Source organism: Rhodanobacter sp. Root179 (assembly GCF_001428465.1).
Taxonomy (GTDB): Bacteria; Pseudomonadota; Gammaproteobacteria; order Xanthomonadales; family Rhodanobacteraceae; genus Rhodanobacter.
This window is the reverse complement of record NZ_LMHR01000084.1, coordinates 55438-111268: the sequence shown is the minus strand read 5'-3', so window position 1 is coordinate 111268 and position 55831 is coordinate 55438. Positions and strand designations below refer to the sequence as shown.

Here is a 55831-nt window from a genome sequence, read left to right as displayed (position 1 = left end):
CACGCGCGCAATCTGGCCACTGGCGGCTGGCGTCATCAAGAGATGTACGTGATTGGTCATGAGCACATACGCGTGGACGTTGCAGCCCTCGCGCATCGAGATCTCGCGCAAGTCTTGCAGGTAGCGCACACGGTCTACGTCGGTAAAGAAACAAGGTTGGCGATCATTGCCGCGTTGGACGACGTGTTGGGGAATGTAGGCACGATCGAGTCGTGGCTGGCGGGGCATCGCGGCGTCCGTGCTGGAATGGCTCCAGTTTCCCAGTGCTGCGGGTTCCGTCTGTCGGGCCATTCCGCGAACTTCCGTCAGAAGTGCACTCTGACCCCGGTTTTCTCACCGGCGCTTTAGGTAACCACTCTGCATTTTGCATCGAATAACGAACGAGCTTTCCAATTCGACGACATGTCCACCCAGGGGACAAATCACCGAGGAGACAATGACAATGAAGGCGATCGTGGTAGCCGACGAGGCCGCGGGAACGGCGGGGATGAAGCTGGCGGAGCGCCCCGAGCCGCAAGCCGCGATAAACGATGTCGTTGTGCAGATTCATGCGTCGGGATTCGTCGGAACCGAGCTGACGTGGCCCTCGACCTGGACCGATCGCCTCGACCGCAACCGGACGCCGACGATTCCCGGGCACGAGTTGGCTGGAGTGATCACTGCGCTGGGCTACGGCACGGCCGGGCTATCGGTGGGGCAGCGGGTATTCGGCCTCGCGGACTGGTATCGCGACGGCACTCTGGCGGAGTATGTGGCGATCGAGGCACGCAACCTCGCGCCGCTGCCGGGCGACGTCGACTTCACGGTGGGCGCGAGCCTGCCGATCTCGGGCCTGACGGCATGGCAGGGACTGTTCGAGCACGGCCGTCTTCGGGCGGGGCAGAGCGTCATCGCGCACGGCGCGGCCGGTGCGGTCGGGTCGATGGTGACGCAACTCGCGCGTGAAGCGGGCGCCTATGTCATCGGCACCGGCCGCGCCGCCGACCGTCAGAAGGTGCTCGACTTCGGCGCGCAGGAGTTCGTCGACCTCGACAACGACACGCTGGAAGACGTCGGCAAGGTCGATCTGGTGTTCGATGTCATCGGCGGCGACATCCAGAAGCGATCCGCAGGCCTGATTCGAGCCGGTGGAACGCTGATGACCATCGTCGCGCCGGCCGAAACGCGGCCCGTCGATGGCCTGGCGGTCGACTTCGTGGTCGAGTCCAACCGCGCCCAACTGGGCGAGATCGTCCAGCGCGTACGGGACGGCAGATTGCGGACGAACATCGGCAACATCGCCACCCTCGACGATGCCGTCGCTGCTTTCAACCCGACCCGGCGGATCAGCGGGAAGACGATCATTCGCGTTCATCCGTGAAGAACGAGGCCGGGTTGGGAGTAAAGGGGGCGTGGCTAATTAAATGTCTTCCTGGATGCTTGCCCGCGGTGACCGTCCACGCGGGCGGTACACGGCAGGACATCCCAGGGCGGTTTCCACCATGCGCTGGAAGCGCTCGTCACCAAGGGCGCGTTCCTGGCTGGCATACGCACGCAAGCGCTACAGATCCCCAAGTGCAATGCCTGTATCCGACCATTGTTGGTAGGGCAGCGTTACTTCGCTGCGCGCTGCGTCATCCCCAGCGCTTGCCTGACCGCCTTGACTACCGCGTCCGGCTGATCGATCTGAATGTCATGCGAGCTATCCGGAACGTGTACCAGCGTGCCGCGAGAGGATGTGGCGACGATCTGCGCCTGCGTGTGGGCCCGGGCTTCTTCCAGCCCCTTGCGGTCACGCGGCAGCGCATCGGCATAGGTGTTGGCGGCGGACAGCACGATCAGGGGTGTCGAGCCGTGCGTCTCCTGCTTCGACACGGGCTGCTTGAACACCTCGACATTGGTCTGGAGTACCGACAGCACGGTGTGCCAGTACGCCGGCTTCGACATCAGGGCCAGGTTCACCGCGTTGAGCTTGGCGCTGGCGCGCGGATCGGGCCCGCCGAGACACTGGCTCAGTTCCTTATGGGTGGATGTCAGTTCGTGCTTTTCGGCGGCGGCCTCACAGTGGCGAAGAAACGCGAACCGCTGTACCGAGAGGGTGTCCTCGTCCTTCTGCCATGCGGGGGCAAACCGGCCGATGTCCTGCGCGGGCGGATCGAGCAGGACCATCGCGCCCACGTCCGCCGGATAGCGGCTTGCGTACTGCCGAACGATGTTGCTACCCAGCGAATGCCCCACCATCACCAGTGGGGTCGAGAGGCCGGCCTGCTGGATCAGCGCGTGCAGATCCGACACGTCGGCGTCGAGACCTCGCGGCATCGGCCCCTCGCTGCTGAAGCCGAAGCCGGCCCGGTCGTACGCGCAGACGCGCGCGTGGGCGGCCAGGAGCGGCTGCACCTCGAACCACGTGGAGGAATCGGCGACTGCGCCAGCCTCCAGCAAGACGGTCTGCGGTCCGCTGCCCGAACAGCGCAGGTTGAGATGGCGGCCATCGCCGAGGTCGATCAGCTTTGCCGCCTGCGCATAGCTGTCCGGCATGCGCTGCGACGCGGTGGCGTGGCTGGCTTCAGTGGCCATGGCCTGGCCGAGCATCATGGCCAGTAAAAGGGCGCCGCCAGCTTTCAGATGCATCTTGTTCAAGGAATGTCTCCCGTCGATGGCCCGGACCGAGGCGCGGGCAGGGCGTCTTCATCGACTTGAGGCGGCGCAAAAAGTTCAGCAAGAAGGTGTCAGGGACAATTTTTGACGGCGGACGTTGACGTTCAAATTGTCCCTGACGCCTTTTGCCCCGGCGACCCGATCAAGCAGCAACCGGAAGTGGACTGGCGAACGTCTCCGGCGAGGGCTCGGCCACGTCGCCGGCCACGTCGTCAGCCGGGGGCGGCGGAGGCAGACCGCCGCTCCGCGTTGGCTGGGCCTTCCCTGAGGGAAAGCAGCGAGACGGGGTCAGGTTGAGCTGGCCTCGTTGGCATGACCCCATTGGCACGGGAAAGCGAAACTGACCCCATGCGGTTTGACCCGATCTTCCGCCCCCCATGATCAGACGCGGTTTTTCTTTGATCTGGTCGCGCTTCCTGTTCCTGCTCGTGTAAAAATCGGGCAGGACACTCCAAGGGGCGGCAGACAGTGAGAATGCTTCAATCAGGCGCTTGCGCCAATTGCGATCGCGCCATTGCCGGTCCTGATCAGAAATTCTGTCCCACTTGCGGCCAAACCACGCCCGCACACCGCATCGATTGGCATTTCCTCGGGCATGAGCTGGAGCACAGTGTGCTGCACATGGACCGGGGCATCTTCTATTCGCTCAAGGAGCTGATGCTGCGGCCGGGCCATTTGATGCGCGACTACATCGAAGGGCGGCGCGCCAACCAGGTCAAGCCGATGTTGCTGTTGATGATCTCGGCGGCGCTGGTGGTATTGCTTGGCAAGTTTCTGCTGGGCGGCGATCTGATCGGCCCCTCCCTGCAGGCTGGCGCCGGTTATGTCGAGGGCTCCAGCGTCGGGGTTGAGGGAGGCGCAGCAGCTGCAGCGTCGGCCAAGACCGCAGTTGCGGTGAAAGACTGGATCAATGCACACCTGGCCGCATTTACGCTTCTTCTCCTGCCGTTTCAGGCCGGGGCCTTCTGGTTGGCCTTCAAGGGCAGGGGGCTGAACTACCCCGAATGGCTGGTGATCTCAGCCTTCCTGACTGTGCAGACGTTCATTTTCATGGCGGCTGCCGTACTCGTCCAGAGGTGGCTGCCAAGCGCGCAAATGTGGGTTGTTCCCTTTGCCTTCTTCTATCTGGTCTTTTCACTGGTGCAGTACTTCCAGAGCTCCTCGCGCTGGAAGACCGCGCTGCGCGCCTTGCTGGGCTTCATCCTGTTCACGGTGGTCAGCTCTCTGATCTCTGCTGCCGCAGGGTTTGTATTGATCTCCATGTCGATGCTTGGCTAAAAGGGAAAACGCGCCAGGGACGACTGGCACTGACTCAAGCTCGTCATCCCCTTTGTTCTGGCCCCCTTTGTTCTGTCATCCAGAAAGATGGCGCGTCGATTGACTCCGCGCTGGGTGATGTGGAGCGGTACGCCTGGGATTTCCAGGCGAGCTTGGCGTGGCATGAGCAGAGTCGATAGCCGGCGTATCCCAGTGTCCTGCTACATGGCAACGGGCAGCATCGGCGACGCGAGACGGCGCAGGTAGGTGCATGTCGGGTTTCTCGGTCACTCTCCGTCCCGTTTTAGCGAAGTCGAGTCGGGTCGAGTACGTCTGCTCGATCAAGTCACAATTGCTGTCGGGCGTGTTGACGCTTTGAGTCGGGGAAGGGAGATGACGATCTGGGAACTGCGATGCGCTTCCGTTCGAGACTACGCCATGGTTGTCTCTCTGAACCGGGATGACATGCTTGAACGGCTTTCCAACACGAATGGAAGTCCGAAAAATTGGCTTGATCGTCCGCTCGTCGGCTTGGCGGACAGCGCGCGAGGCAAGAACCCGCGTCCGGCGGCCGACGTTAGCGCCATGGTCGCTGGTGCATTGGTTCTCAACGAGCGAGCAGGGATGCTGCTGGCTCCGTTTCTGTTGCAGTTCGGGCAACTGCTTGAGCTCGATTGCCAAGGTAGTGGTGAGCTTCGCTACTTTTACAACGTCACCAACATCATCCATTGCGTCAATGTGGAGGGCTCCGAAATGTCCGACCTGGGCGACGTAAAAATGGAGGCGTTCAATGAATTGAAGATTCCCGTTGAGCCCGCCATCTTCAAGGATCCCGCGACGGCAGACGTCAGGATCTATATCAATGATTCCGGCAAGAAGCAGATGGACAGCTTGATAGCTTCCGCGAATTTGACTGGCATCGAATGTGGCGCTCTGGCCCCGCTGCTCTGGTAAGTAAATCCGGCTCAGAAGCGGACGGGGATACTCTGTTGGAAACAATGAGCAAAGGCCGTGGCTTCGCCATGGCTATCGGGAGCCGGACACAGATTTCAGGCTGCCGATCATCGCAGCGGCGCTTTCGCTCGAATACCCCGCTGGGTCTGGCCGGAAAGCCGTTGCCGCACTTCGACCTGCCGGAGCATTTTCGTGCCCACTTCCAGCTCCGTCATCGCGTGATCACTTCGGCCAATGTGCTGGGCGTGCTGCCGGGAACGGACCCGGCCGTGCGCGATCAGACGGTGGTGATCTCGGCCCATCTGGACGGCTACGGGCGCGGCGAACCGGTGGATGGTGACGACATCTACAACGGCACGCTCGATGATGCGGCGTACGTTGCGCTGCTGCAGCGGCTGGCCGAGCGTCGACACGGCAACGGGTTCCGCCGGTCGGTGCTGTTTGCGGCCTTCACCGGCGAGGAGAAGGGCATGCTCGGCAGCCGCTGGTTCGTGGCGCATCCCACGATTCCGATGCGCGCGATCGTGGCCAACATCAACCTCGACCAGATCCGTCCGATCTTTCCACTGGACTTGCTGACCGTGCACGCATTGAACGACAGCACGCTCGGCGATGCGGTACGCACCGTGGCTTCGGGCATGGGCATCAAGGTGCAGCTCGACCCCGAGCCGGAACGCAACCTGCTGCGTCGTTCCGATCACTGGCCCTTCATCCAGGCAGGCATTCCCGCCACCGGCTTCGTGTTCGGCTATCGCCCGGGCACCGAGTCCGAGGCGCGCTATCGCCACTGGTACCAGGTGCAATACCACCACCCGCAGGATGATCCGAGCCAGCCGATGGACTGGACGGCCGCCGGCAAGTTCAACCGTTTCTTCTACGCGCTGGTGGCGGCGGTTGCCGACGCCGACCAGGCGCCGCAGTGGAAGACGGGAAGTTCGCTGGCGCCGCGTGCAGCGACCCCATAGCGGTCGGCGCTTGCTTCGATGGGTGGCGTCAGCGATTGGATGCGGTGAAGCTGTTCGATGCATGAAGCATTCCGTCGTCATTTGGCGACGAGGGCGGTTCTCACCTGGCGGTGCGCGGGCTACGCTCAGCGAGAACGGATGGAACCTGGTCGGACGGCCTTGAGTGAGTGCGGTCAGGCCGGGTGGGAGGGCGATCCGGGCCTGCGGTGTGAAGCACGAAAGAGGCGAACATCCGCTGTCGCGGTGCAGCTTGCATTGCCAGCGCCGTGGTCGAAGAGGAAACTCCTGCGGCGACAAGCGACAGGTGCCGAAGACTCATTCGAGTCGATCAAATTTTCAGGGGAAGCATGTGCCAGGGACGAGCTTCGGCGAAACGCAGCGGGCGGATTGCACGGATTGGCGTGGGCTGCTCACACTCATCCCCTTCAACGGATGTTCCCTCGACCGCGTCCCGGACGGCCGCTGGTGAGGCCCGGATCAGATCGGCCGCGGCGAGTGATCGCGCGCCTGCTGTGCCTTGTCGCGCTGGCGCTGGTTACGGCCACTGCGTTCTCGCAGGACGCCAGCCAGTCGGGTACCCAACCCGCCATGCTGTCGCGCGACACCAACATCACGGTGGGTGACGGCCATGCGATCGAGGTCGACGAGACCACGCGGGTCAACGCGCTTGCCCCATCGGTGTTCCATCGCGATCTGGCATTTCCGGGCCGGCAGCTCCAGCCCATCGACGTGTTCTTCATGGGCGCCAGCGAGAGCGACCAGATTTTGAACGCCGAGGTGGTGCCGTGGATGGACGGCGTGCGCATCGGTGTGCCTGCGGCGCGCCACGGCAGGCCGCGTGAATTTGAGATCGAGTTCCGCATCCTGCACGGCGTTGCCGTCGGTGATGACGGCAAGCTGGTGTGGCCGATCACTCTGGCCAGCAATCGACTGCCGCTGCAACACGCCCGCGTGCAAGTGACGCTGCCGGAGGAGACGCCGTCCAGCCAGATTCATGCGCATTTCCAGCTCGATGGCGTGCCCGTGGATCAAGGCCAGATCCACGTCAGCGGAACCCGGGTGACGCTCGACTGGGCTGCGGCCATCGCGCCGGGGCAGACGCTGGATGCGGTGGTCACCTTTCCGCGAGTGAGCGGGCCATGGTCGTTTGATCCGCCGAAGGCGCCGGCGTGGATGTTCAACGGACCGCTGTGGCTGGTGGTGCTGGCCTTGTATTGCCTGATCGCGAAACGGCTCATCAGCGGCGGCGCCGGCAAGCCCGTGATCGTGGAGTACGAAGCGCCACCAGGCTGGTCCGCCGGCGCCATCCGCTTGCTGTGGCATGGCTTCTGGGATCGCGGGTGCTTTGCCGCCGGGGTGCTCGGCATCGCGGCCAAGGGCGGGCTCATGCTCGCCCAACAGGCCGACGGCAGCTGGATGGCGACGCGCGCGGGCGACGACTACATGCCCACCCTGACGGCCGACGAACGGTCATTGCGCCGGGGCTTGTTCACCTTCGGTCAGACGGTGTCCTTTTCGAAAGAAAACGCCGACAGCACCGGCCTGGCCGAGCTGGCCTACCGGCGTGCGGTGGAAGCGCGCTGCGCGAGCGAGCGCCCGCTGGACCCCGCCTTGCTGCTGATGCCGGGCTGGTTCATCGCGCTGGCGGCGGCCACGCTGTTGTTCTTCGGCATCGACAGCCGATGGGCGATGATCGCCGAGATCATCGTGGTCAGCCTGGTCGGCGCGTTCGCGCTGGCGATCGTCGTTGGCACGGTTCGGCTTGCGCTGCTGCGCGCCATTCGGATGCAGGCATGTTTCGTGGCCGTGATCAGCGCGGTCGGCCTGTTGGGCGGTGGTCATCGGGAGGATTGGCTGGTGGGCGTCGTACTGCTGGCCGGCCAGGTCGTCGCGGGCTGGTGGCTGCTGCGCCAAGCCCAGGCCGACACGCCGGTGCTGCACAAGCTGCGCGGTTTCCGCTGGTATCTCGACACGGCCGAACAGCAGGAAATGGATGCGCGCTACAAGCCGTCATTGCATCCCGAACTGCAGGCCAGCCTGCTGCCGTACGCGATGGCGCTGGACGTGGCCGTGACCTGGAACGCCCACTTCGCGCAGGCGCTGGCGCAGACGCAAGGGCAGCCGGATTTCATGGCCGGGCTGAACCCCGACCACGACCAGGCCGCGCTGGATCTGCTGGCCTTTGCGCAGTCCATGGTGCAACAGCACGCACCGGACAGCCGCGGGAATGGAGGCCATTGACGTGGTCTGACGGGCCGTTGCCCGCGCGCTCCCCTGCGAGCGACCGTACGGCTCGCGCCGCTGGCTACGGCGCGGCCGTCCCGCCGTGCAGGACCTGCCGGTCGAGCTCCGAGCGCAGCAGCGCTACAGCGACATTGATTTCCTCGCTGCTGGCCTGCTGCAGCGTCTGGATGAAGCGTTCCAGGCTGCTCGGCGCGACACCCTCACGCAACGCCGGAAGCATGTCGAGCCAGCCTCCCTTGATGCGCCCCTGCTGCAGATAGATGTCCATCAACTTCTCGGCCTCGAACCAGAACCGGGAGGTCCCGACCCGGACGGCGGTGTCGATGGTATCCACGCTCCAGCTACCCTGCGCCGTGACGTGCAGGTCGATTTTGCGCTTTCCGACCCTGGCCAGCCCTCCGCACAGCAGCGCCAGGGCCGCCTCCCGTGCCTGGGCGCTGACGCCCGTCTGCAGCAGCGCCGTTACCGCAGCGTCGCGTTGAAGGGCCACCGCCATCCACAAGCCGTGCTCGCGTTCCTCGTCCGTGGAACACCGCGTCACGACGCTGGTTGCGGCTTGCGGCGAGTTGTCGTTCCACAACAGTTCGATGATGTTCTGCTTGAACTCGAATTGGGTGTTCTCTGCTTCCGTTGCCATGAGCGTTCCAGGTGTGGTCGTGGCTTCATGATAAGACCGTTCAAGTCGGCGCGGCGCAGGCGGGTTGTTTCTGGGTTGGTCGATGCGCGGGCGCGTTGATCAGGCGATTTCAGGCTCTTTCGGTTGTCTCGCGAAACGTGTGGGGACGAGCACGACGTACCGCAGTTGTGCGTGAGGATGGCTTCCTGGTGATGCCGCAATGGCTTGCGCAAGTCATGAGGCTTGGGGCATTCATGGGCCCGCTATGCGGAAGGGCCGGCGCCGGCGGTCTGTACATGGGAGACGCCCGCTGGCTTTTCTCGCAACGGCCGTGCGGCCAGCCGTCGGTGGAATCCGGTCGTTTCATCGGCTGTGTAAAGCGCCGTGCCACAAGGCAGGGTGCCAACGGTCACGCCTGACTGTTGGCCCATGTGGGGACCGGACGACCTTTGTAGCCTGACCTCACCATGAGTATTCCAGCTGAAAAGATGGCCATCCAGACGCATGGCCTTACGCGCGTCTTCCGCGGTGGCCAGGGTGTCCACCAGCTTGATCTGGCGGTTCCCGCGGGCGCCATCTACGGATTCCTCGGACCCAATGGTGCTGGCAAGACGACCACCATTCGCCTGCTGCTGGGATTGCTGCGGCCCGAAGCCGGGGAGGTCTGGCTGTTCGGTCGGCGCCTGACCCGTGCCGATCGCGAGGCGTTGAGCGGGATGGGGGCGATGGTGGAAAACCCGTCGCTGTACCCGCACCTGAGCGCGCGCGACAACCTCGAGGTGACGCGGCGCCTGGTCGACGCGCCAGTGGCGCGTATCGACGAGGCTCTGCATGTCGTCGACCTGCAGCAGCACGCACATCGTCGCGTGCGCGAGTTTTCGCTTGGCATGCGCCAACGCCTGGGTATCGCGTTGGCGCTGCTGAACCGGCCGCGGTTGCTGATCCTGGATGAGCCGACCAACGGCCTGGACCCGGCCGGCATTGCCGAGATGCGGCGCGTCATCAAGCGCATGACGCAGGAGCTTGGCCTGAGTGTGTTCCTGTCCAGCCACCTGCTGAGCGAAGTCGAGCAGCTGGCCACGCATGTGGGTGTGATCCATGAGGGTCGGTTGCTGTTCCAGGGCACGCTCGACGACCTGCGAGAACGCTCCGGCGAGTATCTGGAAATCGTTTGCGACGACAGCGCGACAGCCTGCGCCCAGCTGCTTGAAGCGGGTGAGTCGCCAACGGCCGTCGATACGCGCACGGTGCGGCTGGCCCGGCCGGTGCAGGCCGACCATGTGCTCAATCGCCTGCTGGTTGCACATGGACATGCGGTGCATCGCCTGGTGCGCCAGCGGCCTTCGCTCGAATCCCTGTTCTTTGCGATGACCGATGCCAGGGAGAAGGCCGCATGAGTGTTTACTGGCGAGCCCTGCGGGCAGAAATGCTCAAGCTGAAACACACCCTGGCCTTGTGGATGGTGCTGATCCTGCCGCTGGCCGTGGCCGCCTTGATCGTGTTGGTGGGGAGCCTGCATCCATCGGCGCCACAGCGCTCCACCACTCCCGCCGCAGCCTGGCACGGGTTGGAAACCGGCATGTTCAGCCTGTGGTGCCTGTTGATGGTGCCGCTGTTTGTCACGCTGGAGACGGCCTTGCTGGCGGGGCTGGAACACGGCAACCAGCAATGGAAACATCTGCTGGCACTGCCACTGCCGCCGAGCGCGCATTACCTGGCCAAGCTGTTGATGATGGTCCTGATGGTGCTGGGGGCCTACCTGCTGCTGTGCGTCCTGGTCCTGCCGGCAGGCTGGATACTCATGGTCACCGCGCCCGACCACGGCCTCGCGGGGTTGCCGCCGCTGGCGGACCTGTGGCCGCTGCCGGCCGCCAGCTTCGCTGCCAGCATGTTGATCGTCGCCCTGCAGACATGGATCGCCTTGCGCTGGCAAAGCTTCACGCTGGCGGTGTCGGTGGGCATCGTGGCCACCGTCGTCGGCTTCATCGTCGCGCAATCGCGGTTCGGCAACTTTTTCCCGTGGACCTTGCCGGGGCGCATATTCCACCATGGCGGCGACATGCAGTTGACGCTGGCTGTGGGGCTGGGTGGCGGCGTGCTCGTTGCGGTGCTGGGGCTGGTCGACTTCCTGCGCCGCGAAAGCCCGTAAGCGCAGTGAAGCCATCCGGTGATGGATCCCTGCCGGGATCGATCACCTCGCGCCTCGCTCGCCGGAATGTCTTGCCGACGTTGGTTTGTTCGCGAACCGCGAACAGAACAAGGGGAGGAAGGGAGTTGGACTGGAATATCTTCCCGTAGCGTTTGCCCTGCGGATGCCGGTGGCGACGGTGGTCGTTGTCATCCGCAAAGCGGGGCGGCGGGCTTCCCAGCTCGTGGCAAGGGCTTCCCGCCAATGACTTGTGGCGTTTGATTGCCACCACGTGTCGCCATAACCTCGTTCCGTCTTCATGAAGGATGAGAGCCATGCGCTCGCTTCATCTTCTCGCCATTGTTCTTGCGGCCGGCTTCGCGTGCAGCGCCGCGAGTGCGGCTGACGTTCGCGGAACGGCGCAGCCCGGGATGCACGATGTCTTCAACCAGGTGCAGCAGAACGCCTGGTATCTGCCGACGACGGATCATGTGGCGAAGTTGTTCGTTACCGAGATCGGGCAGGGTGCGCCGGTGGTGTTCCTGCATGGCGGTCCGGGGCGCGATTTCCACTACATCATCGATGCCTTGCGCCCGCAGTTGGAACAGCATGCCTTCGTCCTGTACGACCAGCGTGGCAGCGTCCTGTCGCCGGTGCCGGCGGGAACCGAGGGCAAGCTGACCATGCGCCAGATGGTGGATGACCTGGAGGCGTTGCGGGTCGCGCTGGGCCGCGATCGGCTGGTGCTGTTCGGCCACTCGTTCGGCAGCCTGCTGGCCATGGCTTATTACCGGGCCCATCCCGCGCACGTGGAGCGCCTGGTCCTGGCCGGCTCCCTGCCACCGGTGATGGACAAGGCCATGGCGGATGCCTACGACAAAGCGCTGGACCAGCGGGAAACCGCCATGATGTCGCGCGAAGACGCCATTGCGCGGGCGCTGGCCGAGGCCGGCCTACCATCGGACAAGGGCCGCGACACACCGCGGCAGGCGAGGATGCGCTTGCGCATTCGCTACAACGCGCCGTTGGACCTGGTGCACGTGGAGCGCTGGCGCCAGCTCACCAGCGGGGGCATCTACTACAACCACGCGGCGGGCGCGGCGATTGCCGCGAGCATGCCTGCCTGGGACGTGCGTCCGGCGATCGCTGCGCACCCGGTGCCGATCACCGTCATCCAGGGCGACAGCGACTATCTCGATCCGTCGGGCCACTTGTGGTCCGCCCTGGCCAAGGCGGGAAAGATCCGCCTTCGCGTCATCCGTGATGCCGGGCACCGCGCCTGGATCGACCAGCCGCAGGCATTCGCCGAGGCGCTGCGCGATGGTTTGGACGGCCATTGACCAAACGGCGCGAACTGCCCGGGCAAGGTGGCGAGCGCCTCGGGCGCACGGCTGCCTGAGTTGAATGGCAATGCCGTCGCCGGATGTCGAATCCCCAAAGTGCCCGCCTGTGGCGGAGCACGACGGGCGTCAGAGTAAACCGTCCCGACGAGATGACGTCAGGGGGCAATGATCGACGGTGGGATGGCTCAGTCGCCGATGCGCCGCCAGACCGAGATGGGCACGTTGCCGTCTGGACGCGGTGGCACCCGGTAGCTGAGCGTGTCGCCGCGCAACTCGAAGCTGCGGCTCTGCTGCTGTCCCTCCCAGTTGGGAAAGGAGGCGCCTTCGATGCGGAACACCAGATGGTGGTCCGGTTCGACCGCGACCGTGCCGTAGTGGGTGCTCGAGCCCATCACGGCTGCCTGGTATTCCGGCGCGGTCGCCCTGGCCTTGCTCGGGTCGACAAAGCGGGGGCGGTCGCTGCGGTAGAGCTGCAGCGAGTAATGCCCAGCGTGGTCGATCAGCAGCAGGCCTTTCGGCGCATCGCCGTAGTCGCGCGAGCGCGAGCCATCCGGATGCAGCACGTTGGCCGCCACGAGGGTCCAGGTTCCGGCCAGCGAGATTTCGCCATGGGTGTCGTTTGCCGGAGTGCCGGCGGAGCAGGCCAGGCCGGGCAGCAGGCAGGCGATGGCGGCAAGACGGGAGAAGCGGCGGTGCGGATTCATGGGGTTTTCCTCTGTCGAATCGGGGGAGGTCGCAGCGATCGTAGGGTTTGAAAGCCTGCGGAAAAAGCGAATAATTCGAGGCCGACACTTTCGAATTGCTTACCGATGCCGCTCCCCAACCTCGACATGGATGCACTGCGCAGCCTGGTGGCGATCCTGCGCCTGGGCGGCCTGGCCCGTGCCGCGGAGCGAATCGGTCGCTCGCCGTCGGCGATCAGCCAGCAGATGCGCAAGCTGGAAGCTCAACTGGGCGAACCGCTGTTTCGCAAGCAGGGTCGCCGCGTGGTGCTGACCGAAGCGGGCGATCGGGTGCACGCGTATGCGCACCGCATCCTGGAGCTCAACGACGAGGCCGTGCATGCGGTGCGTGGTGCGGCGATCGAGGGCACGGTGCGTTTCGGCTTGCCGGGCGATTTCGCCGAGTCGTGGTTGCCGGCGGCGCTGGGCCAGTTCCGCCAGGCCTATCCGGCGGTGCGCGTGGACGTGCTGGTCGAACCCAACCGGCGGTTGCTCGAACGGCTCGACCGCGGCGAGCTCGACCTGGTGCTGGCCATGAACCAGGGCGCTCGCGCGGACGCCGAACACCTGGCCACGCTGCCGATGAGCTGGATCGGACCGAAAGGCACGGGCAAGCTCGTGCGGCCCGACAGCGTGCTGGACCTGGCGCTCTATCAGCCGCCGTGCTTCTTCCGCCAGGCCGGCACGGCTGCGCTGGATCGGGCCGGCATCGCGTGGCGACCGGCCTTCGTCACCGCCAGCCTGCACAGCCTGTGGGCGGGCGTGGGCGCGGGGCTGGGCATCACCGTGCGCACGGCCGCCGATCTTCCGCCCACGCTGATGCGCCTGGGCCCGCAGCACGGCCTGCCGCCGCTGCCGGGCGTGGAGCTGTGCCTGCACACCGCTCCCGGCGCGCCGTCGGCAGCGCTGGCCCGGCTGCGGCAAGCCGTGATGGAGCAGGCGCAGCTGCACCTGGGCCGGACGGCGAGGAAGGGAAGCGGCCCAGGCGACCGCTGACAAGGTGTCGTCGCGTTGTCGAAATGGCCAGCTCCTGTTCGTCGTGAACAGGAAGCAGCCACGACTGCGCAACCGGAAGGCATGGCATGAGCGAATACCTGATCTACTTCGACCAGCCGTGGGTCGGCGAGCATTCCGAAGCGTGGTTCGCGACGCGCGGTCCCCTGGCCAGGGCGGTGGTGGAGGAAATGAAGGCGGCCGGAGTCTACCTGTTGGCCGGCGGCCTGGAGGAGGATCCGGACGCGGCCTTCACCGCGGATGCGACCGGCGGCACGTTGAGATTCAGCGACGGGCCCTACGTGCGGAACCCGCAGTTTCTGGGCGGATTCGCCGCGATCGACGTAGCCGACGAGGCAGCGGCGAGGCGATGGGCCGGCAAGCTGGCCGAAGCCTGCGGCTGGCCCCAGGAAGTTCGCCGGTTCAAGTCGTAGCCCGGAAGAAATACGACGGACGGGCCACCGCACTCTGACCCTTTTCTCGTTTATGGGAGACGTGAAATGACACGCGCAGTTGACGCCGGGAAGACAGGCGACAAGGTGGCAGCAAAAGCCGGGGCCAGTCAGGTCGCCAAGGCAAAGTCGAAGGCCGGCGAGCACGCGGCGGAACCAGTGGGCGCTACGAAGCTGCTGGCGGCCATGACGGGCCGGGCCAGCTCGGCGAAGGCCAGGGACGGAGACGAGCCGGTTTTTGCCTATATCCGCAGCCTGCCGCAACCGCAACGCGGCATCGCCGAATCCGTCGATGCGCTGGCGGCCAGGACCTTGCCGGACTTGAAGCGCTCGGTGAAGTGGGGCATGGCGTGGTATGGCGTCGGTGACGGTTGGTGCTTCTCGTGCGGCGGCTTCATCGGTCACGTCAAGCTGACCTTCGGCCGCGGCACTTCGCTCCAGCCCGTGCCGCCGGTTACTCCGATCGGGATGGGCAAGGACTCGCGCGGCGTGGACCTCGCGTCGGTGGAGGAACTCGACGAACACCAGGTCGCCGCGTGGATGCAACAGGCCACGGCCATTCCCGGTTTCGGCGGGAAGAAGCGCTGAGTCGTCGGACCGGAGACGTTTCGGTGTGCTGGTCGAGGCCGCTGGCGCTGGCGTGCATGGGGCGGACGCACCTCCTGGCGACAGAACCGACAAGTGCAGCTGCCCCGTGTCCCGCTGGTGATCACCCGGGGAGGTGGATGGGCGGCTGGCCTGAAAGCGGATCGAGGTCGGACCGGGGTGCGGCGGCCGGCGCCGGACGGCGGCAGACCTGTCGTGTCGCGGGATCGACCTCGAACCGTTCTCCGCGTTCGTTCTCGATCAGCAGCTTGCCACCTTCGACGCGCAGCGAGCGGAACCACACGTCCTGCACGTCGCCTTCCAGCTCGGGACGACGCGGATTTTCGTAGACCTTGAGCCGCCACACTTCTCGATGGGAGGCGTCGCACGCGGCGAGCATGCCGCCGATCTGGCCATCCGTTTCAAGCGCGCCGGAAACCTGGGCATAACGCATGCCCTCGATGAAAACCGGCGGCACGTGCGGAGGAGGCACGCGGCTGGCGCAGGGTTTGGCGTGGTGGGTCATGGCGTCTGCCTCGTGCATCGCTGATCCGGGTAAAGGTAGCGCAAAGGTGTCGAAGCATGGCCTCCGCTCGGCATGGCCTGTGACCCTCGGCTACCATCCCTGGCCATGAATCATTCCGCCGACACGATCCGATGCAGGGCGAAGCTGCTGCGCCCTGCGATTCCGAAAGACGCGAGCTGGGCGTTCCTGGTGTTGCCGACGGCAGCGAGCGCGAAGCTGCCGACACGCAGCATGGTGACGGTGGACGGCCTGCTCGGCGGCCATCCGTTCCAGGCCACGCTGGAACCGGACGGCCAGGGCAGCCACTGGCTCCAGGTGGAACAGGCTCTGCGGGAAGCCGCCGGGATCGCCGTGGGTGACACGATCCAGCTGACGTTCGCACCGGTCGGGGTGGAGCCGGAGCCGAAGCTGCCCGCCGATCTGCGCAAGGCACTCGCCGCCCAGCCCACGGCTCTTGCGTCCTGGAACGACATCACGCCCGTGGCACGTCGGGACTGGATTCACTGGATCAGCTCGGGCAAGAAGGCGGAGACGCGCGAACGACGGATCCGCACGGCCTGCGACATGCTTGCCAGCGGCAAGCGTCGCGCCTGTTGCTTCGATCGCTCGGGCATCTACAGCAAGACTTTCAGTGCGCCGAAGGCGGCCGAATGAGGTGTTGGCGCGGCACGGGTTGCGGATGGCCTCGATGCAGTGACGCAGGAAGATCCGCCTGCATGCGCGGGAAAGCCGCGGGCTCGGCGGTTGCCTCGCGCTGAATTCAGCGCGGCAGCGCGGCCTGGCGTTCCTGCAGGAAACGGCGGACGGCGGGGTCGCTGGCCAAGCCGATCGCCATGTCGAACGCGTCGCGGGCTTCGGGATAGGCATGGGTTCGGGCTAGCAAGGCTGCGCGTGCGGCCCAGTAAGGCTGGTATTGCAGCAGCCGCCCGTCGGCGGCGAGTGTTTCCAGGATATCCAGCGCAGCGGACGGACCTTGCAGTTCGGCGATGGCCAGCGCGCGGTTGAGCGCGACCACCGGTGAGCCGGAGAGCGCAAGCAGCGCATCGTAGATCTGCACTTCGGGCGTCCAGTCGGTGCGCCCGCTGCGGCGGCGCTCGACATGCGCGGACTGCAGCGCGGCTTCGAGTTGATGCCGGCCGATGCGGCCCAGCGTGCTGGCGCGCAACAGCAGTGCTTCCGCCTCGTCGATCATCGCGTTGTCCCACAGCGCGACGTCCTGCTCGGCCAGCGGCACGTAGTCGCCCGCCGCGTTGCGGCGTGCACCACATCTGGCCTGCGCATGCAGCAGGCAGGCCAGCAGACCCAGCGCCTCGGGTTCCTGCGGCAGCAGCCGGGCCACCAGGTCGGCGAGGAACAACGCCTCGGCCGTGAGGTCGCGACGGATCAGGTCGGTACCGCCGGGATCGCTCCAGCCTTCCGCGTAGGCGGCGTAGATCGCATCCAGCACGCCGTCCAGCCGCCCGGCCAGCTCGTCGCGCGCGGGGATGGCGAACGGAATGCCCGCTTCGCGGATCTTCTGTTTCGCCCGGCCCAGGCGTTTGCCCATGGCCTCGGGTGACGCGAGGAACGCCGAGGCGATCGTTTTCGCATCCAGCCCCAGCACGGCCTGCAACATCAGCGGTGCGCGGATGCCCGCGTCGATCGCCGGATGGGCGCAGGCGAACAGCAGCGCGAGGCGCTGGTCGGGGATGGCCTCGTCATCCGCGATCGCCGCTGCGGTGTCGTCGATCTCCGCCAGAAGCTGCAGCTGAGCGGCGGCCGCTTCGCCACTGCGACGGCGGCGAATGCCATCGATGCCCTTGCGCCGGGCCACGGTCAGCAACCATGCCTCCGGGTTGGCGGGACAGCCGTTGCGCGGCCAGTCCGCCAGCGCGGAGGCGAATGCCTCGGACAACGCATCCTCGGCCGCCGCCACGTCGCGCATGGCGGCGGCCAGGAACGCGATCAGCTTGCCGTAGCTGCGACGCGCCACGGCGTCTGCAGTACGGCGCGCCTGCGCCGCGGCTTCCAACTACATGCTCCAGACCGGCCGCACTTCGATCGTGCCGTGGCTGGCTCCGGGGCAGCGCGCGGCCCAGGCCAGCGCCGCATCCAGGTCCGGCACATCGATCAGGTAATAGCCGGCCAGTTGCTCCTTGGAATCCACGTACGGTCCATCCAGCACCTGCGACTTGCCGTCGGCGACATGCACGGTGGTGGCGGTCGTGCTGTTCTGCAGGCGGTTCGAGCCGACCAGCGCGCCACCGGTCTTCAGTGCCTGCGTGTAGGCCGCATAGGCGGCGACGCCCTGAGCCTGTTCGGCCGGGGTCATCTGCGACCAGCTGCCCTCGTTTCCATACAGCATCAACAGATATTGCATCGAAGTTCTCCACAGTGAGTGATCGGCGGGCAGTGTGCGCCGCCATTCCCATGACGCGCGAGCTTCGGCGATTTGGACACGTGGCGTCGATTCTCGGTAAAGCTGTCTGGCCACAGGCATGTGCGGCCGTCTGCCGGTCAGGACACGGGATCAATGCCCGTTTCCGGCGAATGCCTTCCGCTGCTCGCGAGTGGCACGTCGACAGTCATGGTCGGCCCGCCAGCCGCTGCGTTCGAGGAGGGCGGCGGCGTTGTTGTTGTCGACATTGAGGATGTCCTGGATGGCGCGCTGCTTGTCCGTGGCCTGCGCGTAATAGGCGCGCACGATGCGGTAACCCACCCAGTAGCCGAGATCGCCCGGCCGCTCGGGCGTGCCGACACCGTTGTAGAGCCAGTCGGACATCCCGGTGCCCATCGCCCCGGTTTCGAAATCGCGTTCGATGCGGCATTCGCTGCCTCGCGTCCATCGCTTCAGATGACTGTTGGTGATCTCGCCGGAAGTCAGCTCGCCGATGAACTCGGCGCCGCCTTCCACCAGCGAGGTGAACAGCAGCGTGGCATCCGCCGGCGGATCGACTCCCGCAGCCGGCTGCTGTACGTGCACGTACTCGTGGGCGATCAGGTGAACCAGCCGCTGCACGATGTCCGGGTCCAGCCAGTTCGATCGGCAGACGACTTCCAGGCCGATGGTGACGCCTTCGGGCGTGGTGGTTCCGCCTGTGTTGTTGCGCCCGATGACGATGGTCACCGGTGGCAGGGCGGCCTGCGGGTCCAGCCGGGTCAGTTCGGAAAAGACCTGGCGCAGTTGCTCGCGTGCCGCCGGAAGCATCGGTACGCACTGGCGCGCATCGCGGAAAGCCCCCGGTGATTTCCCGATCGCATCGGCGAGCTTCTGCGCGGAAAAGATGCGCGCCTGGACGAACTGCTGCAGTCCCGCCGATCCGCCGTCGAGATAACCAGCCTGCAGTGCTGCGGCCGATGGCGTGCCGTGGGCCTTGTCGTAGACGGCGTAGAAACGCGCGACATCATCGATCCGCACCACCGGTTGCCCGGGGGCTGTCGATGGTGCGGCCTTCACGGCGGAAGTTGCCGGCACGGCGCCGGCAACGACAAAAAGCAGCAATGCAAATATCCATCGGCGCATCGTTAGTCCCGTGGTCTGATGGCCCGGCACGGGCCGTTCCCGAGGGCGAAGACTCGCACGATCTTCCCGTGTCGGCGACCCGACGACGGTGACCCGGCGTCCGTTCCCTGGCGACGCCTCCGCGACGGCAACCGCGACCGCGGTGCTGCCCGCAGGTTTTTGCAGGGGCTGCAGCGGCCGGCAATCCCGCTAGACTCGACTTCCCGCTTCCGTTCTGGAGATGGCTGATGAACCTGCGCCACTGGTCTTCGGTGTTTGCCTGCGTGTTGATGCTTGGCCTGTGCGTCCCGGGACGCGCGGCCGAAACGCCGCTGCGGGTGATGACGTTCAACGTGCGGGTGCCGGCGGATACCGGCATGAATGCCTGGGAGAACCGGCGCGACCTGATGGTGCAGGTGATCGAAGAGCAGCATCCGGACCTGCTCGGCACCCAGGAACTGACCGAGGAGCAGGGCGAGTATCTTGCCGCGCACCTGCCGGGTTACGCGTGGTTCGGACAGGGACGCGACGGTGGCACCAAGGGCGAGCACATGGGCGTGTTCTACCGCACGGATCGCCTGACGGTGGAGCACTCCGGCGACTTCTGGCTTTCCGATACGCCGGACGTGCCGGGCAGCCGGACCTGGGGCCAACCGCTCCCCCGCATGGTGACCTGGGCCCGGTTTCGCCAGCGCGATGGCGGCGGCAGCTTTGTCTATCTCAACACGCACTTCCCGTATCGCGACGAGGATGTGCGACCGCGCATGTTGAGCGCGAAGGAGATCGTGCAGTGGATCGGCAAGCTGCCAGCGGACACGCGGGTGATCCTGGCCGGGGATTTCAACTGCGCGCCCGAAACGCCGGTGCACGCCGCGTTGACGCATGACCTGCAAGATGCGTGGATGACTGCGGCGTCGCGCTCCGGTCCGGCGAAGACGTTCCACAATTTCACCGGCAACCCCGACCAGCGCATCGACTGGATACTGAGCCGCGGTTTCAAGGCGATCGCCGTCCACACGATCACCACCCACGACGGCGCACGCTATCCCTCCGATCATTTTCCCGTGATCGCCGAGCTCGGTCGGTAGCGCCACACCGGGCGACTGCTTCGCGAAGGTGGCGCAAATTTTTGCGAAGTGACTGTGCTTTGAACGGAAGGCCGCGCCCGCTCTCCGGCGATTGATCCAAACGGAGTAGGCTCAGCCGCCGACGCATCGCATAGTGATCGCGTCGCCATTTCGTGTCGGCTGCCTGGCGCAACATCGGCGTCATGCTGCCAGCGCGACTTCAAATCAAAACCAGGGGCAAAAGGGAGGCCTTCATGAACCATCGTCGTGCATTGCGTGGCGCGTCCGCGCCAGTCCGTTTTTATCCGCGTCCGCTGGCTGCCGCGTGTGCAGTCGCATTGTTTGCCTTCGCCGGCGCCGGACCTGCCGCCGCGCAGGACACCACGACCCAGCCGCAGGCGGCGCCCGTCAGCACGACTGCGACGGCGCAGGACGGCAAGGCGAAGCCCGGCGACAAGGCCGGCAAGAAGCCGAAGCAGCCGGTGACGGACATGAGCGGCGTGGTGGTGACCGGCATCGCCAGCAGCATCGCCAGTTCGATGAAGACCAAGGAGGACGCCAACAACATCGTCGAGGCGATCTCGGCCGAGGACATCGGCAAGCTGCCCGACGTCAGCATCGCCGACAGCCTGTCGCGCGTGTCGGGCCTGGCTACCCAGCGCGCCGATGGTCATGCCAACGCGATCGCCATTCGCGGCCTGTCGCCGGATTTTGCCGGCACCACGCTGGACGGGCGCGAACAGGCCACGGTGGGCGAGAACCGGGGCGTGGAATACGACCAGTATCCCGCCGAGCTGATCAACGGCGTGACCATCTACAAGACGCCCGATGCCAGCCTGGTCGGACAGGGCCTGTCCGGCACGGTGGATCTGCACACGATCAATCCGCTGGATCTGTCCAGGCGCACCTTCGTGTTCAACCTGCGCGGCGAACATAACGGCAACGGCTCGCTGAATCCGGGCACCGGCACCGATACCAACGGCCATCGCGCCAGCTTTTCGTACGTCGACCAGTTCTTCAACCACACGCTGGGTCTCGCGATCGGTGTCGCCACGGTCGACCAGCCGATCCAGGAGAAGCAGTACCAGGCGTGGTGGTGGAGCGCCGACAACGGCAGCGCCGGCATCGACCAGAACTGGGGCGGTCCGCACACGCCGGGCATGCCGGACAACGTGATCTCGCAGGAAGGCATGCAACTGCGCGCGCAGTCGCAGAGCCAGAAGCGCAACGGCCTGATGACCGTGCTGGAGTGGGCGCCGAACGACACCTACTACTCGAAGCTGGACATGTACTACTCGACTTTCACCAAGCGCAAGTTCACCAACGGCGCGCAGTGGTCGAGCAGCCCGTACGACAACGTCGGCTACGACAACGTGCAGACCGTGCCCGGCCAGCCGTTGCCGATCGTCACCGGCGGCACGATTCTCGGCGTCGCGCCGATCCTGCAGAACGAATACACCAAGGAACACGACAAGCTCTACTCGATCGGCTGGAACAACAAGCTGTACCTGGGCGACTGGACGCTGATGGCCGACCTGTCCTCGTCCAGTGCACGAGTGAAGCTGCACGATGCCTACCTGTTCAGCGGACTGGCGAACGGCGCCCTCACCGACGTCGCGTTCAACACGTCCAGTGGCTTCGGCTATCCGGACTTCCGCCCGGTGGCCAACCTGGCCGACCCCGGCACGATGGTGTTCACCGATCCGGACAACTACGGCTACAACGGTCGCGAGGAGCTGGACCGCCAGGACGACACCATCCACGCGCTGCGCCTGCAGGCCAGTCATGCGGTGGGCTGGATCTTCAGCGACATGGATTTCGGCGTGGCCTATTCGGACCGCACCAAGACCAAGCATGCCGACGTGCTGTTCGCCTACCTCGACGGCAACGGCTCGACCCAGGACACCTACCAGAACCACTTCAGCGCGCCGGTCGATCCCTCGCTGCTGTACAACCCCACGTCGCTGGGCTACGGCGGCATCCCCGGCATCCTCAACTACAACGTGCTGGGCGCGCTGTATGGCAACCAGTTCTACCGGGTGCCCAAGAACGGGCAGGGTGACTGGAGCCGCAACTACTCCGTCGAGGAGAAGGTGCCGCTGGCCTACGTGAAGTTCAACATCGACACGCGCCTGGGCGACATCCCGCTGCGCGGCAACGTGGGCGTGCAGTTCGTGCACACCGACCAGTCGTCGCAGGCGCTGCAGACCAATGGCGACACCCTGGTCGGCAGCATCCGGGATGGCGCGACGTACAACAACGTGTTGCCCAGCCTGAACCTGGTGGCCGAGATCGGCGAGCGGCAGTACCTGCGCTTCGGTCTGGCCAAGACCATGGCGCGTGGTCGCATCGACGACGAGAAGGTGTCCACCTCGGCCGGCGTGTCGAAGATCACCGACGGTCCCGGCGCGGGCCAGGTGCTGTGGTCGGGCAGCGGCGGCAACCCGCAGCTGCGCCCGTACGTGGCGGTCGGCACCGACCTGTCGTGGGAGAAGTATTTCGGCAACGCCAGCTACGTGGCCGCGGCGGTGTTCCACAAGAACCTGCTCAACTACATCTACAACCAGACCGTGCTGGACTACGACTTCTCCAACTACACCAACGACACGCCGACCCTGGTGCCGACCAGCAACATCGGTTCGTTCACCACGCCGGAAAACGGAACCGGCGGCAAGATGGATGGCCTGGAATTGTCCGGCGCGCTGGAGGGCGGCCTGTTGGCGCATGCGCTGGAAGGGTTTGGCGCGCAGGCGAACTTTTCGCTGACCAACAGCTCGATTCCGCTGTCGTCGATTTCGTCCGTTCCGGGCGGCCCGAAGACCTTGCCCGGCCTGTCGCGCAAGGTGGCGAACCTGGCGCTGTTCTACGAACGCTACGGCTTCTCGGTGCGCGTGGCCGAACGTTATCGCTCGTCGTTCACCGGCGAGGCGGTGGCCCTGTTCGACCAGCTGGGCTACACGAAGATCCTGGCCAACCGGCAGACCGACCTGCAACTGGGCTACGCGTTCAGCAGCGGACGCTGGAATGGATTGTCGCTGCTGCTGCAGGTCAACAACCTCACCAACTCGTCGGATTCCTCGGTGCAGGTCGCCACCTTGCCAAACAATGTGCCGATGACCCGGCCGCTGGAATACGACACCTGGGGGCGCACGGTCCTGTTTGGCATCAACTACAAGTTGTAGGCTGGGCCGGCAAAACCGGACAGCTCTCCCCGACGTCATTCCCGCATGGGCGGGAATGACGATTGGAAGCGGTGGTGGTTCGAGGTTCGCACGGGTACGTGGCGCACGGGCTTGGCATCGCGCGCAGGTTTGATGATTTGAGTGAGAGTTCCGATGATCGGTAGCCGGTGGGCGGGTCTGGCTTGCGCCAGCGTGGTGATGTTGATGGCAGGCCGTGGAGCGGTGGCAGCGCAGACGGCTTCGCCCGGGGTGGGCAAGCTGACGCACTACACCGACTGGCCGCACATCGCCTCGCCCCGGAAGACCGACCCGCAGCTCGATGCCCGGGTGCACGACATCGTGGCGCGGATGAGCCTGGCGCAGAAGATCGGCCAGATGACCCAGGCGGAGATCAAGTCGATCACGCCCGACCAGGTGCGCCAGTTCTACATCGGCTCGGTGCTCAACGGCGGCGGCTCGTGGCCGCAGGGCAACAAGCACGCCGGCACGGCGGACTGGTTGGCGCTGGCGGATCGCTACTACGACGCGTCGATGGCGGTCGATGCGCCGGTGAAGGTGCCGGTCATCTGGGGCACGGACGCGGTGCACGGCCACAGCAACGTGTTCGGCGCCACGCTGTTTCCCCACAACATCGGCCTGGGCGCGGCGCATGACCCGGAGCTGATCCGGCAGATCGGCGCGGCCACCGCGCGCGCCGTGCGCGCCACCGGTATCGACTGGGCCTTCGCCCCCACGCTGGCGGTGGCGCAGAACGCGCGCTGGGGCCGCACCTACGAAAGTTTTTCCAGCGACGGCCCGCTGGTGCATGCCTACGCCCGCGCCTACATCGACGGCTTGCAGGGGCATTTCGGCGACGCCAACGTGCTGGCCACCGCCAAGCACTTCATCGGCGATGGCGCGACCGCCAACGGCACCGACCAGGGCGTGGCGAAAGTGAGCCGACGCGACATGATCAACGTGCACGGCGCGGGCTATGTCGGCGCGCTGGAAGCGGGCGTGCTCAGCGTGATGGCGTCGTACAACAGCTGGGACGACGCAGTCGACGGGATCAACTACGGCAAGATGAGCGGCGCCCGTGCGCTGCTGACCGGCGTGCTGAAGGAGAAGATGGGCTTCCCCGGTTTCATCGTGTCCGACTGGAACGCGATCGGCCAGCTGCCCGGCTGCAGCAATGCCAGTTGTCCCCAGGCGATCAAGGCCGGCATCGACATGGTGATGGTGCCCGACGACTGGCGCGCCTTCATCGCCAACACCACGCGCCAGGTGCAGGACGGCGAGATCCCGATGGCGCGCATCGATGATGCGGTGAGCCGCATCGTGCGCGCCAAGCTGGTGATGGGTGCGTTCGGCAAGCGTCCGTCGCAGCGCGCGGGGGCCGGGGACGCGAGTCGCCTGCAGGATCGGGCGCTGGCGCGCCGCGCGGTGCGCGAGTCGCTGGTTCTGCTGAAGAACAACCACGACGTGCTGCCGCTCAGGCGCGGCAGCAGGGTGCTGGTGGTCGGCAAGAGCGCTGACACCATCGCCAACCAGGTCGGCGGCTGGTCGCTGACCTGGCAGGGCACCGACAACGGCAACGCCGATTTCCCCAACGCGACCAGCGTGCTGGCCGGCATCCGCGCGGCCGACGGCGCGGCGAACGTCAGCTACCGCGCCACGGCCGACGGCGTGGATCCCGGGACGTTCGACGCGATCATCGCGGTGATCGGCGAAACCCCGTACGCGGAAACCATGGGCGACATCATTCCCTCGGCCACGCTGCGCCACGGCGATCGTCACCCCGAGGACCTGGCCCTGCTGAAATCGGCAGCGGCGTCGGGCAAGCCGGTGGTGACGGTGTTCCTGTCCGGACGTCCGCTTTTCGTCAACGCGCTGCTCAACCATTCCGACGCGTTCGTGGCCGGCTGGCTGCCCGGCTCGGAAGGCGAGGGCATCGCCGACCTGCTGTTCGCCGAAGGGCAGGGCAGGCCCGCGTTCGATTTCACCGGCACGCTGTCGATGCCGTGGCCGGGCGTGCCATGCCCGTACGCCGGCGACGACCAGGCGGCGAACTGGCTGTTCGGGCGTGGCTACGGCTTGCACTATCGCGCCCACCACGAGCTGCCGGCGCTGCCGCTGCATGCCGGGGTCATGACTTGCGCCAACAGCTCGACGCTGCCGATCTTCCACACGCTGGCGCAGTCGCCCTTTGCGCTGTACCTGGGCGCGGGCCGTGACGGCAAGAAGGTGCAGGCGGTGGGCGCGGACCTGAATGCGGTGATCGAGTGGCCTGCCGACCAGCCTGTTTTCAGCCTGCGCACGGTGCAGGTCAACACGCAGCAGGATGCGAAGTCGATCACCTGGCGCGGGCCCGGCCGGTTCTTCGCGCAGAGCCCGCAGCCGACCGACCTGATGCCGCTGCTGGCCACCCATGCCGCCTTGCAGTTCGACCTGGTGATCGGCACGCCGGCACGTGGTCCGGTCACGATCTACATGGGCTGCGGCGAGGGCTGCACGCGGACGGTGGATGTCAGCGCGATGTTCGCCGCGTACAAGACGGGCCAGCGACATGCGGTGTCCATCCCGTTGCAGTGCTTCATCCGGCCCGGCGCGGACCTTGCCCATGTCGACGTGCCGTTCGGCGTGCTCGCCGCGCCGCCGTTCTCGGCCGCGTTCGCGGATGTGCGGATCGCGGCGGACAGCGCCGGCGCCGCAGAGGCGACCTGTCCCGGGACGGTGGCGCGATGAGCGCCGAACCGGGAGTGCACCGATCCATCCGGGGCAAGCGATCGCGCCATGGATGAAGCCTCGGGGGTGGGTCGCTGGACGCCCCTGCTGTCGGTGCTGCTGCTGACACTGGTGGCGCTGGCGGCGATGGACTGGCCGCGCCCGGGCCTGTTCGCGGGAACCACGGGCAAGGTGCTTGCGCTCACCGGCCCGCGGGTCCACGTGTGGCTGAGCACGGCGGATCGCCGCCTGCAGCTGGCGGCGCAGTCCGATACGTTCGCGCACCCGCAGGCCGCGAGTGCCAGCGAGGCCGATGTCGTCATCGACCTCGACCGGAAGTACCAGACCATGGCCGGCTTCGGGGCGGCGCTCAGCGATTCGTCGGCGTGGCTGATCCAGAACCGGCTCAGCCCTTCGCAGCGCAGCGCCTTGCTGCAGGAGCTGTTCGGTCCGCCGCCGGGGCTCAACTTCAACATGCTGCGCATCACCATCGGCGCCTCGGATTTCTCGCTGCAGCACTACAGCCCGGACGACATGCCCGCCGGCGAGGTCGATCCCGATCTGCAGCATTTCAATGTCGCCGTGGACCAGCGCAACGTGATTCCGGTGCTGCACGACATCCTGGTCATCCAGCCCGGCGCGCTGATCATCGCCTCGCCGTGGAGTGCGCCGGCGTGGATGAAGAGCAGCGCCAACCTGATCAGCGGCACCTTGCTGGAATCCTGGGAGGCGACCTATGCGACCTACCTGGTGCACTTCGTGGACGCGTTCCAGGGTGCCGGCATACCGATCTTCGCGCTGACCGTGCAGAACGAGCCCGCGTTCGAACCGCTGACCTATCCGGGCATGACCTTGGCCGCCGATGCGCGCGCCCGGATCATCGGCAAGTATCTCGGCCCCGCCCTGGCAGGGCGCAAGCCGGAAACGGTGATCCTGGGCTGGGACCACAACTGGGATGCGCCGGACCAGCCGCTGAGCGTGCTGGCCGATCCCGATGCGCAACGCTATCTCGCGGGCATCGCCTGGCATTGCTACAGCGGCGACCCGAGTGCGCAGACCACGGTGCACCGCGCGTTTCCCCGCAAGGACGCCTACCTCACCGAATGTTCGGGTGGCGATTGGCCGTCCGCCCGCAACGGCGAGCTGCTGCTGTTTGCGCGCAACATCGTGATGATGGGGGTGAAGAACTGGGCGCGGGGCGTGGTGTACTGGAACCTGGCGCTGGACGAAAACCATGGCCCCCACGCGGGCGGCTGCGACGAGTGCAAGGGCGTGGTCACCATCGACTCCACCACGGGCGCGATCAGCCGCAATGACGAGTATTACGCATTCGCCCATTTCAGCCGGTTCGTGTTGCCGGGCGCGGTGCGGGTGAAGTCCGGCAACACCAACGCGGGCGTGCACGAAGTGGCCTTCCAGAATCCGGACGACGGCTCGGTGGTGCTGGTGGCGGTCAACGGCAACACCCAGACCAACCGCCTGTCGGTGCGGCAGGGCGCATTGCGCTTCGAGTACGACCTGCCCGCCAGCAGCGTGGCAACGTTTGTCTGGACGCGCGATGGTGCGGATGCGCCGGCCGCCGCAACGATCGCCGCGCCGACCGCCGGCACTTCCCCACGCCCGAGCGGCAAGCCATGAGCGGCATGTTCCATTCGCTGCGCAGTCATAACTATCGGCTGTGGGCCGCCGGTGCGTTGGTGTCCAACGTGGGCACGTGGATGCAGCGGGTGGGCCAGGACTGGCTGGTGCTTACCGTGCTGACCCACCACAACGCCACCGCGGTCGGCACGGTGATGGCGCTGCAGTTCGGGCCGCCGCTGCTGTTGCTGCCGCTGACCGGGCTGGCCGCCGATCACCTGGACCGCCGCAAACTGCTGCTGTTCACCCAGGCAGTTTCGGGCCTGCTGGCGCTGGGGCTGGGGCTGGTCACCCTCACCGGCGTGGTGCAGTTGTGGCAGGTGTACGGCTTTGCCCTGCTGCTGGGCATCGTCACCGCGTTCGACGCGCCGGCACGGCAGGCCTTCGTGTCGGACCTGGTCACCGACGATGACCTGGCCAACGCGGTGGCGCTGAACTCCGCCTCGTTCAACGCCGCCCGCATGCTGGGGCCGGCGGTGGCCGGCGTGCTGATTGCCGCGGTCGGCGAGGGCTGGCTGTTCCTGATCAACGCGGGTTCGTACGCCGCGGTGATGGTGTCGCTGTGGATGCTGCGGGTGGACGAGCTGCATGCCGAGGCGCGGCCTGCCAGCACGCGAGGCAGCCTGCTCGCGGGGTTTCGCTACGTGGGGCGACGGCCGGACCTGATGGCCGTGCTGGTGATGCTGTTCCTGCTCGGCACCTTCGGTTTCAACTTCGCCATCTACATTTCGACCATGTCGGTGACGGTGTTCCACGGCGACGCCAGCCAGTACGGCCTGCTGACCTCGTCGATGGCCGCGGGCACCATGTGCGGGGCGCTGCTTTCGGCCCGTCGCGAACTGCCCGGCATGGTGCTGATGGGCGGTGCCGCGGCGGCGTTCGGCCTCACCCTGGCGCTGGCGGCGGTGATGCCAGGTCCGCTCCTGTTCGCCGGCGTGCTGTTCTTCGTGGGCGTGGCCGCGCTCACCTTCATGACCGCCAGCAATTCCATGATGCAGCTCACCACCGAACGCGGCATGCGTGGCCGGGTGCTGGCGTTGCGGATTGCGGTGGTGATGGGTGGCACGCCGATCGGCGCGCCGCTGGTCGGCTGGGTGGTCGACCACTTTGGCGCACGCTGGGCGCTGGGAGTGGGCGCGCTGGCCGGCGTGGCCGCGGCGGCCGTGGCGGTGACCTACCTGGTCAGGCACCGGCACCTGAGGCTGTTGCGGAGCGGAGGCCGGCTGCGTCTGGCCATCCATCCCGAACCGGCCGACGTGACCGCGGTTCGTGTGGCCGCGGGCGAGCGGGTGACTTGAGTGGCACACAGCATAGGGAAAGATCGCGGCAATCGCGGATCAACCCATCAACCCCCGACAGGAATGCATCATGAGGCGATACGGATTTCTCGCAGTGGCCCTTTTTGTGATGACGGCACACGCCGGTGCCACCAGCCCGAGCCGGCCGGGAATCCAGTTCCAGCACGGTGATTGGGAGATCGCCTGCGACAACACCGGAACCTGTCGCGCTGCCGGCTACCAGACCGACGATGACGCCCATGCCGTCTCGGTGCTGTTGACGCGCAAGGCGGGGCCGGGCACGACAGTGGCCGGCCAACTGATGCTTGGCCAGTACGGCGATGACGATGTGGCGATGCTCGAGCGGCTGCCCGATCCGGCGATCTTGCAGATGCGCATTGACGGCAAGGCCCTGGGCACCGTGTCGGTCAGTCACGAAACCGCGATCGGCCAGCTTTCCGGCGAACAGGTGGCGGAGCTGATCGCATCGCTGTCCCGGCACAGCCGGATCGAGTTTCTCGCTGGCGGTGACAGCTGGCATCTGTCCGGCGACGGCGCCAGCGCGGTGTTGCTGAAGATGGATGATGCGCAGGGACGCATCGGCACCCGGGGCGCACTGGTCAGGAAGGGTCCGCACGACGAGCAGCAGGTGCCGGCGGCGCAGCCGATGCCGCTGGTGCATGCGGCGAAGGCCCTGGACCACGCCACCACGCCTTCGCCCGTCCTCCAGCGGCAGGCGGCCACGCTGCAGAAGCAGCTTGCCGCCACCACCAGCGCGGACGATTGCGCGAACCTGTTCGAGGCCAGGCCCGACGAGCTTTCCTTCGAGGCGGCGCGACTCGACGACGGGCACTGGCTGGTTTCGGTCATGTGCTGGCAGGCCGCCTACAACGAGGGCTATGCCTACTGGGTCATCCACGCCCAACCTCCCTTCGCGCCGGTGCTGGTCACCACGGACGGCTCCGGCTATGCCGATGGCGGCATCGAGTCCAGCCAGAAGGGGCGTGGCCTGGGCGATTGCCTGTCCTCCGAGCGATGGACCTGGGATGGCCGGCAATTCGTGCAGACGGCACTGTCCAGCTCCGGCATGTGCAAACAGGTGACGCCCGGCGGCGCCTGGGAGCTGCCGATCCTGGTCACCGCGATCCGCTGACGGAGGCGCCACCGCCCCGCGCAGGTTCCGGGTCATCGGATCGGCTCAGCAGCCTGGCGACGAAGTCGCCGAATGCGCGCACCTTGGCCGACATCTGCCGGCCACTGTTGGCGATCAGCATGATCGGCGGTCCCTCGGTCGCGAAGCCTGCCAGCACCTGGCGCAGCCGATGCTGCACCAGCAGGTCGCGGGCGGCCATCTCGTCGACCTGGACGATGCCGGCGCCGGCGGCCGCGGCTTCCAGCAGCGGATCCAGCGAGTCCATGCTCAGGTTGCCGTGAACCAGCATGGCGGTGATCTTGCCATCGCGAAGAAACTGCCAGGGTGCGGGCGTGCGTTGGCCTACCGGCATAAAGCCGAGGCAGTTGTGCCGGGCCAGGTCCTCGGGCGACTGCGGCGTTCCGGCGCGTTCCAGGTAATCGGGCGCGGCGCAGGTGATCCAGCGCATGGCGCCCAGTTGCCGGGCGAGCAGCGAGGAGTCCGGCAGTTCGCCGATGCGGATCGCGCAATCCCAGTCGCGGCCGATCAGGTCGTTGGAGCGATTTTCCATGGTCAGTTGAAGGGTGAGCTGTGGATGCTGGCGCAGGAACACCTGCAACTGCGGGGCGATGATCCGCCGTCCCAGGATCATCGGCACGTCCGCCCGCAGCACGCCACGCAGCGTCTTGCCGTGTGAACCCAGCAGGGTTTCCATCTGCCGGATGTCGTCGAGCACCTGACGACAGTGCCCGAGATAGATCACCCCGTCCTCGGTCAACTTCAGCGATCGGGTGTTGCGGTCGAGCAGGCGCACGCCCAGCGTCTGCTCGAGCCGGCGCACGTGCATGGTCACCGTGGCGGCCGACATGCCCAGTTCGGCGGCGGCGCGACGGAAGCTCTTCAGCGCGACCACGCGCGAGAAATACAACATGCTCTGCAGGCGATCCATGGATTGTTCAGCGCGACTGAATACTGGTTTCGGGAAGTCCAGATTAGGCGGGCCATCGCGTCGGATAAAGTGCCATGGCTGGCGGACTTCCCGCAGTCATCACCCGGAGCCTTCATGCAACGACGCATCATGATCCTCGCCAGCCTGCTGCTGTTCGGCACGGTCGCCCGCGCGGCCCGGCCGGAAGCCGTGTTCAAACTTGAGAGCTATCGCAAGACGGTGGCCGTGCATGCGACGGTGAACGGCCATGACGGCCTGTTCCTGCTGGATACCGCCGGTGGCATTACCCTGCTTTCGCCTTCCTTCGCCAAGGCGGCCGGCTGCAAGCCGTGGGGGCGACTCAGCGGTTTCCGGATGATGGGAGACCGGCTGGACGCACCTCGCTGTGACAACGTGGACTTCCACGTGGACGGCCAGGTGTTGCGTGCGCCCGTGACCCTGGTCTTCGATGTGGCGTCGCTGGTGGCCAGGGATGCCAAGCCGGTGGCGGGTTCGATCGCACTGGATCTTTTTGCGGGCAAGACCATCACGGTCGACCTGCCCGGCCGGCGCCTGATCATCGAATCGCGATCCAGCCTGCAGCAGCGCATCGCGGTCGCCCGGGAACTGCCGGTGTTGCTGTCGCGCGAAGTGCAGGGACATGCTCTGGCGGCTTCCATGGGCGTGTCCACGCCCAACGGCATGCTGTGGTTCGAGCTGGACACGGGCAATGGCGGAACGCTTCTGGTGTCGAGGCCCTACGCGGCGCTGTTCGGCCTCGACCCCGCGATCGAGGGGCCGCAGCAAGCCGACTTCCCAGTCGCCGCGGGACTGCGCGCCACCGGCGCAGCGTTCACGCCGGACATGATCCTGGATGGCAACCTGGGCATGCCCTTCCTGCGTGACAAGGTGATCACCCTGGATCTGCAGTCCGGACGCTTGTGGATTGCCCAGGGCAAGCTCTGAGCGTGCCGGCAGCCGTGACGCCTCCCGGAGGCGAATCCAGGGTTCATTCGCTCAGGGCGGGCTCGGGGAAGGGTTCACGCCAGGCGTCGAGTTCGTTCATGCGGTCGTGCCAGCGCCGGATCGCGGGGAAGTCCTGCAGCGGGATGTGCGCGTCGTCGGCGTGGGGCAGGGCGACGGCCACGGCGAAGTCGGCCAGGGTCAGCGTGTCGCCGACCAGCCAGCGGCGATCGCGCAGGTGGCCGTCCAGCACGGCGGCGTGCTGGCGCCACGCGTCGGTGGCGCGCCCTGTCTCGACCGGATCGGCCTTGCCGATGCCGAAACGCGGCTTGATGATGTACTCGAAATACAGTGCGCCGGCCTGCGCGGTGAAATGCTGGGCGCTCCAGCTGAACCAGCGGATCACGTCGATCTGGCGGGCGTCCTGGGGCCACAGTTCCGAATCGCTGCGGGCCGCGAGGTGGCAGATGATCGCGTCGGCCTCCCACAGCACGCGCGAGCCGTCGACCAGGGTCGGCACCTTGCCGTTCGGGTTGAGCGCGAGATATTCCGCTGCCTTGTGCTCGCCGCGACCGAGGTCGAGGTAGACGTAGTCCAGCGGCGATTGCAGGTATTTCGCCACGGCGCAGGCCTTGCGCGGCGCCAGCACATCCGACCAGTACAACTTCATGCGTGTCTCCCGATGATGCCCGTGGGCGTTTCGGGATGACGACGAATGGCGCGTCGGAAATTCGACACGCGCCGGAGGGGCGGAATCGGGATGGTGCGTCAGTCGCCGTCGTCGAGACGGCTGACCTCGAACACCAGCGCCTCGCACTGCGGGTCTTCCGTGCGGAAGAATGCCAGCCAGCGCGCCATGCCGGCGCCGTCCATGGGCGCGGTCAGCGGCGGCAGGTCGCTGGGCAACTGCGCGATCGCCGAAAGCAGCGCCGGCACGTCGGCACGGGCGAAGGCGGCATCGACGCGGGCGGCTGGCAGCGCTTTCGCATAGGCGCGAGCAAGGAAGCTGCCGATGTCCAGCGGGCCGTCGGGCAGCTCGTCCAGCTCGGCCATGGCCTGCTTCGCGGCGGCGTCTTCGTCGCGCGATTGCTGTTCCAGCCGGTCGATCTCTTCTTCGGACATCGCCGGTGCGGCGAAGTTGAAGACGGTCAGCGCCGCCAGTTCGGGATCGGCTTCGATGCGGTCGGCCAGCTCGTTCATCGCGATGCGCGACTGTTCTTCGCGCTGCGCCTCGGTCAGTCCGTCGTCGGTGGGGGGTTCGGCGTGGGCCAGATCCTCGCGGATCTCGCCCATGACCTGCTGCATCGCCAGCATCGGCAGGGCATTGGCGTGCAGCAGCAACCAGGCAAACTCGCGGCGATCCATCGCGGTCACAGCGCCGAGGCCGAAATCAGCAGGCTGCCGGCAAGCAGCAGCGGTGCCGGCCGCAGCAACGAGGCGGCGCGCTGCAGGGCCGCGATGCCGACCTGGTTGATGCGGGACGTCATCGCCTGCAGGATCGCGCGGATCACCGCGTCGGTGAGCGCCGCCTCGTTGGCCACGTGGATCTCGGCCCAGCGCGCGGCCAGCCGCAGCAGGTACTTCAGGCGCTCGCCCACTTCGCCGATCATCTTCACGCCGTCGCAGATGACGGCCGCGATCACGTCGACGCCGGTCACCGCGTCGTAGAAACCGCGGGCGGCCACACGCAGCACGTCCTCGAACAGGGTCAGCAGGGCGGCCAGCGTGTTGAGGGTGAGCTTCTTGAACCAGCTCATGCTGGCATCGGCCATCAGCGCCTGCGCCAGCTTGCTGTTGGAGTGGTCGCAGGACGCGGCCATGCCGCGCACGTCGCTCCAGTTCCTGGCGTCGCGGATGGTGTTCGCGTAGGCGTACATGTCGTGGTTGGCCAGCGCAATGCTGGAGCTGGGAGACTCCAGCGTGAAGTTGTTCGGCTCGGTATAGGGCGCCAGCACATGCTTGTAGGGATAGGTGGCGATCATCGTGATCGGATCGCGGTTGTGCGCGGTGCGGAAGATGTTTTCCTTGCCGATGCGCCGCTCGAACGCCTGGTGCGCATCGCGATAACCCACGCGCGGGCTGCCGAAGGTGTACAGCCGGACGGGACGATTCAGCGCGGCGTAGTGACCGGCGATCAGGGTCGCGATGGCGCCGCCCAGGCTGTGGCCGATGCAATGGATGACGTCGGCCGCCAGGATCGCGCCCTGTTCGCGCTGCAGCTGCGGCAGGATGCTGCCGAACGCGTTGGCAAAACCCTTGTGCACCCGGCCGAAGTCGCCGAAACCGGTATGGGCGAAGCGGAAATCCGTGCCGATGTCATACCAGCCCAGTTCGGGACGCGTGCCGCGGACGGCGATGACGGCGTGGCGCTGCCCGAACCGCTCGAAGTGCAACACGTAGCCGAAGCCCGAGGCGGTATTCCAGCCGGTGTTGCCGCTGAACACCTGGCCCAGCTGTGCACCGGGGAAACTCTTTCCGACCGAGCTGTTGGCGGGAAAGTCGCCCCGTGTCTTGCCCGAGCCCAGGACCAGGTCCTGCAGGTTGCTACGTGATTCGACGCCTGCCGTCGGCTGCTTCAGCGACCAGTCCTTCAATGCGAAATAGGCATTGAGGGCAATGTTGGCTGCCTCGGTCGGTGCCAGTGCGAAATCCGCCATGTTCCCCCTCCTTGAGTCTGGTGATTCGTTGCGTGGAAAGTGGCGCGGTCAGAACACGGACGAAAGATCCAGTGACCAGACCATGCCATCGGGTTGCTTGTCGTTGCGCCGATCCCGGGTGCGGAGCCACAGCGTCTTGTCGATGACGGTCCAGTCGATCACGTTGCCGTCGTCGAGGCCGAGCTTGATGACTTCGAGGCCCTGCGGATGTTGTGGCGAGAACAGCATGATGTGGTCGTACTTGCGTACGTAGACCTCGGCGCGCAGGCGCAGTTGATCCGTGTGGTACAGCAGCAGCGCCCGACCGGGTCCGGCGCTGCGCGTTTCGAGCAGGCTGTCGGCATGGCCTGACGGGCCGTCATAGACGGAATACCCCGCGGAGACGGCATCGGCAATTTTCCGGACCTGATGGGTCTCCCGGTTGTAGAGGGCGACGTACTCGGACGGACGGCTGGTCGAATAGCCCAGGCCCAGGACCAGCCATGGCCCCGGCAGGCAGCCGACGTCGCGCGCGCTGGCGGTGATCCAGCTGCCCTGCGCAGGATCGAGCTGGACGGGAATGTTGCGCACGAAGGTCGGCGTGGCGTCGGAGGCCAGTTCCCAGAACTGCGGCAGCCGCACCTCGCCGGCGCCATTGACGATGGCCAGCGCCGGCAAGCCCGGCCGGCTCGTGACGCGGAAGGCGTCATGGACCGGGCCGGTGAAATCGGGGGACACGAAACGCGCATCCGGCGGCGTGCCGTCCACGCGTGCCTCGGTGCAGCCTTGATCGGCAGCTGCGGTCTGCTGCGGGAAGCTTGTCTCGCGCTTGAGCTGCGCGTGCAGCTCGGGCGCCACCGTCGAGGGCAGCGCCTCGGCTTTCTTCTTGAAGAGTCCGAACATTCCTGTACTCCCGCCGTCGCCGGCCATGTCGGGTTGGCAGCCTGTGACCAGCAGGCAGACGATCAGCAGCTTGCCCAGGGTTCGCCAGCTTCGCCCGGGCACTGCCCGTGCCGAGACAGGCGGCGACGCCATCGCCAGCGGGCGATGGGTGGAGTCGATCTTCGAAGGTTCAGGCCGTGGACGCATCTCGCCTCCCTGCGGTGGGTACTGGCGGCTGTTCCGCGGGAGATTAGCACGGGCGCGGGTCCTGCCAAGGCGGCCGGGCGGGGAGGCGAGGGCACGCGGATTTTTCGACGCGAGGCGGCGCTTGCGGCATCATCGTTTGCCCGCATTACCGCTCGCGAAACCCGGCGAGGCCCCCCGATGACGATGAACCTGCTTGACCGACCGGTATGGTCCAGCCTGACCTCGGCCCACGCGCCACTGTCGATCGGCGATGAACTGGCGCGCCGTTACCAGCCGCAGGTCAATCGTTTCGCGTCCGCCCGCGACGACAGCCCGGCCGCGCTGGCGGCCCTGGCGGCGTTGCTGCAGCCCGCGGAGCAGGTGTTCATCCTGCAGGTGCCGGAGATCGCGATTCCCGCCGGGCTGGCGCCGGCCAAGCTGGCCCGCGGCGTGCAGATGGTGGCGCCGTCGCCGGTGGCGCCGCCGCCGACCGGCGACGACATCCTCGCGCTGCATGACGAGGACGCCGACGAGATGCTGGCGCTGGCGACCCTGACCGAGCCCGGTCCGTTCCTGCGCCAGACCCATCGCATGGGCAATTTCTTCGGCATCCGCGTCGACGGCCGGCTGGTGGCGATGGCGGGCGAGCGTTTCCGTTTCGCCGGGTACACCGAGGTCAGTGGCGTGTGCACGCATCCCGATTTTCGCGGCCACGGTTTCGCCGGGCGCTTGTCCCGGCATGTCGCTGCGGCCATCGCCGCGCGTGGCGAAACGGCCTTCCTGCATGCGTGGAAGAACAATGTGGCGGCGATCTCGCTGTACCAGGCGCTGGGCTTCACGCTGCGCTGCGAGGTCAGCGTGGCCGTGCTGGAGCGCCGGCAGGAGCTGTCGAAGGATGCTGCCGGCTGAGGCCTGTTCCGGACGATGACGTTTGGCCTGCGTCGGTGAGCGTGTCACCGACGGACCAACACGCAAACGCCGGCGGACGGATCGAACGCATCGATCCGTCCGCCGGCCTGCCTTGCCTCACGGCATCTGCGGCAGTTCCTGCGGGCGCAGGTCGAACACCAGTACCTCGGCGTTGTCGCCGGCGTCCAGCCGCAAGGTGCGCGCATGGCGCAGGCGCACGCCGTCACCGGCCTGCAGCTTCACGCCGTCCAGCTCGATGCTGCCGCGGGCCACGTGCACGTAGGCGTGGCGGTCGCCGTCCAGCGTCAGCGTGGCGCTTTCATCGCCATCGAACAGCCCGGCATACACCGAGGCATCCTGCTGGATGCGCAGCGACTCGTCGCGGCCGTCGGGCGAGATGATCAGGCGCAGGCGGCCGCGCTTGTCCGCGTCGGAGAAATGACGCTGCTGGTAGACCGGCGCGCCGCCGGCGTGCTCCGGTACGATCCAGATCTGCAGGAAGTGCACCGGCGCCTCGTCGGAGCCATTGAACTCGCTGTGCGTCACGCCGCTGCCGGCGCTCATCAGCTGCACGTCGCCCGGCTTGATCGCCGAGCCGGTGCCCATGCTGTCGCTGTGCGCCAGGGCGCCTTCCAGCACGTAGGAAAAGATCTCCATGTCGCGATGCGGATGCTTGCCGAAGCCTTGGCCCGGGGCCACCCGGTCCTCGTTGATCACGCGCAGGTCGGAGAAGCCGATCTGGCTGGGGTCCATGTAGCTGGCGAAGGAGAAGGTGTGGCGGGAATTCAGCCAGCCGTGGTCGGCGACGCCGCGATCGGCAGCCTTGCGTACTTGCATCATGGTGTTCTCTCCTCGTTGAGGGGCGCAGCTTCTGCTGCATCTGAAGCGGGATGTTGGAGTCGCCACGTGCTTCAATAAAGACGGTGAACTGCTTAATACTGTCAACCGGAGAGCGACAATGAGCCAGCTGGAGGACATGCGCATCTTTGCCGAAGCGGTGGAGGCGCAAAGCTTCACCGCGGCGGCCGAGCGGCTGGGGCTGTCCAAGCAGTTCGTCAGCAAGCGCATCGCCGCGCTGGAGAAACGGCTGGGCGCCCGGCTGCTGCTGCGCTCGACCCGGCAACTGCGTGCCACCGACCTGGGCCTGGCCTACCACGAGCGCGTCCGGCGCATCCTGGAGGAGGTCGACGCCGCCGAGCAGCTGATCACCAGCCAGACCGCCGCGCCCCGCGGTCTGTTGCGGCTCAGCGCGCCGATGTCGTTCGCCACCCTGCATCTGGGCGCGCTGATTCCCGCGTTCATGCAGCGCCATCCCGAGGTCACGGTGGAGCTGGAACTCAACGACCGCACCGTCGACCTGATCGGCGAGGGCTATGACATGGCCGTGCGCATCGGCACACTGGCCGACTCCAGCCTGATCGCGCGGCCGATCGCCACGGTGCAGCTGATCACCTGCGCCAGCCCCGACTATCTGCGCCGGCGCGGCACGCCGTCCGCGCCCGATGAACTGGCGGCGCATGCCTGCCTGACCTACGGTCATGCGTCGCGGATGGAATGGTCGTATCGCGTGGGCGAGCGGGTGCGCAAGGTGTCGGTAAGCGGGCCGATGCGCGCCAACAATGGCGAGATGCTGCGTGACGCCGCGATCGCCGGGCTGGGCATCACCAGCCTGCCGGATTTCATCGTGGTCGACGCGCTGGCCGATGGACGCCTGTTCGCGGTGCTGGAGGCGTTCCGGCCCGAGGGGTTCACCGTGCACGCGGTGTATCCGCAGCATCGCCAGTCCTCGCTGCTGGTGCGCGCGTTCAGCGACTTCCTGGTGGAACAATTCGGCGCGGCGGCACCGCGGCGGTCATGAGCGCAGTTCGCGTCGCAGCACCTTGCCTACCGCGGTCTTGGGCAGGCTGTCGCGAAATTCGACCTGTTTCGGTTGCTTGTATGCGGTGAGATGCCGGCGGCAATGGGCGCGCAGGTCTTCCTCGCTCAGCGCCGGGTCCTTGCGCACCACCACCAGCCGCACGGCCTCGCCGGTCTTCTCGTCCGGCATGCCGACCACGCCGGCTTCGAGCACGCCCGGATGCATCGCGACCACGTCTTCCACTTCGTTGGGAAACACGTTGAAGCCCGACACCAGGATCATGTCCTTGCGCCGATCGAGCAGGAAGTAATAGCCGTTCCCGTCGACGCGGGCGATGTCGCCGGTACGGAACCAGCCGCCCTCGAAAAAGGCCTCGCGCGTTTCGCCCGGCTGCTGCCAGTAGCCGGTGGTGATGTGCGGGCCACGCGTGCAAAGCTCGCCCGGTTCGCCATCGGCCACCACGCGACCGTCGCTGTCGCGCAGGGTGATTTCCACCTCGGCCAGCGGCAGGCCGATCGAACCGACCGGGTTGTCCGCGTCCCAGCGATTGAAGGTGATCGCGGCGCTGGTTTCGGACAGCCCATAGCCCTCGACCACCGCCATTCCGGTCAGCGTCTTCCAGCGTTCGGCGGTGCCGCTGCGCAGCGCCGTGCCGCCTTGCAGGCACAGCTTGAGTCCGGACAGGTCGAGCCTGGCGAAGTCGGGCGAGTTGAGCAGGGCGTCGTACAGCGTATTGACGCCGGCGAAGGCGGCCGGCCTGACCCTGGCGAAGGTGGCCACCAGGCCGGGGATGTCGCGCGGGTTGGTGACCAGCACCGAATGGAGGCCGTGCGCCATGTTGTACAGGGCGTTGCTGTAAGCGGCGATGTGATACATCGGCAGGCAGACGATCACCGCGTCGGTGGCCGGGTCGAGCCGGTGTCCCAGCCATTGTTCGGCCGAAGCCACGTTGGCGACCAGGGCCGAATGGGGCAGCACGGCGCCCTTGGACAGCCCGGTGGTGCCGCCGGTGTATTGCAGTTGCGCGGTGTCGGTCGCGCTGGCGCGTGACTGCACGGCCGGCAGCCGCTGCCCTTCGGACAGCGCGCGGGGCCAGCGGATGGCGCCGTCGATATGGAACGGCGGGATCATCTTCCGGACATGCTTGAGCACCGCGTCCACCAGCAGCGATTTCGGCCACGGCAGCATGTCGCCCACGCGGGTGGTGACGACGTGCCGGACCGTGGTGCCTTCCAGCGCCTCGGCGGCCACCGCGCCGAAGTTGTCCAGCACGATCAGCGCGGCCGCGGCCGAGTCGACCAGCTGGTGATGCAGTTCGCGCGCGGTGTACAGCGGGTTCACCAGCACCGCGACCAGGTCGGCGCGCAAGACCCCCAGCACGGCCACCGGAAACTGCAGCAGGTTGGGCAGCATGATCGCCACGCGCTCGCCGCTGGCCAGTCCCAGGCCTTCGCGCAGATGGCTGGCGAGCAGGCCGCTCAGGCGGTCGACCTCGCCGAAACTCAGGCTGTGCCCGAGGTTGCTGAAGGCCGCACGCCCGGCGTGGCGCCGGCATGCATCGATCAGCATCTGCGGCAGGGTTTGGCCGCTGTCGAAGGCGGCACTGGCGACATTGGGGAAATCGGCCCGGCTCAGCGCCGATGGCACATGCTTGCCGAATGGTTTGAGCACTTCAGCGTCCCCCGCCGTGATTGCCGATGCCATATCTCCCCGCTGGCGATACCTTACGATGGTCCTGGCGGTTGTCACAGGGCTGCCACCTCGCCCGCCGGGCTGTCAGCAGGGCAGAGCGTGGCCGACCTGCGTTCGCTTGCCGATGGAAGACGATTGCGCCGGTGCGGCCTGGTAGGACCGGGGCGATCGGTACATCGGGTACAGCGAGCGCTCCTCGCGGGTGAAGCAATGGCGGAGCAGGTCCTCGATCAGGGCCAGTTCGTCGAGAAACTCGTCCCGTCTTTCCTCGCTGATGCCGGCCTCCTGGCAACGGCTGAGGAAGCGCGTGGTCTGGCGCGAGATCTCGCCGGTTTCCCGGCGCATGTGGCGCATGAATTCCAGGCCTTCGGGGTCCGACTTCAGGCAGCGGCCCAGGTAGGTATACAGGCGCAGGTTCTTGTCCAGCATATGTTCGTTGAACAGCAGGCGGAATCGGTACAGGCACCTTTCCGTCTCGTCGAACTTCGACGCCCGCGCCGCGCTGCCGCCAAGCGCCAGCAGGTCCATCAGGCTGACCGCATGGCCGCACAGGCGCTCGACGAGCCGACTGTCGTAATGGAGCTGGGTACCGGGGGCCACCTGCTGTTCCGCGAGGTGATCCTCCAGCGATACCTCGAGTCCCGCACGCTGCTGTTTTTTTCCGAAGAAGTTCATGGCCTGGTCTCCCTGCTGGATTGCGCTGGTGCCGTTCCACCCGACCCTGTCGCCCCGGACCATCAGCAAGCCCCGGACGATGCAAGACGCCAAAACCCGATTCCTTTCGACCGCCTTCCGCTGGTGCCGACGGCGGTGCCTGCATGAGTCCTGAAGCAGAATGTGTGCCATGTGGCGGAAAGTGGCGAAGCCCGCGCCAGCAGGCCATGGGATCTGCTGCGACAGGGCCGCTGGCGGTGCAGCCCGGCGTCAACCGGCGGGCAGGTCGGGACGATTTGTGACACTGGGTGGCACGCGCGGCACCGCCGGCCGAACAGTGGTGATAGTTTTGTCCATTCACCTGCCTGCCGGAGTTCCCCATGCCCGTTCCCACCCCCACCTGGTCACGCCCCCGGCGCACGCTGGCCGCGCTCGCCGCCGCCGTGATGCTGGCCCTGGCCGCCACGGCCGCGCCGGCGCAGACGATCGGCGCTGACCAGGTGCCGCCGCCGCAGGACACGCCGTATCCGGGCACCATCGCGCTGCATGTCGATGCCAGCGACACGGTGCAGGGCATCTTCCGGGTACGCGAGACGATTCCCGTCGCGGCCGGTCCGCTGACCCTGCTGTATCCGCAATGGATTCCCGGCGACCATTCCCCAAGCGGCCCGATCGCCATGCTGGCCGGGCTCAGGATCACCGCCGACGGCAAGCCGGTGCCATGGAAGCGCGACAAGTACAACGTGTTCGCGTTCCATCTCGACGTGCCGGCCGGCGTGACCCGCCTGGAGGTGGCATTCGAATACATGTCCCCGCGCGACGGCGGCTTCGAGATCACCGACCGCATGATGGACATGGAATGGAGCAAGATGGCGCTGTATCCGGCCGGGCACTTCTCGCGCGCGATCACCTTCGCCCCCAGCGTGACGCTGGCCCATGGCTGGCAGATGGGCACGGCGCTGGAGACGGCCTCGCAGTCGGGCGACACCACCACCTTCAAGCCGGTGACGTTCAACAACCTGGTCGATTCGCCTATCTACGCCGGGCAATATTTCAAACGGGTCGACCTCAACCCGGGCGGCGCCGCGCCGGTGCACCTGGACATCGTCGCCGATGCGCCGAAGGACCTGGAAATGTCGCCCGAGCAGCTCAAGGCGCATCGCGCCCTGGTCACCCAGGCGGTGAGCCTGTTCGGCTCGCATCACTACGACCACTACGACTTCCTGTTCTCGCTGTCCGACGTGCTCGGCGGCAATGGCACCGAGCATCACCAGTCCAGCGAGAACGGCCTGGGCGCCGACTATTTCACCGCCTGGGACAGCAACGCGCCGGAGCGTGACCTGCTGGCGCACGAGTACGCCCATTCGTGGAACGGCAAGTTCCGCCGCCCCGCCGACCTGTGGACGCCGAACTTCAACGTGCCGATGGGCGATTCGCTGCTATGGGTCTACGAAGGCCAGACCCAATACTGGGGTTACGTGCTCACCGCGCGCTCGGGCATGTGGACGGCGCAGCAGTTCCGCGACGGTCTGGCGATGGTCGCCGCGAACTACGATCGCAACCGCCCCGGCTTCCAGTGGCGCACGCTGGAGGACACCACCAACGACGCCACCGCGGCGCATCGTTCCAGCCTGCCGTATCGCAGCTGGCAGATGAGCGAGGACTACTACAGCGGCGGCCAGATGCTGTGGCTGGCGGTGGACGCGCGGATTCGCTCGCTCACCCACGACGGCAAGTCGCTGGATGATTTCGCCCGTGCGTTCTTCGGTGTCGACAATGGCAGCTACGTGACCAGGCCCTACACTTTCGACGACGTGGTGGCGACGTTGAACGGCGTGGCGAAGGACGATTGGGCCAGCTTCCTGCACGCGCGCGTCGACACGCTGAATCCGCCGCTGGCCGGCGGCCTCGAAGCCACCGGCTGGAAGCTGGTCTACACCGACCAGCCCACGGCATTCGAAAAGCAGTACAACTCGCGGCCCGAGCCCGCGCGCCACCTGTACAACTTCGCCTGGTCGATCGGCCTGACCATGAACGACAGGGGCGAGGTCAACGACGTGCGCTGGAATGGCCCCGCGTTCAGGGCCGGTGTCAGCACCGGTGCCACGCTGGAAGCGGTGAACGGCCAGGCGTATTCGAAAGAGGTGCTGAAGGAAGCGATCGCCGCGGCGAAAGGCAGCAAGTCTCCGATCCAGCTGCTGCTGAAATACCAGGGCGGCTATCGCACCGTGCCGGTGGACTACCACGACGGCATGCAGTACCCGCACCTGCAGCGCATCGAGGGCACGCCGGATTATCTGAGCCGGATCATCGCGGCGCGGAAGTAGGCAAGCTTGGGGCGGAACGAAGTTCCTGCTTCGTTCCGCACCGGCCTGTCATCAGTCCGGAATCACATGCCGCTGTTGCCGGCACCCTCGATCGCCTTCACCGCCTTGAGCGTCTCTTCGACGTGCTTGTTGGGGCTGAGGTCGGAGTAGACGTAGGTGATCTTGCCGGACGGCGCGATCACGTACGAGGTGCGGTCGGACCAGCCCGGGCGCATCAGCAAGGTGGCGTCGTATTGCTTGGCGATCTTCGCGCCCGCATCGGCGGCGACCGGGAACTTGCCGCCGCAGTGTTCGGTTTCCTTCGAGAACGCGGCCAGCTGGTCGAGGTTGCCGGCGGTGACACCGATCACCGTGGCGTGCTCGGCCTTGAACTTGTCGATCGCCTCGGAAAACAGGTGCGCCTCGACGTTGCAGCCAGAGGTGTGCGGCGCGGGGAAGAAGTACACCACCACCGGGCCTTTCTTCAGTGCATCGGCCAGATCGAAGGTGAACGGCTGGCCGGCCAGGTAGGCGGGTGCGCTGAATTCCGGTGCCTGGGTGCCCGCTTTCAGGGCGGCGAAGGCCGGCATCGCGACGGTGGCGCCGCCGAGCAGGGCAAGCGTGGCGAATTTCATCAGTGGCTTCATGGGGGACTCCGGGGTGGGGGCGGGACGCCAATGTACCTGTATACGCCGGAACGGGGCAGGTGGATGTACGCATGCCGTCCTGGTTCGGCCGGGCGCACGCTGCCTGCTCAGCACGGTCGCGCTGCGCGGGTCTCGTCGATCATGTTCATGGGCTGCCCCTTTGCAGGCAGCGCAGGAATCATCGGTCAGTTGCAGAATGTGCATGATGTCGTCGCCGGCCGCTCAACCTGCCTCGGTGCCATCGCCGACGAGCGGCTTGCTTGCCGAGGTCAGCGTGGTCGGCATCCACGGGCCACCCCACCACATGCGCCAGCCCAGCGAACGCCGTTCGGCACGGATGCCCATGGCTTCGAGATGCCTGCGGTACTGGCCGCCTTTCGAGATGTCGGCGATCAGCAACTGTCCGCCGGGACGCAGCACCCGCCACGCCTCGTCGATCGCCTGGTCGCGCCCCGCGGCGTCGCCGATGTTGTGGATCGCCACGCTGGAAACCACCAGGTCGAAGCTGGCGTCGGCGAATGGCAGGGCGCGCATGTCGGCGGTTTTCAGCTCGACGCGGTCGGCCACGCCTTCGGCTTCGGCATTGCGCGCGGCGACATCGATGCCGTTGCCCGACTGGTCCTTGCTGCTCCAGATATCGATGCCGGTGGCCCGCCCGCGCGGGACGTGATCCGCCGCCATCAGCAGGACGGCGCCGCGACCACAGCCGATGTCAAGCACCTGTTCGTCGCCGCGCCATTGGCGCGCGTCGAGCAGGTTACGCCACACCGCGAATTTCCCGCGCAGGGTGGTGTGCATGTAGATGGCCAGAAGAAGCGCCACCAGGCCTGCGCTGAACCACCAGCCCCGCAGGGGCGTGAAGGCGATCACGCCCAGGCAGACCAGCAGGCCCGCGGCCATCAGCGCGGGGGCGTAGGGCGCGTCGATCCCGTAACGACCACGACGAGAAGTGTTCAAGTTCGCTCCTGTCAGCCTCGAATGGACGGAGTCTTGCGTCGCCGCCGCGGGGAAACCAGTGACGCGTGTCATGCCCGTCGCCTGCACGCAAGGCGGCCCGCGTGCCGCTGCCATTCGCGGAGGTTCTAGAATGGCCGGGTTTTCGCCCATCGCGACTCATCGCGATGCGGTTTCTCCGCCATCTTTCGGTCCGGTGCGGGCGCCGCTCGCCGGGTCATCAGGAGTGTCATGCGTTCGACTATCTGCCTGCGTCTGCTGTGCCTCGTGTCGTGCTGGGCGGTGGCGTGGCCCTTGCTGGCCAGCGAAACGCCGTCGGTCGGCCAGCAGCGCGAAGACGTGCTGTTCTGGAGCCAGGCCGAACACACGGCGCGCTTTCCGCGCATGTACGAAATCTTCCCCGCCGACCGCGTGGATCACGGCGCGCACGTGCATGCCTTGCCGCAGGGCGCCGCACTGACGCCGCAGTGGAAAGACGGCTCGTCCACGCTGGCCGGCTACATGACGACGCACCACCTGGCCGGCGTGATGGTGCTGCAGCATGGCCGCATCCGCCTGCAGCGCCATGCGCCGGGTTTCGATGACAGCACGCGCTGGACCTCGTTCTCGGTGGCCAAGTCGGTCACCTCGACCCTGCTGGGCATCGCCTTGCGCCGGGGCGACATCCACGGCATGGACGACACGCTGGACACCTACATCCCGCAGCTGCGCGACAGCGCCTATGCCAAGGTCACCGTGGAGCAGCTGCTGACGATGACCTCCGGCGTGCGCTGGAACGAGGATTACGCCGACCCGCATTCCGACGTGGCGCAGATGTATCGCGCCGCCTGCGAGAACGGCCAGGCGCACGTGATCTCGTACCTGGCCAAATTGCCGCGCGCTTATCCGGCCGGCACGCACTGGAACTACAACACCGCCGAGACCGACCTGCTCGGCATCCTGGTCCAGCGCGCCACGAAGCAGTCGCTGGCGGCGTATCTGTCGCAGGCGATCTGGAAGCCCTACGGCATGGCGTCCGACGCGTACTGGCTGAAGGACGAATGCGACGGCAGCGACACCGGCGGCAGCGGCTTGTCCGCCACGCTGGCCGACTACGCCCGGATCGGCCAGTTCATGCTCGATGGCGGCAAGATCGGCGGCCAGCCGGTGATCGCCGAGGCGTGGATGCACGGCGCCATGCGCAAGCAGCAGGACGTGGACAGCCCCGGCCATGGCTACGGCTACCTGTGGTGGACCGACACCGACGGCAGCTACGCGGCGATCGGCATCTACGGCCAGATGGTCTACGTCGATCCGGCACGCCAGCTGGTCATCGTGCAGGTCGGCGCGTGGCCGCAGGCGACCTCGAAGGAGCTGGTCGCCGCGCGTCGCGACTTCGTCGACGCGGTGAAGCGCGCCGTCGACGGCGGACCGACCCGCTGACGCTTCTAACGCCGCGTGGCCAGCACGCCGTCCAGCGCGAGCTCGGCCCTGAAGCCGGCTTTGTCCAGCCGCTTCTGCACTTCGCGGGGCACGTCGCGGCCGCTGGTCAGCTTGTTCGGGCTGCCGGTGTAATGGAACAGCCGCCCGCCACGGCGCAGCACGCGCGCCAGCTGGTCGTAGAACGCCTGCGAATACAGCTCGCCGGCGATGCCGAAGCGCGGCGGATCGTGCAGCAGCGCATCCACCGAGGCGTCGGCGATCTGCGTGATCGCCTGCGCCACGTCGGCATGGGTCAGTTGCAGACGGCCGCCGCTGGCGGGCGACTGCGGATCGGGCGACCACGGGTTCAGCGTGCGCAGCCACAGCACGTCGGCGTTCTTCTCGAACGAGTGGATGCGCGCCACGCCCGCTTCCAGGCAGCACGCGGCGAAATAGCCCAGCCCGCCGCAGGTATCCAGCACCACCTTGCCGCGCGGTTCGACCAGGGCCACCTTGCGCCGGGCGTCGTCGAACGGTGATTCCTTCGACGTCGGCAGCATCTTGATGCCGTCGATCTCGAAGGTCGGTGCGCCCCATTCGGTGGGCACCAGCTTGATCAGCGAGTTGGCGTAGCGCGCCACCGGGGCGAAGTCGTCGCCGTCCCAGTGATAAATCGTGCGGTCCTTCAGCCGCTCCGGATACGGATAACGCAGGCCGCCGCGTTGCCAGGCCTCGGGCTCCAGCGCGACCGCCTCGCTGCTGACGCCAAGGTCCAGCGAACCCGCCCATTCACCGGCGCCGGCAGCGCGTGCCGCCAGCAGGGCTTCGGCGGTGGAGCGCGTGAGCAGGGGGCCGGAATAGTGCGACACGGTGGGCGATCTCCTTGGGCGACGACAGCGCGCGGAACGGGGCGAAGGGGCGGCATCGTAACCCGGCGGCGAACGCGGCGCCCGTCTGAACCCCGCGGGCTGCGGCGTATCACTGGCCGGCAGCACGCCCGAACTCGCTCAGATGAAGCAGTCACCTTTCAGCGAGACGAAGCGGCGATCTGCGAAGGGCTCATGCCCAGCAGGCGGCGCATGCAGCGGGCCATGTGGCCGGGATGGGCGAAGCCGGCTTCCAGCGCGATGTCGGTCAGGCTGGCGCGGCCTTCGAGCAGTCGCGTCCGCGCGCGCTCCACGCGCCGCTCCAGCACGAAGCGATGGGCCGGCATGCCCACGGCCTGCCGGAACAGCGGCTTGAAATGCGACAGGCTGAAGCCCGCCACGCTGGCAAGCTCGGCGAGCGTGAGGTCCTGGTCGAGATTCGCCTCGATGTACTCGAGCACGTGGCGCAGCCGCCACGCCGGCAGCGCGCGACCCGGGGATGGAGCCGGCCTGCGCGATTGCAGGGCGAGCAGACGCGCGGCCAGCGCCGCGGCGAGGCTGTCGGCGAACAGGCGGCCGCCCGGATGGGCGTCCTGATCCTCGGCCTGCATCATCCAGCCGATCCGTTCGACCTGGGGATCGCGGATGTGGATCGACGGCGCCAGCCCGGCGTCCTGCGATGCCAGCCCCATCGCGTCAGCGGTATCCCCCAGCAGTGCCGGGGTCAGCCGCAACAGCAGCGAGCGCGCGGGCCGCGTCAGCGTCCAGCGCGTGCTCGAACCGGCGGGGACGACGCAGAACTGGCCATGGATGCGCGTGCCGCGCCGTTCGTACCGGCCCATGCGGTAACTGACCGGCACCGGATCGCCCAGATGCAGGCAGAGCACGTGGCGATCGTCCAACGGCGAATCGAACCGGCCCGACGGCACCGGCGAGGTGAGCACGTCAAGCAGCGGCATGCGGTTCGGGCTGCTGCCCGACAGCAGCGGTGCCGGTGGCGCGGGATAGCAGGCGGGGCGATCGCTCATTGCTTCATCCTCGCGACGGCGCGGGGTTGTGCACAAGTGCCGAAAATCATCCTTCCGTGTCCGCCAGCGTCCGTTTGTGCGCGCCCGATCCGCGGCTAGGCGTCAGCATGTCCCCGGTGCAGCAGCACATGGCAAGGAGATCGAAATGAAGCGCAGGCAATTCCTGCAGTTGACCGGGGCGGCGTTGGCCGGCGGTGTCGCCGGCGTGTGCATGGCGCGGACGGACATCGCCCGGCTCGCCACAGCCGTGGCGATGCCGCCGACCGACGCGGCCACATTCGGCAGGGCGCGGCGTTTCGCCGAACTGCCCTGTGGCCGGATCGCCTACGTCGAGCGTGGCGCGGGCGAGGCGGCGCTGTTCCTGCACGGCGCGCCGTTGAACGGCTTTCAATGGCGCGGCGCGCTCGATCGGCTGTCCGCCCATCGGCGCTGCATCGCGCCGGACTTCATGGGGCTGGGCTATTCGCAGGTTCCCGCGGGGCAGTCGCTGGCGGCCGATGCCCAGGCCGGCATGCTCGCCGCGCTGCTCGATGCGCTGGCGGTCGGCAAGGTCGACATCGTCGCCAGCGACAGCGGCGGCGCGGTGGCCCAGCTGTTCCTGGTTCGCCATCCCGGGCGCGTGCGCAGCCTGCTGCTGACGAACTGCGACGTCGAACCGGACAGTCCGCCGGCCGGGGTGATGCCGGTGATCGGGATGGCGCGCGCGGGCACGCTGGCCGAGGCCACGGCCCGATGGCTCACCGACAAGGCGCTGGCGCGCTCGACGTTCGGCGCGGCCGTCTATCGTGATCCGGCCCGCCTTGCCGACGAGACCATCGAGTATTACGTCACGCCGCTGGTGAGTTCGCCGCTGCGCCGGGCGCAGTACGAGGCGTTCCACATCGCGCTGGCGCCCAATCCGCTGGCCGGCATCGAGGCCGCGCTCAGGCGCAGCGCGGTACCGGTGCGCATCGTCTGGGGCGCCGCCGACCAGGTCTTCGCGCTGGCGGATGCCGAGTATCTGGACCACACCTTTCCGCAGTCGCGCGGCGTTCGCCGCGTGCCGGGCGCAAAGCTGTTCTTTCCCGAAGAGTTCCCCGACCTCGTCGCCGAAGAGGCGCGGCGCCTGTGGGGTATCGGCTGATGGAAAGCCCTCCCGTTTCCTGCCCGTCCCGCCCAAACCGATGGAGTCTGCGTACCGTGCGATCGATCATCCTGTTGTCCGCCTTGATGTCCGGCCTGTGCCTGGGCCAGCCTGCCGCCGCCGCGCCATCACGCGATGACGCCAGCAGCATCGACCACGTTCTGCTGTGGGGGCGCAGCATCGACCAGGTCAGCGCGGTGATGACCGTCAAGCTGGGTTTCCAGGTCCGCCCGGGGCGCAATCCCGACGGCGTGGCCAATCGCTATGTGCGGATGTCCGACGGAAGCTATGTCGAGCTGGAGGGCATCACCCGGCCGGATGCGCGGATGGACCCGGGCATGCGCACGGATCAGGTCGCGCTGCGTGGTGGCCCGGGCGCCCGCACCTTCGGCTTGCGTTCGTCGACGCTCGATCGGGAGCGCGTGTCGCTGCGCCAGCGCGGCTTCGCCCCGACGGAGATTTTCTCGGCAGCGCCGAATGATCCCGACGGCGACGGGCCCTCGGCGCCACCGCGCTGGCGGCTGTTCGCATTCGAGCGCCAGCCGCTTTCGAGCAACCTGTTCTTCATCGACTACGCCGCAGGCAGACCCACGCCGACCCGCGTCGCCGACGCGCGGAGCGCGCGCGTGCATCCCAATGGCGCGCGCGGGCTGTCCGCGATCTGGCTGCTTTCGTCGAACGCCGAGGCGGACCGGCAGCAACTGGCCGCGATGGGTTTTGCCGGCGCCACGCCGGTGAGCGTGGCCCAGGTGGGCGCGCGCGGGTATTGCGTGCCGATCCATCGCAAACGCGTTCTGGTGTTGCAGCCGGATGGCGCGGGGATCGCTGCCGACGCGCTGCGCAGCGGTGGGCCGCAAGTGCTCGGGATCAGCGTGGCCGTGGCGGACATCGCGAGCGCAAGGCGGCAGGTCGAACGCGGATACGAAAAGCCGCTGGCTGGTTATCGCGGCCTGCTGGGGCCATCCTTCCTGGCGCCGACGCGGGAGGATCTCGGGCTGCTGGTCGAATTCCACGCCGGGTCCGGCGTTGCCGCAACCTCGCCCTGCAGCGGCTGATGCCGCGGGAGCATGGCCGTCCTGTCGATCCGGCCACGCTTCGTTCGTCGCCATGGCAGGAGCGCGGTTTGCCGCGCGACCGCAGCCTTCCCACAGGAGATGACGATGCGATTCCTTTCGATGATCCGGATCAACGAGAACAGCGGGCAGCGGCCCAGCGAGCAGCTGATGGCCGACATGGGCAAGCTGATGGCGGAAATGACCGCAGCCGGCAGCCTGCTGGACACGGCAGGCCTGCGGCCCACGGCGGAAGGCGTGCGCGTGCGCCTGTCGCAGGGCCGGCAGACCACCACGGACGGCCCGTTCGCCGAAACCAAGGAAGTGATCGGAGGCTACGCGATGCTGCAGGCCGATTCGATGGAGCAGGCGCTGGCGCTGACCCGGCGCTTCCTCGACGTGCACGGCAGCGATTGGGAAATCGAGTGCGAAGTGCGCCAGGTCGACGAGGACTGCTCACCGCAGCGATGAGCCGGTGCGGCCGCCGGGGACCCGCGGTGGCCAGGGATCGCCGGGCCGGCTCAGGCCCGGTCGATCTTGTCCCCCTGATCAGTCCGCCTTGACCAGTTCCACGCGGCGATTCTTCGCCCGTCCTTCCTCGCTGCGGTTGTCGGCCACGGGGCGCTCCTGGCCGAAGCCGGCGGCGCCGAGTCGCTCGGCTGGCACGCCGGCCTGCACGATGGCGTCCATCACGCTGTTCGCGCGGGCGTCGGACAGCGCCTTGTTGGAGGCGGCGTCGCCCACGTTGTCGGTATGGCCTTCCACACGGAGCTTCAGCGCGGGCGAAGCCTTCATCATCATCGCGACCTGCTGCATGGTGGCCAAGTCGTCGGGTTTCAGCACTGCCTTGCCGGTGTCGAAGTTCACGTGCAGGGTGATGAAGCCGTTCTTGTCGAGTTCGTCGCGCAGCTGGTTGGCGGTCACCGCCTGCGCCATCGCCGCCACTTCGGTGACCACCAGCAGGTAATCCTGGGTGGGCGCGCCGTAGATGTCCGGCACCAGCTTGACCCACACGTCCTTGCCGCCGGTGTGCACCTTCAGCGTGGTCTCGCCGCCATCGCCCTCGCTGGGCAGGCGTTCGTAAACCACCTCGCCGCCGATCTGCCTGATCGCGTTCTGGTAGTTGCGGATGATCTGCAGCGGGCTGGCCTGGGTCTCTGGACTGCCGTAGAAGTAGCGCAGGCTGGTGGTGTCGCCTTCCACGGTTTGCGTGGTGGCGTTGTCGCCCTTGCCGACCTTGAACTCGGTGGCGCTGTAGGCCTTGCTGTATTCGCTGATGTACGAACCCGGATAGCGGGTGAGCAGGGGGTGATCCTTCGAACCGGCGATATCGTCGCCGGCGACTGCAAGCAGGGGCAGGGCAAGGCTGAGCGCGAACATGAAGACACGGACGATCCGATTCATGGCGGGCACCGGCAGTGGCAGGTGGCGGCATGATGCGCCCGATCGGCTGGCCGGGGGAAGCCAGGCGGAGGGCGGTGTCAGGCCGTGTCGGCGTGCTCCGGTCGGCCGTGCCCGGCCTGATCCAGGCAGTCGCGCAATTGCCGCAACGAAGGCAGCAGCTGATCGGGTTCGCGCAGGGCCTTGCGCGCCGCGCCGATGCTTCGGCGCACCTCGACCGGCGGCGCCGTGCCTTGTTCCAGCAGGGCGATGGCCGGGTCGATGCAGGCGTGCAGGGCGTCGATCCAGTCCGCGGGTTGCGCTGCCTCGCCTCGGCGCGCGGCCCATCGGCTGGCCCTGAATGCCGGGGCGATCTGTGCGACCTGCGCCCACGCCGCCAGCACCTCGTCTCGCGTCCGCGGCGGCGTGGCCGGGTCGAAGGCGTCGCCGAGCACGGCCAGTGCATCGGCGATGCGCCGGCGCAGCACGTTGCGCGAACGCACCGGGTAGACCAGCCAGGCGGCGGCCACGCCGATCACCGCGCCGATCACGATTTCCTGCAGGCGCAGCCCCAGGTCATGGGTGGCGGAGCGGCCTTCGAAACCCTGCAGCAAGGCCAGCGCCAGGGTGACGAACAGCGCCCACCAGGCGTAGCCGAGCGGACGCAGCCAGATGCCGAAGAACACCGCGGCGAGGATCAGCGCGACGGTGGCGCCATCGTGGCTGCCCAGGTGCACGCTGAAGCCCAGCGCCAGCACGGTGCCGAACGCGGCGCCGAGCACGCGCAGCACGCTCTTGTACGCCACATCCAGCCGTCCGCGGTTGCCGCTGTTGACGATGAAGGCGGTCAGCACGATCCACGCCCAGCGCTGCGCGAAAAAGGTGTAGCCGACGACGAACGACAGCGCCAGCGCCACGGCCGTCTGGATGGCCATGCGCGTGCTCGCGATCGGCCGCAGCGAGCTCTCATGCGTGGGTGCAACGGCGATTCCGGTGGTGGCTGCCTGCGCGGGCGGCAGCACGCGCAGCCGCCGCGCCAGCGCGTGGAAGGCCGCCACCCAGCCCAGCGCCAGCAGCGCCACGACGATCGGCACCAGCGCCGCCATCAGCGGTCCCAGTCGCTGGCTCGGTACATGCGGCGTGGTCAGGATCACCACGAACGGCAGCGCGATCAGCGAGCCGGCGCGGCGCGTCATCGGGCCAAACCGGCGCAGCCAGATCGACGCGAACATGCCGGCCACGAAGACGAGGGCGCCCAGCCACGGCGCATGCAGCAGCAACATGCCCACTGCGGTCGCCAGCAGGCCGACGATCGGCAGTGCCACCGCCGCTTCCAGCCGGCCGCGCAGGTCGCGATCCAGATGGCTGCGCGCGAACGACAGGCACAACACCACGGCCAGCACGGCAGGGCCGGGTTCGGCATCGATCGCCATGGCGCAGCCCAGGGTGGCCAGCATCGCCAGCATGGTCACGACCGCCTCCCTTCCGGCACGACCGAACGCGGAGATGGCGGCATCGAAGGCGATGCGGGCGGTGGTCGGTGTTTGGTCGGCAGGCGTCATCCGGGCATAGGGTAGTCGAGCCGGCGGGCGACGCGGGGGGGCGTCGCGGCGGCGTGGCTCAGTGCGCGGGCAGGGTGTAGCTGAAGTCGTAGTCGTGCCGACCATCGGCGATGGTGATTGTCATGGAGCCGTCGAGGCCAACCAGCTCGCCGGTGCCGGAACCGGGCACCACCACCACGGTCCATTCCCGCGGCGTGCCAGCGACCATCAGGGCGCGGTGCACCAGCGCGAAACTGCCGCTGCGGCCGTGCAGCTTGCCGCTGACGGTCTCCAGCGCCACGTAGGCACCGGACGTGCTGCCGTCGCCGGCGGCCAGCATCTCGCCCTGGCTGGTGGCGTCCAGATCACCGTGGAACTGCTTGTCCAGCGACAGTCGCGCCAGGCCCGAGGCTTTGGCCTGGGGATTGTCGGGCGTCTGCGGGGAAACCTTGACGTCGAAATGGCCGGTGGCGTGCATGGTGACGGGCTCCGTGGGGGTTTGTGCGAGCGCTGCCGCAGGCAGCGAAACGGCGAGGGCAAGCAGGAGTCGTGCGGCGCTTTTCATGGGAGACTCCCGGGTGATGTCACGCCGACAATGAAAGCACGGTTGGGGACGCGATGATTGTAAAAACGCGACAGGCGCGTGCCACCTCTTGCGGAAGACGCGGATGAACGGCGGCGTCGGCAAGGCCCGTGGCGTGCTGCGTCCGGCGCCAGGCGCGCCGTCGACGGGCCTGTTCCACCACGCCCGCATCGCGCCACCGCCGGCGCTGGCCGGCGTGGTGCAGCATTACTGGATCGTGCGCTGGGATCTGCAGGGCGGCCCGCCGCAGCTGCGCGAAACGCTGCCGCACCCGAACGTGCACCTGGCATGCGAGGCTGCCGGCAACCGCATCCATGGCATCCACACCGGCCGCTTCAGCACCGTGCTGGAAGGCTGCGGCGGCGTGTTCGGGGTGAAGTTCCGTCCCGGCGGTTTCCACGGCTTCCTGCGGCAACCGGTATCCGTGTTGCGCAATCGCTCGATCGCGCCGGAACAGGTGTTCGGCACCGTCGCCGCCGAACTGGCGACGATCACGCAGGCGTCGCCGGACGATGAACACATGGTGTCGCTGGCCAGCGACTTCCTGATCACCCGTCTGCCGCCTCCCGATGCCCAGGCGCTGCGCGTGGGCGAGATGGTGGACGCCATCGCCATCGACCGCAGCCTGCGCACCCTCGACGACCTGGCGACCCGCTGGAGCATCACGCCGCGCACCCTGCAACGCCTGTTCAACCAGTACGTTGGCATCGGCCCGAAGTGGGTGATCAACCGCTACCGCATGCACGAAGCACTCGAACGCGTCGACGCGGGCAAGCCGATGGACTGGACGCAACTGGCGCTGGACCTGGGCTACTTCGACCAGGCCCACTTCATCCGCGACTTCAAGGCGCTGGTGGGGTGTTCGCCGGTGGGGTATGCGCGGCGCGGGCAGTCGGGTTGAGGTCGCGTCGGCGCGATGCCAAGGTGTGGTCCTGATTCGACGACGTTGTCGCGCCGTTTGTATCCGGCAACCCTTGTGGCTCGAAGCATGGGGCCGCTTGACCAGGCAATGTTGAAAGCTGACCATCCGATGGCACATGCCCTGATATGGGGCCTACCAGGCGCCAGCCTTCAATGACAGACATTCTTGGCTTCCCGCCTCATATGGCTGCGATGATCGTTGCGGTCGGGGTCACTTACTTCCTCATGTCGTGGGCGCCGGTCTGGTGGTCTGCCCTGGTTGCGTACCGGGGCGGTCGCCTGATGCCGCGTCGTTTCCTGTTCGTGGTCGTCGTTACCTGTTTGTCGTACGGCATTTTTTCTTTCCTGCTTTTTGCTCTTTCCTTCCCGGCCGAGATGTATGCCATGTTCGTGGCACCCCAACTGGATCGACTCGGCTATCCGGCTGGGAGGCCGGTGCTCGCCGTGATTCGCTTCCTGGAACATTACTGGTGGCTTGTATTGCCGCCTCTTCTGTTCGCCACCACCTTTTTCATCACCCGCAAGCTGTCCAGTCGGTGGGAGAAAATTTGCGTGGCGCTTGAGGGCTGACATTTTCCTGGGGAGATTCTCGGTGGCCTTGGGTGCATGGTTTTTCTACAACCAAGTCAGAGTGGCTGCTGTGCTCTCGGGCCTTTGTGCGCTATGGCACTTGTCACAATCAAGTTGGTTTAGTCGGCAAAATCTAACGGCTGTTTCCGGAGTTTGCGGACATTCCGAGCAGGCGTCTCTGGCGCGTTCCATGCTCAGGTCAGGTGGAGAAGCGGCCCAACCTCGCGGAGAGGTATTCAAGGACTTGCCCAAATGGTGAGGGTGCAAGGCAATGCCGGAGCACGCTACATGGCCGCCGCGCCCGCTTTTCTGTATGTTGGCGGCTTCCCAACGCCAAGGCGCGCCGCATGACCGCATCGCTGGAACACCCGGACCATCTTCGGCGCAGCCTTTCCAACCGGCACCTGCAGCTGATCGCCATTGGCGGCGCGATCGGCACCGGCCTGTTCATGGGCTCGGGCAAGACGATCAGCCTGGCCGGGCCGTCGATCCTGCTGGTCTACCTGATCATCGGCGTGATGCTGTTTTTCGTGATGCGGGCGATGGGCGAGCTGCTGCTGTCCAACCTGGAGTACAAGTCGTTCATCGACTTCTCCACCGACCTGCTGGGGCCGTGGGCCGGTTTCTTCTGCGGCTGGACGTACTGGTTCTGCTGGATCATCACCGCGATCGCCGATGTGATCGCGATCGCCGCCTATACGCAGTTCTGGTTTCCCGACCTGGCGCCGTGGATTCCCGCGGTGCTGTGCGTGTTGCTGCTGCTCAGCCTGAACCTGGTCACGGTGAAGCTGTTCGGCGAGATGGAATTCTGGTTCGCGCTGATCAAGATCATCGCGATCTGCGCGCTGA

Annotated in this window: 52 protein-coding genes and 1 pseudogene (2 of these 53 running past the window's edge); 29 read left to right on the top strand and 24 right to left on the bottom strand. The window is 66.9% G+C overall.

What is annotated here, in order from left to right; genetic code table 11:
• Window positions 1-228, bottom strand: the beginning of a protein-coding gene (locus tag ASD82_RS13145; RefSeq protein WP_056718271.1) for a transposase. 471 nt of this gene lie to the left of the window's left edge; 228 of the gene's 699 nt are visible here — the first part of the coding sequence; the start codon lies at window positions 226-228; its stop codon lies beyond the left edge, outside the window.
• A gap of 214 nt (window positions 229-442) precedes the next feature.
• On the opposite strand from ASD82_RS13145, the gene ASD82_RS13140 reads away from it, so the two are divergent.
• Window positions 443-1360 (top strand): NADP-dependent oxidoreductase, encoded by a 918-nt coding sequence (locus ASD82_RS13140; protein WP_056718270.1) that lies wholly within the window; start codon window positions 443-445, stop codon window positions 1358-1360.
• A 233-nt stretch (window positions 1361-1593) separates the two neighbouring features.
• Here ASD82_RS13140 and ASD82_RS13135 read toward each other — a convergent pair whose 3' ends face one another.
• Window positions 1594-2610, bottom strand: a complete 1017-nt coding sequence (locus ASD82_RS13135) for an alpha/beta hydrolase (RefSeq protein ID WP_235580718.1) — start codon at window positions 2608-2610, stop codon at window positions 1594-1596.
• A 501-nt stretch (window positions 2611-3111) separates the two neighbouring features.
• Between ASD82_RS13135 and ASD82_RS13130 the strand changes: the two genes are divergently transcribed.
• On the top strand, window positions 3112-3915 hold the full coding sequence (locus ASD82_RS13130; RefSeq protein ID WP_082585351.1) for a DUF3667 domain-containing protein: 804 nt from the start codon (window positions 3112-3114) through the stop codon (window positions 3913-3915).
• A 74-nt stretch (window positions 3916-3989) separates the two neighbouring features.
• Here ASD82_RS13130 and ASD82_RS18130 read toward each other — a convergent pair.
• Window positions 3990-4079 (bottom strand): annotated as a pseudogene (locus ASD82_RS18130) (transposase); the annotation flags it as partial.
• Window positions 4080-4287: 208 nt separating this feature from the next.
• Here ASD82_RS18130 and ASD82_RS17795 point away from each other — a divergent pair.
• The 3 genes from ASD82_RS17795 to ASD82_RS13115 all read left to right on the top strand — a co-directional run bounded on the left by ASD82_RS17795 (window position 4288) and on the right by ASD82_RS13115 (window position 8054).
• Window positions 4288-4848, top strand: coding sequence for a hypothetical protein (locus ASD82_RS17795; protein WP_157599270.1), 561 nt, complete (start codon window positions 4288-4290; stop codon window positions 4846-4848).
• Between the two features lie 161 nt (window positions 4849-5009).
• A complete protein-coding gene (locus ASD82_RS13120; RefSeq protein WP_056718266.1) occupies window positions 5010-5813 on the top strand; it encodes a M28 family peptidase in 804 nt (267 codons plus the stop codon).
• Between the two features lie 465 nt (window positions 5814-6278).
• Window positions 6279-8054: a DUF2207 domain-containing protein gene (locus ASD82_RS13115; protein WP_162253827.1), complete on the top strand. Its 1776-nt coding sequence runs from the start codon at window positions 6279-6281 to the stop codon at window positions 8052-8054.
• Window positions 8055-8118: 64 nt separating this feature from the next.
• On the opposite strand, the gene ASD82_RS13110 is transcribed toward ASD82_RS13115, so the two are convergent.
• Entirely contained in the window at window positions 8119-8694 is a 576-nt protein-coding gene (locus ASD82_RS13110) for a hypothetical protein (protein WP_056718264.1), read from the bottom strand.
• A 446-nt stretch (window positions 8695-9140) separates the two neighbouring features.
• Between ASD82_RS13110 and ASD82_RS13105 the strand changes: the two genes are divergently transcribed.
• From ASD82_RS13105 to ASD82_RS13095, 3 genes are all read left to right on the top strand, one after another.
• A complete protein-coding gene (locus ASD82_RS13105) occupies window positions 9141-10070 on the top strand; it encodes an ABC transporter ATP-binding protein (protein ID WP_235580716.1) in 930 nt (309 codons plus the stop codon).
• Window positions 10067-10822, top strand: coding sequence for an ABC transporter permease (locus tag ASD82_RS13100; protein WP_082585348.1), 756 nt, complete (start codon window positions 10067-10069; stop codon window positions 10820-10822). Before ASD82_RS13105 ends, ASD82_RS13100 begins: the two co-directional genes overlap by 4 nt.
• 410 nt (window positions 10823-11232) lie before the next feature.
• A complete protein-coding gene (locus ASD82_RS13095) occupies window positions 11233-12141 on the top strand; it encodes an alpha/beta hydrolase (protein WP_056718261.1) in 909 nt (302 codons plus the stop codon).
• 188 nt (window positions 12142-12329) lie between these two features.
• Here ASD82_RS13095 and ASD82_RS13090 read toward each other — a convergent pair whose 3' ends face one another.
• Window positions 12330-12848, bottom strand: coding sequence for a lipocalin-like domain-containing protein (locus tag ASD82_RS13090; RefSeq protein ID WP_056718260.1), 519 nt, complete (start codon window positions 12846-12848; stop codon window positions 12330-12332).
• Window positions 12849-12953: 105 nt separating this feature from the next.
• Between ASD82_RS13090 and ASD82_RS13085 the strand changes: the two genes are divergently transcribed.
• The 3 genes from ASD82_RS13085 (at window position 12954) to ASD82_RS13075 (ending at window position 14899) form a co-directional block, all read left to right on the top strand.
• On the top strand, window positions 12954-13862 hold the full coding sequence (locus ASD82_RS13085; protein ID WP_056718259.1) for a LysR substrate-binding domain-containing protein: 909 nt from the start codon (window positions 12954-12956) through the stop codon (window positions 13860-13862).
• 86 nt (window positions 13863-13948) lie between these two features.
• A complete protein-coding gene (locus ASD82_RS13080; protein ID WP_056718258.1) occupies window positions 13949-14293 on the top strand; it encodes a YciI family protein in 345 nt (114 codons plus the stop codon).
• A gap of 105 nt (window positions 14294-14398) precedes the next feature.
• Window positions 14399-14899 carry a DUF1801 domain-containing protein gene (locus ASD82_RS13075; RefSeq protein ID WP_235580715.1) on the top strand — a complete coding sequence of 167 codons (501 nt, stop codon included), beginning with the start codon at window positions 14399-14401 and terminating at the stop codon, window positions 14897-14899.
• 121 nt (window positions 14900-15020) lie between these two features.
• On the opposite strand, the gene ASD82_RS13070 is transcribed toward ASD82_RS13075, so the two are convergent.
• Entirely contained in the window at window positions 15021-15350 is a 330-nt protein-coding gene (locus ASD82_RS13070; protein ID WP_082585346.1) for a hypothetical protein, read from the bottom strand.
• A gap of 177 nt (window positions 15351-15527) precedes the next feature.
• Between ASD82_RS13070 and ASD82_RS13065 the strand changes: the two genes are divergently transcribed.
• On the top strand, window positions 15528-16076 hold the full coding sequence (locus ASD82_RS13065) for a YdeI/OmpD-associated family protein (RefSeq protein WP_056718256.1): 549 nt from the start codon (window positions 15528-15530) through the stop codon (window positions 16074-16076).
• A gap of 106 nt (window positions 16077-16182) precedes the next feature.
• Here the strand turns inward: ASD82_RS13065 and ASD82_RS13060 are convergent, their stop codons facing one another.
• The 3 genes from ASD82_RS13060 to ASD82_RS13050 all read right to left on the bottom strand — a co-directional run bounded on the left by ASD82_RS13060 (window position 16183) and on the right by ASD82_RS13050 (window position 18924).
• On the bottom strand, window positions 16183-17394 hold the full coding sequence (locus tag ASD82_RS13060; protein ID WP_235580714.1) for a DUF6596 domain-containing protein: 1212 nt from the start codon (window positions 17392-17394) through the stop codon (window positions 16183-16185).
• A 39-nt stretch (window positions 17395-17433) separates the two neighbouring features.
• A complete protein-coding gene (locus ASD82_RS13055; protein ID WP_056718254.1) occupies window positions 17434-17781 on the bottom strand; it encodes a YciI family protein in 348 nt (115 codons plus the stop codon).
• Window positions 17782-17931: 150 nt separating this feature from the next.
• A complete protein-coding gene (locus ASD82_RS13050) occupies window positions 17932-18924 on the bottom strand; it encodes a DUF2268 domain-containing putative Zn-dependent protease (protein ID WP_082585345.1) in 993 nt (330 codons plus the stop codon).
• A gap of 227 nt (window positions 18925-19151) precedes the next feature.
• Between ASD82_RS13050 and ASD82_RS13045 the strand changes: the two genes are divergently transcribed.
• The 6 genes from ASD82_RS13045 to ASD82_RS13020 all read left to right on the top strand — a co-directional run bounded on the left by ASD82_RS13045 (window position 19152) and on the right by ASD82_RS13020 (window position 29923).
• Window positions 19152-19991: an endonuclease/exonuclease/phosphatase family protein gene (locus tag ASD82_RS13045; protein WP_200950299.1), complete on the top strand. Its 840-nt coding sequence runs from the start codon at window positions 19152-19154 to the stop codon at window positions 19989-19991.
• 233 nt (window positions 19992-20224) lie between these two features.
• A complete protein-coding gene (locus tag ASD82_RS13040; protein WP_056718252.1) occupies window positions 20225-23152 on the top strand; it encodes a TonB-dependent receptor in 2928 nt (975 codons plus the stop codon).
• A 204-nt stretch (window positions 23153-23356) separates the two neighbouring features.
• On the top strand, window positions 23357-25876 hold the full coding sequence (locus ASD82_RS13035; protein WP_235580713.1) for a glycoside hydrolase family 3 N-terminal domain-containing protein: 2520 nt from the start codon (window positions 23357-23359) through the stop codon (window positions 25874-25876).
• Between the two features lie 48 nt (window positions 25877-25924).
• Complete coding sequence (locus tag ASD82_RS13030) at window positions 25925-27493, top strand: glycoside hydrolase family 30 beta sandwich domain-containing protein (RefSeq protein ID WP_056718251.1); 1569 nt, start codon at window positions 25925-25927, stop codon at window positions 27491-27493.
• Complete coding sequence (locus ASD82_RS13025; RefSeq protein WP_056718250.1) at window positions 27490-28791, top strand: MFS transporter; 1302 nt, start codon at window positions 27490-27492, stop codon at window positions 28789-28791. Before ASD82_RS13030 ends, ASD82_RS13025 begins: the two co-directional genes overlap by 4 nt.
• A gap of 94 nt (window positions 28792-28885) precedes the next feature.
• Window positions 28886-29923, top strand: a complete 1038-nt coding sequence (locus ASD82_RS13020; RefSeq protein WP_235580712.1) for a DUF1176 domain-containing protein — start codon at window positions 28886-28888, stop codon at window positions 29921-29923.
• Here ASD82_RS13020 and ASD82_RS13015 read toward each other — a convergent pair.
• The gene (locus ASD82_RS13015; protein WP_056718248.1) at window positions 29907-30851 is read right to left on the bottom strand and encodes a LysR family transcriptional regulator; all 945 of its coding nucleotides are present in this window, start codon (window positions 30849-30851) and stop codon (window positions 29907-29909) included. The two genes, ASD82_RS13020 and ASD82_RS13015, sit on opposite strands and share 17 nt — an antisense overlap.
• Before the next feature lie 114 nt (window positions 30852-30965).
• On the opposite strand from ASD82_RS13015, the gene ASD82_RS13010 reads away from it, so the two are divergent.
• The gene (locus ASD82_RS13010) at window positions 30966-31796 is read left to right on the top strand and encodes an aspartyl protease family protein (RefSeq protein WP_056718247.1); all 831 of its coding nucleotides are present in this window, start codon (window positions 30966-30968) and stop codon (window positions 31794-31796) included.
• 43 nt (window positions 31797-31839) lie between these two features.
• Here the strand turns inward: ASD82_RS13010 and ASD82_RS13005 are convergent, their stop codons facing one another.
• The 4 genes from ASD82_RS13005 to ASD82_RS12990 form a co-directional block, all read right to left on the bottom strand.
• Window positions 31840-32463 carry a glutathione S-transferase family protein gene (locus ASD82_RS13005; protein WP_056718246.1) on the bottom strand — a complete coding sequence of 208 codons (624 nt, stop codon included), beginning with the start codon at window positions 32461-32463 and terminating at the stop codon, window positions 31840-31842.
• Between the two features lie 98 nt (window positions 32464-32561).
• Window positions 32562-33158 carry a hypothetical protein gene (locus tag ASD82_RS13000; protein WP_157599269.1) on the bottom strand — a complete coding sequence of 199 codons (597 nt, stop codon included), beginning with the start codon at window positions 33156-33158 and terminating at the stop codon, window positions 32562-32564.
• 5 nt (window positions 33159-33163) lie between these two features.
• On the bottom strand, window positions 33164-34450 hold the full coding sequence (locus ASD82_RS12995; protein ID WP_056718244.1) for a lipase family protein: 1287 nt from the start codon (window positions 34448-34450) through the stop codon (window positions 33164-33166).
• Between the two features lie 48 nt (window positions 34451-34498).
• Window positions 34499-35518: a hypothetical protein gene (locus tag ASD82_RS12990; protein ID WP_157599268.1), complete on the bottom strand. Its 1020-nt coding sequence runs from the start codon at window positions 35516-35518 to the stop codon at window positions 34499-34501.
• A 183-nt stretch (window positions 35519-35701) separates the two neighbouring features.
• On the opposite strand from ASD82_RS12990, the gene ASD82_RS12985 reads away from it, so the two are divergent.
• Window positions 35702-36406 carry a GNAT family N-acetyltransferase gene (locus ASD82_RS12985; protein WP_056718280.1) on the top strand — a complete coding sequence of 235 codons (705 nt, stop codon included), beginning with the start codon at window positions 35702-35704 and terminating at the stop codon, window positions 36404-36406.
• A gap of 117 nt (window positions 36407-36523) precedes the next feature.
• Here ASD82_RS12985 and ASD82_RS12980 read toward each other — a convergent pair whose 3' ends face one another.
• Window positions 36524-37246, bottom strand: a complete 723-nt coding sequence (locus ASD82_RS12980; RefSeq protein ID WP_056718242.1) for a pirin family protein — start codon at window positions 37244-37246, stop codon at window positions 36524-36526.
• 118 nt (window positions 37247-37364) lie between these two features.
• On the opposite strand from ASD82_RS12980, the gene ASD82_RS12975 reads away from it, so the two are divergent.
• Window positions 37365-38264: a LysR family transcriptional regulator gene (locus ASD82_RS12975; protein WP_056718241.1), complete on the top strand. Its 900-nt coding sequence runs from the start codon at window positions 37365-37367 to the stop codon at window positions 38262-38264.
• Here the strand turns inward: ASD82_RS12975 and ASD82_RS12970 are convergent.
• A complete protein-coding gene (locus ASD82_RS12970) occupies window positions 38259-39935 on the bottom strand; it encodes an AMP-binding protein (protein WP_056718279.1) in 1677 nt (558 codons plus the stop codon). The genes ASD82_RS12975 and ASD82_RS12970 overlap by 6 nt on opposite strands.
• A gap of 105 nt (window positions 39936-40040) precedes the next feature.
• Window positions 40041-40694 carry a hemerythrin domain-containing protein gene (locus ASD82_RS12965; RefSeq protein ID WP_157599267.1) on the bottom strand — a complete coding sequence of 218 codons (654 nt, stop codon included), beginning with the start codon at window positions 40692-40694 and terminating at the stop codon, window positions 40041-40043.
• Between the two features lie 296 nt (window positions 40695-40990).
• Between ASD82_RS12965 and ASD82_RS12960 the strand changes: the two genes are divergently transcribed.
• Complete coding sequence (locus ASD82_RS12960) at window positions 40991-42937, top strand: M61 family metallopeptidase (RefSeq protein WP_056718239.1); 1947 nt, start codon at window positions 40991-40993, stop codon at window positions 42935-42937.
• A gap of 62 nt (window positions 42938-42999) precedes the next feature.
• Here ASD82_RS12960 and ASD82_RS12955 read toward each other — a convergent pair whose 3' ends face one another.
• Window positions 43000-43563, bottom strand: coding sequence for a peroxiredoxin (locus tag ASD82_RS12955; RefSeq protein ID WP_056718238.1), 564 nt, complete (start codon window positions 43561-43563; stop codon window positions 43000-43002).
• 222 nt (window positions 43564-43785) lie between these two features.
• Window positions 43786-44520: a class I SAM-dependent methyltransferase gene (locus tag ASD82_RS12950; RefSeq protein WP_056718237.1), complete on the bottom strand. Its 735-nt coding sequence runs from the start codon at window positions 44518-44520 to the stop codon at window positions 43786-43788.
• A 228-nt stretch (window positions 44521-44748) separates the two neighbouring features.
• On the opposite strand from ASD82_RS12950, the gene ASD82_RS12945 reads away from it, so the two are divergent.
• The gene (locus ASD82_RS12945; protein WP_056718236.1) at window positions 44749-45939 is read left to right on the top strand and encodes a serine hydrolase; all 1191 of its coding nucleotides are present in this window, start codon (window positions 44749-44751) and stop codon (window positions 45937-45939) included.
• Between the two features lie 5 nt (window positions 45940-45944).
• Here ASD82_RS12945 and ASD82_RS12940 read toward each other — a convergent pair whose 3' ends face one another.
• Complete coding sequence (locus ASD82_RS12940; protein WP_056718235.1) at window positions 45945-46787, bottom strand: MnmC family methyltransferase; 843 nt, start codon at window positions 46785-46787, stop codon at window positions 45945-45947.
• Window positions 46788-46945: 158 nt separating this feature from the next.
• On the bottom strand, window positions 46946-47812 hold the full coding sequence (locus ASD82_RS12935; RefSeq protein ID WP_056718234.1) for an AraC family transcriptional regulator: 867 nt from the start codon (window positions 47810-47812) through the stop codon (window positions 46946-46948).
• A gap of 145 nt (window positions 47813-47957) precedes the next feature.
• Between ASD82_RS12935 and ASD82_RS12930 the strand changes: the two genes are divergently transcribed.
• From ASD82_RS12930 to ASD82_RS12920, 3 genes are all read left to right on the top strand, one after another.
• On the top strand, window positions 47958-48935 hold the full coding sequence (locus ASD82_RS12930) for an alpha/beta hydrolase (RefSeq protein ID WP_056718233.1): 978 nt from the start codon (window positions 47958-47960) through the stop codon (window positions 48933-48935).
• Between the two features lie 56 nt (window positions 48936-48991).
• On the top strand, window positions 48992-49990 hold the full coding sequence (locus ASD82_RS12925) for a VOC family protein (RefSeq protein WP_056718232.1): 999 nt from the start codon (window positions 48992-48994) through the stop codon (window positions 49988-49990).
• 105 nt (window positions 49991-50095) lie between these two features.
• On the top strand, window positions 50096-50458 hold the full coding sequence (locus tag ASD82_RS12920; RefSeq protein ID WP_056718278.1) for a YciI family protein: 363 nt from the start codon (window positions 50096-50098) through the stop codon (window positions 50456-50458).
• Between the two features lie 78 nt (window positions 50459-50536).
• Here the strand turns inward: ASD82_RS12920 and ASD82_RS12915 are convergent, their stop codons facing one another.
• The 3 genes from ASD82_RS12915 to ASD82_RS12905 all read right to left on the bottom strand — a co-directional run bounded on the left by ASD82_RS12915 (window position 50537) and on the right by ASD82_RS12905 (window position 53386).
• Window positions 50537-51391 carry an OmpA family protein gene (locus ASD82_RS12915; protein ID WP_056718231.1) on the bottom strand — a complete coding sequence of 285 codons (855 nt, stop codon included), beginning with the start codon at window positions 51389-51391 and terminating at the stop codon, window positions 50537-50539.
• A gap of 77 nt (window positions 51392-51468) precedes the next feature.
• Window positions 51469-52929 carry an FUSC family protein gene (locus tag ASD82_RS12910; RefSeq protein WP_056718230.1) on the bottom strand — a complete coding sequence of 487 codons (1461 nt, stop codon included), beginning with the start codon at window positions 52927-52929 and terminating at the stop codon, window positions 51469-51471.
• Between the two features lie 58 nt (window positions 52930-52987).
• Window positions 52988-53386 carry a DUF3224 domain-containing protein gene (locus ASD82_RS12905; RefSeq protein WP_056718277.1) on the bottom strand — a complete coding sequence of 133 codons (399 nt, stop codon included), beginning with the start codon at window positions 53384-53386 and terminating at the stop codon, window positions 52988-52990.
• Window positions 53387-53576: 190 nt separating this feature from the next.
• Here ASD82_RS12905 and ASD82_RS12900 point away from each other — a divergent pair, with 190 nt between their 5' ends.
• The 3 genes from ASD82_RS12900 to cycA form a co-directional block, all read left to right on the top strand.
• Window positions 53577-54392, top strand: a complete 816-nt coding sequence (locus tag ASD82_RS12900; RefSeq protein WP_056718229.1) for a helix-turn-helix domain-containing protein — start codon at window positions 53577-53579, stop codon at window positions 54390-54392.
• 173 nt (window positions 54393-54565) lie between these two features.
• Window positions 54566-54982: a hypothetical protein gene (locus tag ASD82_RS12895; protein ID WP_056718228.1), complete on the top strand. Its 417-nt coding sequence runs from the start codon at window positions 54566-54568 to the stop codon at window positions 54980-54982.
• A gap of 347 nt (window positions 54983-55329) precedes the next feature.
• Window positions 55330-55831: the 5' end (the start) of a D-serine/D-alanine/glycine transporter gene (gene cycA / locus ASD82_RS12890; RefSeq protein WP_056718227.1), read on the top strand. 878 nt of this gene lie beyond the right edge of the window; the window shows 502 of its 1380 coding nt (coding positions 1-502); it begins with the start codon at window positions 55330-55332; the stop codon falls past the right edge of the window.

Bases quoted from the DNA above. Each gene is read 5' to 3' on its own strand.
- ASD82_RS12980 (WP_056718242.1), bottom strand. From the start codon at position 37,246: ATGATGCAAGTACGCAAGGCTGCCGATCGCGGCGTCGCCGACCACGGC.
- ASD82_RS13035 (WP_235580713.1), top strand. From the start codon at position 23,357: ATGGCAGGCCGTGGAGCGGTGGCAGCGCAGACGGCTTCGCCCGGGGTG.
- ASD82_RS13130 (WP_082585351.1), top strand. From the start codon at position 3,112: ATGCTTCAATCAGGCGCTTGCGCCAATTGCGATCGCGCCATTGCCGGT.
- ASD82_RS13065 (WP_056718256.1), top strand. From the start codon at position 15,528: ATGAATCATTCCGCCGACACGATCCGATGCAGGGCGAAGCTGCTGCGC.
- ASD82_RS13010 (WP_056718247.1), top strand. From the start codon at position 30,966: ATGCAACGACGCATCATGATCCTCGCCAGCCTGCTGCTGTTCGGCACG.
- ASD82_RS12905 (WP_056718277.1), bottom strand. From the start codon at position 53,386: ATGCACGCCACCGGCCATTTCGACGTCAAGGTTTCCCCGCAGACGCCC.
- ASD82_RS13095 (WP_056718261.1), top strand. From the start codon at position 11,233: ATGCACGATGTCTTCAACCAGGTGCAGCAGAACGCCTGGTATCTGCCG.
- ASD82_RS12895 (WP_056718228.1), top strand. From the start codon at position 54,566: ATGACAGACATTCTTGGCTTCCCGCCTCATATGGCTGCGATGATCGTT.
- ASD82_RS13045 (WP_200950299.1), top strand. From the start codon at position 19,152: ATGAACCTGCGCCACTGGTCTTCGGTGTTTGCCTGCGTGTTGATGCTT.
- ASD82_RS13135 (WP_235580718.1), bottom strand. From the start codon at position 2,610: ATGCATCTGAAAGCTGGCGGCGCCCTTTTACTGGCCATGATGCTCGGC.
- ASD82_RS17795 (WP_157599270.1), top strand. From the start codon at position 4,288: ATGACGATCTGGGAACTGCGATGCGCTTCCGTTCGAGACTACGCCATG.
- ASD82_RS13025 (WP_056718250.1), top strand. From the start codon at position 27,490: ATGAGCGGCATGTTCCATTCGCTGCGCAGTCATAACTATCGGCTGTGG.
- ASD82_RS13050 (WP_082585345.1), bottom strand. From the start codon at position 18,924: ATGCGCCGATGGATATTTGCATTGCTGCTTTTTGTCGTTGCCGGCGCC.
- ASD82_RS13105 (WP_235580716.1), top strand. From the start codon at position 9,141: ATGAGTATTCCAGCTGAAAAGATGGCCATCCAGACGCATGGCCTTACG.
- ASD82_RS12960 (WP_056718239.1), top strand. From the start codon at position 40,991: ATGCCCGTTCCCACCCCCACCTGGTCACGCCCCCGGCGCACGCTGGCC.
- ASD82_RS13140 (WP_056718270.1), top strand. From the start codon at position 443: ATGAAGGCGATCGTGGTAGCCGACGAGGCCGCGGGAACGGCGGGGATG.
- ASD82_RS13110 (WP_056718264.1), bottom strand. From the start codon at position 8,694: ATGGCAACGGAAGCAGAGAACACCCAATTCGAGTTCAAGCAGAACATC.
- ASD82_RS13015 (WP_056718248.1), bottom strand. From the start codon at position 30,851: ATGGATCGCCTGCAGAGCATGTTGTATTTCTCGCGCGTGGTCGCGCTG.
- ASD82_RS13040 (WP_056718252.1), top strand. From the start codon at position 20,225: ATGAACCATCGTCGTGCATTGCGTGGCGCGTCCGCGCCAGTCCGTTTT.
- ASD82_RS12920 (WP_056718278.1), top strand. From the start codon at position 50,096: ATGCGATTCCTTTCGATGATCCGGATCAACGAGAACAGCGGGCAGCGG.
- ASD82_RS12965 (WP_157599267.1), bottom strand. From the start codon at position 40,694: ATGGTCCGGGGCGACAGGGTCGGGTGGAACGGCACCAGCGCAATCCAG.
- ASD82_RS12900 (WP_056718229.1), top strand. From the start codon at position 53,577: ATGAACGGCGGCGTCGGCAAGGCCCGTGGCGTGCTGCGTCCGGCGCCA.
- ASD82_RS13080 (WP_056718258.1), top strand. From the start codon at position 13,949: ATGAGCGAATACCTGATCTACTTCGACCAGCCGTGGGTCGGCGAGCAT.
- ASD82_RS12910 (WP_056718230.1), bottom strand. From the start codon at position 52,929: ATGACGCCTGCCGACCAAACACCGACCACCGCCCGCATCGCCTTCGAT.
- ASD82_RS12915 (WP_056718231.1), bottom strand. From the start codon at position 51,391: ATGAATCGGATCGTCCGTGTCTTCATGTTCGCGCTCAGCCTTGCCCTG.
- ASD82_RS12935 (WP_056718234.1), bottom strand. From the start codon at position 47,812: ATGAGCGATCGCCCCGCCTGCTATCCCGCGCCACCGGCACCGCTGCTG.
- ASD82_RS12955 (WP_056718238.1), bottom strand. From the start codon at position 43,563: ATGAAGCCACTGATGAAATTCGCCACGCTTGCCCTGCTCGGCGGCGCC.
- ASD82_RS13000 (WP_157599269.1), bottom strand. From the start codon at position 33,158: ATGGATCGCCGCGAGTTTGCCTGGTTGCTGCTGCACGCCAATGCCCTG.
- ASD82_RS13085 (WP_056718259.1), top strand. From the start codon at position 12,954: ATGCCGCTCCCCAACCTCGACATGGATGCACTGCGCAGCCTGGTGGCG.
- ASD82_RS12975 (WP_056718241.1), top strand. From the start codon at position 37,365: ATGAGCCAGCTGGAGGACATGCGCATCTTTGCCGAAGCGGTGGAGGCG.
- ASD82_RS13090 (WP_056718260.1), bottom strand. From the start codon at position 12,848: ATGAATCCGCACCGCCGCTTCTCCCGTCTTGCCGCCATCGCCTGCCTG.
- ASD82_RS12995 (WP_056718244.1), bottom strand. From the start codon at position 34,450: ATGGCGGATTTCGCACTGGCACCGACCGAGGCAGCCAACATTGCCCTC.
- ASD82_RS13070 (WP_082585346.1), bottom strand. From the start codon at position 15,350: ATGCGTTATGCCCAGGTTTCCGGCGCGCTTGAAACGGATGGCCAGATC.
- ASD82_RS13030 (WP_056718251.1), top strand. From the start codon at position 25,925: ATGGATGAAGCCTCGGGGGTGGGTCGCTGGACGCCCCTGCTGTCGGTG.
- ASD82_RS12990 (WP_157599268.1), bottom strand. From the start codon at position 35,518: ATGCGTCCACGGCCTGAACCTTCGAAGATCGACTCCACCCATCGCCCG.
- ASD82_RS13100 (WP_082585348.1), top strand. From the start codon at position 10,067: ATGAGTGTTTACTGGCGAGCCCTGCGGGCAGAAATGCTCAAGCTGAAA.
- ASD82_RS13055 (WP_056718254.1), bottom strand. From the start codon at position 17,781: ATGCAATATCTGTTGATGCTGTATGGAAACGAGGGCAGCTGGTCGCAG.
- ASD82_RS13005 (WP_056718246.1), bottom strand. From the start codon at position 32,463: ATGAAGTTGTACTGGTCGGATGTGCTGGCGCCGCGCAAGGCCTGCGCC.
- ASD82_RS12930 (WP_056718233.1), top strand. From the start codon at position 47,958: ATGAAGCGCAGGCAATTCCTGCAGTTGACCGGGGCGGCGTTGGCCGGC.
- ASD82_RS12985 (WP_056718280.1), top strand. From the start codon at position 35,702: ATGAACCTGCTTGACCGACCGGTATGGTCCAGCCTGACCTCGGCCCAC.
- ASD82_RS12945 (WP_056718236.1), top strand. From the start codon at position 44,749: ATGCGTTCGACTATCTGCCTGCGTCTGCTGTGCCTCGTGTCGTGCTGG.